The 55,970-nt window shown below is 64.4% G+C and carries 56 protein-coding genes, 1 tRNA gene and 2 pseudogenes (1 of these 59 running past the window's edge); 42 read left to right on the top strand and 17 right to left on the bottom strand.

The annotated features are described in order from the left end of the window. From MKI88_RS14030 to MKI88_RS14005, 5 genes and pseudogenes are all read left to right on the top strand, one after another. A pseudogene (locus MKI88_RS14030) lies at positions 1-292 on the top strand (glycosyl transferase family protein) (it extends 760 nt beyond the left edge of the window). 53 nt (positions 293-345) lie between these two features. Next, a complete protein-coding gene (locus MKI88_RS14020) occupies positions 346-687 on the top strand; it encodes a hypothetical protein (protein WP_241632013.1) in 342 nt (113 codons plus the stop codon). 49 nt (positions 688-736) lie between these two features. Continuing rightward, entirely contained in the window at positions 737-1,651 is a 915-nt protein-coding gene (locus MKI88_RS14015) for a sulfite exporter TauE/SafE family protein (protein ID WP_241632012.1), read from the top strand. After that, complete coding sequence (locus MKI88_RS14010; protein WP_241632011.1) at positions 1,648-2,400, top strand: TIGR02186 family protein; 753 nt, start codon at positions 1,648-1,650, stop codon at positions 2,398-2,400. The genes MKI88_RS14015 and MKI88_RS14010 overlap by 4 nt, the downstream gene beginning before the upstream one ends. 91 nt (positions 2,401-2,491) lie before the next feature. Further along, positions 2,492-4,198 (top strand): ATP-binding protein, encoded by a 1,707-nt coding sequence (locus MKI88_RS14005; protein WP_241632010.1) that lies wholly within the window; start codon positions 2,492-2,494, stop codon positions 4,196-4,198. 7 nt (positions 4,199-4,205) lie between these two features. On the opposite strand, the gene MKI88_RS14000 is transcribed toward MKI88_RS14005, so the two are convergent. Beyond that, positions 4,206-5,276, bottom strand: a complete 1,071-nt coding sequence (locus MKI88_RS14000; protein WP_241632009.1) for a 5-(carboxyamino)imidazole ribonucleotide synthase — start codon at positions 5,274-5,276, stop codon at positions 4,206-4,208. Then, positions 5,273-5,761: a 5-(carboxyamino)imidazole ribonucleotide mutase gene (gene purE / locus MKI88_RS13995; RefSeq protein WP_241632008.1), complete on the bottom strand. Its 489-nt coding sequence runs from the start codon at positions 5,759-5,761 to the stop codon at positions 5,273-5,275. Before purE ends, MKI88_RS14000 begins: the two co-directional genes overlap by 4 nt. Before the next feature lie 179 nt (positions 5,762-5,940). Here purE and MKI88_RS13990 point away from each other — a divergent pair, with 179 nt between their 5' ends. After that, entirely contained in the window at positions 5,941-6,537 is a 597-nt protein-coding gene (locus tag MKI88_RS13990; protein ID WP_241632007.1) for a GGDEF domain-containing protein, read from the top strand. A 10-nt stretch (positions 6,538-6,547) separates the two neighbouring features. Here MKI88_RS13990 and gpmA read toward each other — a convergent pair whose 3' ends face one another. After that, on the bottom strand, positions 6,548-7,234 hold the full coding sequence (gpmA, locus tag MKI88_RS13985; protein WP_241632006.1) for a 2,3-diphosphoglycerate-dependent phosphoglycerate mutase: 687 nt from the start codon (positions 7,232-7,234) through the stop codon (positions 6,548-6,550). Between the two features lie 123 nt (positions 7,235-7,357). Here gpmA and MKI88_RS13980 point away from each other — a divergent pair, with 123 nt between their 5' ends. Next, positions 7,358-7,801 carry a carboxymuconolactone decarboxylase family protein gene (locus MKI88_RS13980; protein WP_241632005.1) on the top strand — a complete coding sequence of 148 codons (444 nt, stop codon included), beginning with the start codon at positions 7,358-7,360 and terminating at the stop codon, positions 7,799-7,801. A gap of 62 nt (positions 7,802-7,863) precedes the next feature. Continuing rightward, positions 7,864-8,589 (top strand): dienelactone hydrolase family protein, encoded by a 726-nt coding sequence (locus MKI88_RS13975; RefSeq protein WP_241632004.1) that lies wholly within the window; start codon positions 7,864-7,866, stop codon positions 8,587-8,589. A 177-nt stretch (positions 8,590-8,766) separates the two neighbouring features. Here the strand turns inward: MKI88_RS13975 and MKI88_RS13970 are convergent, their stop codons facing one another. Next, a complete protein-coding gene (locus tag MKI88_RS13970; protein ID WP_241632003.1) occupies positions 8,767-9,885 on the bottom strand; it encodes a M14-type cytosolic carboxypeptidase in 1,119 nt (372 codons plus the stop codon). Then, a complete protein-coding gene (locus MKI88_RS13965; RefSeq protein WP_241632002.1) occupies positions 9,882-10,478 on the bottom strand; it encodes a DUF4136 domain-containing protein in 597 nt (198 codons plus the stop codon). The genes MKI88_RS13970 and MKI88_RS13965 overlap by 4 nt, the downstream gene beginning before the upstream one ends. Before the next feature lie 140 nt (positions 10,479-10,618). Between MKI88_RS13965 and galE the strand changes: the two genes are divergently transcribed. From galE to MKI88_RS13945, 4 genes are all read left to right on the top strand, one after another. Further along, positions 10,619-11,629 carry a UDP-glucose 4-epimerase GalE gene (galE, locus tag MKI88_RS13960; RefSeq protein ID WP_241632001.1) on the top strand — a complete coding sequence of 337 codons (1,011 nt, stop codon included), beginning with the start codon at positions 10,619-10,621 and terminating at the stop codon, positions 11,627-11,629. Positions 11,630-11,824: 195 nt separating this feature from the next. Further along, positions 11,825-11,950: a type B 50S ribosomal protein L36 gene (gene ykgO / locus MKI88_RS13955; protein ID WP_003046794.1), complete on the top strand. Its 126-nt coding sequence runs from the start codon at positions 11,825-11,827 to the stop codon at positions 11,948-11,950. A 6-nt stretch (positions 11,951-11,956) separates the two neighbouring features. Then, positions 11,957-12,565, top strand: coding sequence for an HAD family phosphatase (locus MKI88_RS13950; RefSeq protein WP_241632000.1), 609 nt, complete (start codon positions 11,957-11,959; stop codon positions 12,563-12,565). A 442-nt stretch (positions 12,566-13,007) separates the two neighbouring features. Next, on the top strand, positions 13,008-13,748 hold the full coding sequence (locus MKI88_RS13945) for an outer membrane protein (RefSeq protein WP_241631999.1): 741 nt from the start codon (positions 13,008-13,010) through the stop codon (positions 13,746-13,748). Positions 13,749-13,791: 43 nt separating this feature from the next. Here the strand turns inward: MKI88_RS13945 and pyk are convergent, their stop codons facing one another. Then, positions 13,792-15,249, bottom strand: coding sequence for a pyruvate kinase (pyk, locus tag MKI88_RS13940; protein WP_241631998.1), 1,458 nt, complete (start codon positions 15,247-15,249; stop codon positions 13,792-13,794). Between the two features lie 73 nt (positions 15,250-15,322). Between pyk and MKI88_RS13935 the strand changes: the two genes are divergently transcribed. The 15 genes from MKI88_RS13935 to MKI88_RS13865 all read left to right on the top strand — a co-directional run bounded on the left by MKI88_RS13935 (position 15,323) and on the right by MKI88_RS13865 (position 25,591). Further along, a complete protein-coding gene (locus MKI88_RS13935) occupies positions 15,323-15,616 on the top strand; it encodes a DUF1244 domain-containing protein (RefSeq protein WP_241631997.1) in 294 nt (97 codons plus the stop codon). Positions 15,617-15,705: 89 nt separating this feature from the next. Further along, positions 15,706-15,945, top strand: coding sequence for a DUF2312 domain-containing protein (locus tag MKI88_RS13930; protein WP_241631996.1), 240 nt, complete (start codon positions 15,706-15,708; stop codon positions 15,943-15,945). A 38-nt stretch (positions 15,946-15,983) separates the two neighbouring features. After that, positions 15,984-16,301: a heavy metal-binding domain-containing protein gene (locus tag MKI88_RS13925; RefSeq protein WP_241631995.1), complete on the top strand. Its 318-nt coding sequence runs from the start codon at positions 15,984-15,986 to the stop codon at positions 16,299-16,301. Between the two features lie 35 nt (positions 16,302-16,336). Next, on the top strand, positions 16,337-17,077 hold the full coding sequence (locus MKI88_RS13920; RefSeq protein WP_241631994.1) for a YebC/PmpR family DNA-binding transcriptional regulator: 741 nt from the start codon (positions 16,337-16,339) through the stop codon (positions 17,075-17,077). Positions 17,078-17,213: 136 nt separating this feature from the next. Beyond that, a complete protein-coding gene (gene ruvC / locus MKI88_RS13915; protein ID WP_241631993.1) occupies positions 17,214-17,699 on the top strand; it encodes a crossover junction endodeoxyribonuclease RuvC in 486 nt (161 codons plus the stop codon). A gap of 166 nt (positions 17,700-17,865) precedes the next feature. Further along, positions 17,866-18,465, top strand: coding sequence for a Holliday junction branch migration protein RuvA (ruvA, locus tag MKI88_RS13910; RefSeq protein WP_241631992.1), 600 nt, complete (start codon positions 17,866-17,868; stop codon positions 18,463-18,465). 163 nt (positions 18,466-18,628) lie between these two features. After that, positions 18,629-19,657 (top strand): Holliday junction branch migration DNA helicase RuvB, encoded by a 1,029-nt coding sequence (ruvB, locus tag MKI88_RS13905; RefSeq protein ID WP_241631991.1) that lies wholly within the window; start codon positions 18,629-18,631, stop codon positions 19,655-19,657. Positions 19,658-19,845: 188 nt separating this feature from the next. Next, positions 19,846-20,292 carry a YbgC/FadM family acyl-CoA thioesterase gene (locus MKI88_RS13900; RefSeq protein WP_241631990.1) on the top strand — a complete coding sequence of 149 codons (447 nt, stop codon included), beginning with the start codon at positions 19,846-19,848 and terminating at the stop codon, positions 20,290-20,292. A gap of 30 nt (positions 20,293-20,322) precedes the next feature. Then, a complete protein-coding gene (gene tolQ, locus MKI88_RS13895) occupies positions 20,323-21,006 on the top strand; it encodes a protein TolQ (RefSeq protein ID WP_241631989.1) in 684 nt (227 codons plus the stop codon). Next, the gene (locus tag MKI88_RS13890) at positions 21,006-21,446 is read left to right on the top strand and encodes an ExbD/TolR family protein (protein WP_241631988.1); all 441 of its coding nucleotides are present in this window, start codon (positions 21,006-21,008) and stop codon (positions 21,444-21,446) included. The genes tolQ and MKI88_RS13890 overlap by 1 nt, the downstream gene beginning before the upstream one ends. Beyond that, positions 21,446-22,267, top strand: coding sequence for a cell envelope biogenesis protein TolA (locus tag MKI88_RS13885; RefSeq protein ID WP_348636261.1), 822 nt, complete (start codon positions 21,446-21,448; stop codon positions 22,265-22,267). The genes MKI88_RS13890 and MKI88_RS13885 overlap by 1 nt, the downstream gene beginning before the upstream one ends. Beyond that, positions 22,264-23,595 (top strand): Tol-Pal system beta propeller repeat protein TolB, encoded by a 1,332-nt coding sequence (gene tolB, locus MKI88_RS13880; protein WP_241631987.1) that lies wholly within the window; start codon positions 22,264-22,266, stop codon positions 23,593-23,595. The genes MKI88_RS13885 and tolB overlap by 4 nt, the downstream gene beginning before the upstream one ends. A gap of 105 nt (positions 23,596-23,700) precedes the next feature. Next, positions 23,701-24,213, top strand: coding sequence for a peptidoglycan-associated lipoprotein Pal (pal, locus tag MKI88_RS13875; protein ID WP_241631986.1), 513 nt, complete (start codon positions 23,701-23,703; stop codon positions 24,211-24,213). A gap of 244 nt (positions 24,214-24,457) precedes the next feature. Beyond that, positions 24,458-25,363: an SPFH domain-containing protein gene (locus MKI88_RS13870; protein ID WP_241631985.1), complete on the top strand. Its 906-nt coding sequence runs from the start codon at positions 24,458-24,460 to the stop codon at positions 25,361-25,363. 12 nt (positions 25,364-25,375) lie between these two features. Beyond that, positions 25,376-25,591: a toxin-antitoxin system HicB family antitoxin gene (locus tag MKI88_RS13865; protein ID WP_241631984.1), complete on the top strand. Its 216-nt coding sequence runs from the start codon at positions 25,376-25,378 to the stop codon at positions 25,589-25,591. Between the two features lie 132 nt (positions 25,592-25,723). Here MKI88_RS13865 and MKI88_RS13860 read toward each other — a convergent pair whose 3' ends face one another. Together MKI88_RS13860 and MKI88_RS13855 are read right to left on the bottom strand one after the other, a co-directional pair. Continuing rightward, a complete protein-coding gene (locus tag MKI88_RS13860; RefSeq protein ID WP_241631983.1) occupies positions 25,724-26,524 on the bottom strand; it encodes a LytTR family DNA-binding domain-containing protein in 801 nt (266 codons plus the stop codon). Next, positions 26,521-27,618, bottom strand: a complete 1,098-nt coding sequence (locus MKI88_RS13855; RefSeq protein WP_241632015.1) for a sensor histidine kinase — start codon at positions 27,616-27,618, stop codon at positions 26,521-26,523. The genes MKI88_RS13860 and MKI88_RS13855 overlap by 4 nt, the downstream gene beginning before the upstream one ends. 77 nt (positions 27,619-27,695) lie before the next feature. Here MKI88_RS13855 and MKI88_RS13850 point away from each other — a divergent pair, with 77 nt between their 5' ends. From MKI88_RS13850 to MKI88_RS13835, 4 genes are all read left to right on the top strand, one after another. After that, entirely contained in the window at positions 27,696-28,106 is a 411-nt protein-coding gene (locus MKI88_RS13850) for a hypothetical protein (RefSeq protein WP_241631982.1), read from the top strand. 57 nt (positions 28,107-28,163) lie between these two features. Beyond that, a complete protein-coding gene (locus tag MKI88_RS13845) occupies positions 28,164-30,170 on the top strand; it encodes a TonB-dependent receptor (protein WP_241631981.1) in 2,007 nt (668 codons plus the stop codon). Between the two features lie 14 nt (positions 30,171-30,184). Next, a complete protein-coding gene (locus MKI88_RS13840; RefSeq protein WP_241631980.1) occupies positions 30,185-31,480 on the top strand; it encodes a PepSY domain-containing protein in 1,296 nt (431 codons plus the stop codon). A 170-nt stretch (positions 31,481-31,650) separates the two neighbouring features. Continuing rightward, positions 31,651-32,247, top strand: coding sequence for an HD domain-containing protein (locus MKI88_RS13835; protein ID WP_241631979.1), 597 nt, complete (start codon positions 31,651-31,653; stop codon positions 32,245-32,247). 189 nt (positions 32,248-32,436) lie between these two features. Here MKI88_RS13835 and MKI88_RS13830 read toward each other — a convergent pair whose 3' ends face one another. The 3 genes from MKI88_RS13830 to MKI88_RS13820 form a co-directional block, all read right to left on the bottom strand. Beyond that, positions 32,437-35,868: a TonB-dependent receptor domain-containing protein gene (locus tag MKI88_RS13830; RefSeq protein ID WP_241631978.1), complete on the bottom strand. Its 3,432-nt coding sequence runs from the start codon at positions 35,866-35,868 to the stop codon at positions 32,437-32,439. 195 nt (positions 35,869-36,063) lie between these two features. Next, entirely contained in the window at positions 36,064-37,032 is a 969-nt protein-coding gene (locus tag MKI88_RS13825) for a GlxA family transcriptional regulator (RefSeq protein WP_241631977.1), read from the bottom strand. A gap of 110 nt (positions 37,033-37,142) precedes the next feature. After that, complete coding sequence (locus tag MKI88_RS13820) at positions 37,143-38,741, bottom strand: alpha/beta fold hydrolase (RefSeq protein ID WP_241631976.1); 1,599 nt, start codon at positions 38,739-38,741, stop codon at positions 37,143-37,145. A gap of 254 nt (positions 38,742-38,995) precedes the next feature. On the opposite strand from MKI88_RS13820, the gene MKI88_RS13815 reads away from it, so the two are divergent. The 3 genes from MKI88_RS13815 (at position 38,996) to MKI88_RS13805 (ending at position 42,586) form a co-directional block, all read left to right on the top strand. Beyond that, positions 38,996-39,907: a diiron oxygenase gene (locus MKI88_RS13815; RefSeq protein ID WP_241631975.1), complete on the top strand. Its 912-nt coding sequence runs from the start codon at positions 38,996-38,998 to the stop codon at positions 39,905-39,907. Positions 39,908-39,935: 28 nt separating this feature from the next. Beyond that, entirely contained in the window at positions 39,936-40,499 is a 564-nt protein-coding gene (locus tag MKI88_RS13810; RefSeq protein ID WP_241631974.1) for an OsmC family protein, read from the top strand. Between the two features lie 203 nt (positions 40,500-40,702). Further along, on the top strand, positions 40,703-42,586 hold the full coding sequence (locus MKI88_RS13805) for a PhoX family phosphatase (protein WP_241631973.1): 1,884 nt from the start codon (positions 40,703-40,705) through the stop codon (positions 42,584-42,586). A 131-nt stretch (positions 42,587-42,717) separates the two neighbouring features. On the opposite strand, the gene MKI88_RS13800 is transcribed toward MKI88_RS13805, so the two are convergent. Beyond that, entirely contained in the window at positions 42,718-43,203 is a 486-nt protein-coding gene (locus tag MKI88_RS13800; protein WP_241631972.1) for an aminoacyl-tRNA deacylase, read from the bottom strand. Between the two features lie 221 nt (positions 43,204-43,424). Here MKI88_RS13800 and MKI88_RS13795 point away from each other — a divergent pair, with 221 nt between their 5' ends. Further along, positions 43,425-43,733, top strand: a complete 309-nt coding sequence (locus MKI88_RS13795; RefSeq protein ID WP_241631971.1) for a hypothetical protein — start codon at positions 43,425-43,427, stop codon at positions 43,731-43,733. 22 nt (positions 43,734-43,755) lie between these two features. Beyond that, positions 43,756-44,613 (top strand): oxygenase MpaB family protein, encoded by an 858-nt coding sequence (locus MKI88_RS13790; RefSeq protein WP_241631970.1) that lies wholly within the window; start codon positions 43,756-43,758, stop codon positions 44,611-44,613. A gap of 152 nt (positions 44,614-44,765) precedes the next feature. Here the strand turns inward: MKI88_RS13790 and lepA are convergent, their stop codons facing one another. From lepA to MKI88_RS13775, 3 genes are all read right to left on the bottom strand, one after another. After that, complete coding sequence (lepA, locus tag MKI88_RS13785) at positions 44,766-46,574, bottom strand: translation elongation factor 4 (protein ID WP_241631969.1); 1,809 nt, start codon at positions 46,572-46,574, stop codon at positions 44,766-44,768. Between the two features lie 76 nt (positions 46,575-46,650). Further along, positions 46,651-47,367, bottom strand: coding sequence for a hypothetical protein (locus MKI88_RS13780; RefSeq protein ID WP_241631968.1), 717 nt, complete (start codon positions 47,365-47,367; stop codon positions 46,651-46,653). After that, positions 47,354-47,854: a hypothetical protein gene (locus MKI88_RS13775; RefSeq protein ID WP_241631967.1), complete on the bottom strand. Its 501-nt coding sequence runs from the start codon at positions 47,852-47,854 to the stop codon at positions 47,354-47,356. Before MKI88_RS13775 ends, MKI88_RS13780 begins: the two co-directional genes overlap by 14 nt. Positions 47,855-48,050: 196 nt before the next feature. Between MKI88_RS13775 and MKI88_RS13770 the strand changes: the two genes are divergently transcribed. After that, positions 48,051-49,001 carry a cytochrome D1 domain-containing protein gene (locus tag MKI88_RS13770; protein WP_241631966.1) on the top strand — a complete coding sequence of 317 codons (951 nt, stop codon included), beginning with the start codon at positions 48,051-48,053 and terminating at the stop codon, positions 48,999-49,001. A 9-nt stretch (positions 49,002-49,010) separates the two neighbouring features. Here the strand turns inward: MKI88_RS13770 and pnuC are convergent, their stop codons facing one another. Continuing rightward, on the bottom strand, positions 49,011-49,589 hold the full coding sequence (gene pnuC, locus MKI88_RS13765) for a nicotinamide riboside transporter PnuC (protein ID WP_241631965.1): 579 nt from the start codon (positions 49,587-49,589) through the stop codon (positions 49,011-49,013). A gap of 97 nt (positions 49,590-49,686) precedes the next feature. Between pnuC and MKI88_RS13760 the strand changes: the two genes are divergently transcribed. The 5 genes from MKI88_RS13760 (at position 49,687) to MKI88_RS13740 (ending at position 55,308) form a co-directional block, all read left to right on the top strand. After that, the gene (locus MKI88_RS13760) at positions 49,687-50,985 is read left to right on the top strand and encodes an FAD-dependent oxidoreductase (protein WP_241631964.1); all 1,299 of its coding nucleotides are present in this window, start codon (positions 49,687-49,689) and stop codon (positions 50,983-50,985) included. Between the two features lie 80 nt (positions 50,986-51,065). Next, positions 51,066-51,142, top strand: a tRNA-Pro gene (locus MKI88_RS13755). A gap of 479 nt (positions 51,143-51,621) precedes the next feature. Beyond that, positions 51,622-52,131 carry a hemerythrin domain-containing protein gene (locus MKI88_RS13750; RefSeq protein ID WP_241631963.1) on the top strand — a complete coding sequence of 170 codons (510 nt, stop codon included), beginning with the start codon at positions 51,622-51,624 and terminating at the stop codon, positions 52,129-52,131. Positions 52,132-52,186: 55 nt separating this feature from the next. After that, entirely contained in the window at positions 52,187-53,179 is a 993-nt protein-coding gene (locus MKI88_RS13745) for an NAD(P)/FAD-dependent oxidoreductase (RefSeq protein WP_241631962.1), read from the top strand. A 23-nt stretch (positions 53,180-53,202) separates the two neighbouring features. Continuing rightward, a complete protein-coding gene (locus tag MKI88_RS13740; protein ID WP_241631961.1) occupies positions 53,203-55,308 on the top strand; it encodes a catalase in 2,106 nt (701 codons plus the stop codon). Between the two features lie 251 nt (positions 55,309-55,559). Here the strand turns inward: MKI88_RS13740 and MKI88_RS13735 are convergent. Continuing rightward, positions 55,560-55,970: pseudogene (locus MKI88_RS13735) on the bottom strand (LuxR C-terminal-related transcriptional regulator); the annotation flags it as partial.

Below are 55,970 nucleotides of genomic sequence, written 5' to 3'. Positions count from 1 at the left end.
TTGCGCGCGAGCGCTTGAACGGATTGCGTTCGCCAACGGCGGATTTCCCTTCGACAGCGACAGCCTGACCGAAGACTATGAACTCGACCTTCGCATCGCGGAATATGGCGGTTCGGGCATCTTCGTGCGGCTGCCTGCGACGCCCGGGGGCAAGCCCGTCGCGGTGCGCGCGCATTTCCCCTCGCGGCTTGCGGATGCGGTGAATCAGAAATCGCGCTGGATGACGGGAATTGCGCTGGCGGGCTGGGATCGTCTCGGCTGGCGGCCCGCGCAATCAGTCCCCTCACCCTGACCTTCGAGCGGCGGATCGCGCTTGGTCGGGGCGGACGCAACGCGTTTGCCGCGATGGCGGCCGGTGGCATCGGCCCCGTCGCCCTGCCCGCGGATTTCGCGCTCGAAGCCTATGGCCAGGCGGGCATTGTCGGTCTGCAGCGGCGCGACGGCTTTGTCGATGGCGCCGCAACCGCGATGCGGACCGTGCTCGAGCAAGACGGTTCGAGTCTCGCGGTGGGCGACGGGGTGTGGGGTGCAGCGCAACCCGGCGTGTCGCGGCTCGATATCGGGCCGCGCCTGCGCTTCCGGCTCGACAACCCTAATATCGGCGCTTCGCTGGACTGGCGGCAGCGCGTCTCGGGCAACGCGACCCCGCGTTCGGGCATTGCCCTCGCACTTGACGGCGGTTTCTGAATTTCGCGGCTTTTCGCCGCGCGACTGAAGGGCTACGCCTGAACGGACAATGGACCTCTACCTGCCGATCGCCAATATCTCGGTGAACGCGCTCGTGATTATCGGGCTCGGCGGACTCGTTGGCCTGCTCTCGGGCATGTTCGGTGTTGGCGGCGGCTTCCTGACCACGCCGCTGCTGATCTTCTATGGCATCCCCCCCACCGTCGCAGCGGCCTCAGCAGCTACGCAGGTGACCGGGGCAAGCGTGTCGGGCGTATTTGCGCATGTGCGACGCGATGGCGTCGACTTCCACATGGGGGGCGTGCTCGTTGTGGGCGGCATTCTGGGCTCGCTCGCGGGCGCGGGCATTTTTCGCCTGCTTCAGGATTCGGGCCAGATCGATACCGCCATCGCGCTCCTCTATGTGCTGCTGCTCGGCACGATCGGGGGCATGATGGCCAGGGAGGCGTGGACCAGCATCGTCGCGATGAAAACCGGCGCGCCCCTCGCGGTGCGCAAGCGCCGCCATCATCCATTGGTGGCAGCGCTTCCGCTGCGCTGGCGCTTCTATCGGTCCGGCCTCTACATTTCGCCGCTGGCGCCGCTGATTCTGGGTTTTTTGACGGGCATATTGACCGTCATCCTCGGCGTCGGCGGCGGCTTCATCATGGTCCCCGCAATGCTCTATCTGCTCGGCATGACGACCCAGGTCGTTGTCGGCACGTCGCTTTTTCAGATTCTCTTCGTGACGATAGCCGCAACGATGGTGCACGCGACGACCACCAAGGCGGTCGACATCGTGCTGGCCGGACTGCTGCTGATCGGGAGTGTTACCGGTGCCCAATATGGCGCGCGCTTCGCGCAGAAGATGAAGCCCGAATATCTGCGCCTGATGCTTGCCGTGATGGTGTTGCTCGTCGCAGTCCGCATGGCGGTGGGTCTCGGCTGGCGCCCCGACGAGATCTATACGGTGGCCCTGCAATGAAGCGGCGCGCGATCCTGATGTTCGCCCCGCTTCTCATCGGCGCCAACGAACCCGTGCTCGTACCCGACGTTTCCCAGCGCAAGGTCGAGATCATCTACAGCTTCACCGGTGCCGAATTGCTGGCCTTTGGTGCGATCCTCTATCCCGGCGGTCGCACCCCTGAAAAGCCCGCCGAGATCGCGGTGGTGCTCCGCGGCCCGACGCAATCTATCGTGGTCCGCGAGAAGCAGAAGATGGCTGGAATCTGGGTGAATGCGGACAGCGCCAGATTTCGCTCGGCGCCCGCCTTTTATGCGGTCGCATCGTCGCGCCCCATTCACGAAATGGTGGACGAACGCACCGCGTCGATCTTCGAGCTGGGCCTCGACAATCTCCAGCTGTCTCCCGCCAATATCGGAACGCCAGGCGAGCAGCAGCGCTTCGAATCCGGACTGATCGACCTGCGTCGCCGCACGGGCCTGTTCGTCCAGGAATCGACCACCGTCGAGATCACCGACGGCGTGCTCTATCGCGCGCGCATCGCCATTCCCGCGCGCGTGCCAGTCGGCCGCTACACTGCGGAGACTTTCCTTATCCAGAACGGTCGCGTGATTGCGGGCGCGAGCCGCGACGTCGAGATCGGCAAGTCGGGGTTCGAGCGCTTCGTGGCGGCCGCCGCCGAGAGCAGCCCCTTCACCTATGGCATTGTCGCGGTGATGCTGTCGCTGACGCTGGGATGGGCAGCGGGCGCCTTGTTCCGCCGCGGCTAGGCAGGGCGCGCCGCGTTCTGGTCAATCAAATATTTACCCCGTCGCACTACAGCGGGACACTGCCTTTCAGGGTGGTTTCGGGGGATCTCAGATGACGGACTATGCGGGCATTCAGGGCTATGGCAACGGCGCCGAACGCCACACGCCATCGCTGGCATCGGAGCCTGTCGAAACGGGCGTCGCGGCTGCGGGCCTTTATGATTCGGCCGAGATCGGAAAGGTTCTCGAGGTTGGCGGTTCGGGCGCGCGGATCGAGCTCGACGCCGCAATGCTGCGCAAGCTCGGCGACAATGACGATCCGAGCATCGCGATGGCGGGCCAGGTCGGCAGCCAGATCAAGATGAAGGTCAACAACCAATGGTTGATCTCCAACGTCAAGAGCCTGCGCCTGGCCAGCGCCGACAGCGATCTGATCTTCGCCGACATCGACTTTCTGGGAGAGGGCAACGAGGCACGCCTGACCGGTCGCCTTACGCATTTCCGCCGCGGTATCACGCGCTACCCGGTACCCGGTTGCCGCATCTATCCCGTGTCGAGCGACGACATGCAGCAGATGTACGCCGCAGAGGATCGGCCGCATATCGAGGTCGGCACCGTCTATCCCACCAAGGATATTCGCGGCGCGCTCTTCGTCGATGCGATGCTCGGCAAGCATTTTGCGCTGCTGGGCTCGACCGGTACGGGCAAGTCGACATCGGCGGCGCTCATCCTGCACCGCATCTGCGACATGGCGCCCGAAGGGCATATCGTCATGATCGACCCGCACGGCGAATATTCGGCGGCGTTCAAGACCAATGGCGCGATCTACGACGTCAACAACCTCGCCATGCCCTATTGGCTGATGAACTTCGAGGAGCATTGCGAGGTCTTCATCACCACCACAGGCAATGACGGCCAGCTCGACCGCGACATCCTCGCCAAGTGTCTGCTGGCGGCGCGCGCCAAGAACCGCGCTGCCGAGGGCATCACCAAGCTCACCGTCGACTCGCCTATCCCCTATCTTCTCTCCGACCTTACCGGCATCATCCAGAACGAGATGGGCAAGCTGGACCGCGCGGGCGAGAGCGGGCCCTATATGCGGCTGAAGACCAAGATCGACGAGATCAAGGCCGACCCGCGCTACAGCTTCATGTTCTCCGGCATGCTCGTCGCCGACAGCATGGCGAACTTCCTCGGCCGCATCTTCCGCCTGCCCGGCGACGGCAAGCCGATATCGATCATCGACGTGTCGGGCGTCCCTTCCGAAATCACGTCCGTCGTGGTCGCGGTGCTCAGCCGCATGGTGTTCGACTATGCGATCTGGTCACGCAACGAACCGCAACGTCCAATCCTGCTCGTGTGCGAGGAAGCGCACCGCTATGTCCCGTCGGACCGCGTGACAACGGGTTCCTCGGTGCGCAAGATCCTCGAGCGCATCGCCAAGGAAGGCCGTAAGTACGGCGTCTCGCTGGGCCTCATCACGCAGCGCCCGTCGGACCTTGCCGAAGGTGTGCTCTCGCAGTGCGGCACGATCATCGCGATGCGCCTCAACAACGAACGCGACCAGGCCTTCGTCAAGGCAGCGATGCCCGAGGGCGCCAAGGGCTTCCTCGATTCGATCCCGGCGCTGCGCAACCGCGAGGCGATCATCTGCGGCGAAGGCGTCGCGATCCCGATACGCGTCGCGCTCGACACATTGGAAGAGGTGCGGCGTCCTGCCTCGAGCGATCCCGTTTTCACCGATCTGTGGCGCGAAAGTGGTGGGGAGGAGGAAATCCTCGGCCGCGTCATCAAGCGCTGGCGCAGCCAGGGGCGCTGAGCCCCCGTCAGAATTCCAGTCGGGTCACATGCCCCATCTTGCGGCCCGGCCGCGCCTCGTCCTTGCCGTAAAGGTGGAGATGCGCGCTCGGGTCCGCGAGGATCACGTCCCAATTGTCAGCCGCCTCGCCGATCAGATTGTCCATCGTCACACGGCGCGCCGCGAGCCGCGTATCGCCGAGCGGCAGCCCGCACACCGCGCGGATATGGTTTTCGAACTGCGAGGTGACCGCTCCCTCGATCGTCCAGTGTCCGCTATTGTGGACGCGCGGCGCCATCTCGTTGAACACCGGTCCCTCGGCGCTGGCGAAGAATTCGAGCGTGAGCACGCCGACATAATCGAGCTTTTCCGCCACGCGCATCGCGAGCAGCCGCGCCTCCTGTGCCTGACGCTCGACGATCCCCCCCGCGGGCACGACACAGTGCGAAAGAATGCCGTGATCGTGCAGGTTGTCCGCGGGATCCCAGCTCACCTCCCGCCCATCGATTCCGCGCGCGACGATGACCGAGAATTCGCGTTCGAAGCGCACAAAGCCTTCGAGAATTGCGGGCCGGCCACCCAGGGCCTTCCAGGCGTCATCCGCGTCGGCGGGGGAGTGAAGCCGCGCCTGGCCCTTGCCGTCATAGCCGAAACGCGTCGTCTTCAGGATGGCGGGCGTCCCGACGCGTGTGATAGCGGCACCGAGTGCGTCCCTGTCCGACACGGGCGCCCAGGGCGCCGTCCGCCCGCCCAGCTCGGTCACGAATGCCTTTTCGGAAAGCCGGTCCTGCGCCACCGCAAGCGCTTCGGGCGACGGACGCACAGGCACCTTTGCTGCCAGCGCGCGCAGCGGTGCCACCGGCAGGTTTTCGAATTCATATGTGACGACGTCGACGCTGTCGGCAAAACGCGACAGCGCCTCCTCATCGTCATAGGCCGCCTGCGTGAAAAACGCCGAAACCTCCGCAGCGACCGAATCACCATCGGGCGCGTAGACATGGCAGCGATATCCAAGCTGCGCCGCAGCCGATGCGAGCATACGGCCAAGCTGACCGCCGCCAATAATCCCGATCGTTGATCCCGGCTTCAGCGCGTTCATTCGGGCTCCACCGCAACCGCATCGGTCTGAGCTGCGCGCCATGCGTCAAGTCGCCCTGCGAGCGCGAGATCCTCATTGGCAATGATGGAGGCCGCAAACAGCGCGGCATTGACCGCACCGGCCCGACCGATCGCAAGCGTTCCCACGGGAATGCCCGCGGGCATCTGGACGATCGAGAGCAGGCTGTCCATGCCGCTCAGCGCCTTGGATTCGACAGGCACACCAAGCACGGGAATACGCGTCATCGCCGCGGTCATGCCCGGCAGATGCGCCGCGCCGCCGGCGCCCGCGATGATTGCCTTGAGGCCACGCCCGGCCGCGGATCGTGCATATTCGTACAATCGGTCGGGAGTGCGGTGCGCCGAAACGACGCGGGTCTCGTGCGCGACGCCCAGCGTAATCAGCGTCTCGGCGGCGTGGCGCATCGTCTCCCAATCGGAGCGACTGCCCATGATGATGCCGACTATTGGTGACGCCTCGCCCATATTCTCGTTCGCCTTGCTCAAACCCGCGAAGCAAAGCGCCTTAGTAGACACCGGCCAAAGGCGCAATCGGATGCGCTGCTTCAGTCGATTTCACCTTAATTTTCTTTTAATTCCGACGACGTGATAATAAGGCGGAAACATTACCGGGTCGCATGGGGGAAATCCGGAGGAAATTGCATATGGCGGAGTCGATCCCGCTGAATTCGCGTGCGCGGGAAACGCACGAGGATGTAGGCGCGCTGCGCGACGAGAACGAGATCCTGCGGACAACGCTTGCCGATATGCGCGCGCGTGTGGAGGAGCTCGAACGGCTGGCGGACAGCGATACGCTGACGCCACTTCCCAATCGGCGCTATTTCTTGCGTGCGATGAGTCGCGTGCTGGCGCATGTCGCGCGTCACGGCACGCCGGCCGTCGCGATGTTCGTCGATCTCGATGGCCTCAAGCAGATCAACGATCAGCATGGCCACGGCGCAGGCGATGCTGCGCTGATTCATGTCGCCAATCTGCTTCGCCGGCATATCCGTGTGACCGATGTCGTCGCGCGGATCGGCGGTGACGAATTCGGCCTGCTGCTTGATCAGCTCGATGAGGCCGATGCCGAGCGCAAGGCCCGGTCGCTCGAACAGCTCATCGAGAAGAACCCGCTTGAACTGAAAGGCAAGATTTTGCCCCTCGCGGTCTCAATCGGGTCGACGACGCTGCGCTCCGACGACAGTACCGAAACCGCACTCGCGCGCGCCGATGCGCGTATGTACGGCACCAAGCGCGGCTAAGCGCGCGGCCTCAGCGCTCGGAGAGATAATAGCGGTCGGTGGCAGCCAGCGCGTCGTCAAGTTCATAGACGATCGGCTGTCCGGTCGGAATTTCGAGCCCGGTGATCTCGGCATCTGGAATGTTCGACAGGTGCTTGACGAGCGCACGCAGCGAATTGCCGTGCGCCGAAATCAGCACGCGCTTGCCGGCCTTGAGCTCGGGCGCGATCCGCGCCTCCCAGTAGGGCAGTACGCGCGCGATCGTGTCCTTGAGACTTTCGGTGTTGGGAACGGCAATGCCCGCATAACGGCGGTCGTTCGACAGGTCCCAGGGGCTGCCAGCCTCCAGTGGCGGCGGCGGCACATCGAAGCTGCGGCGCCAGACATGCACCTGATCTGCGCCGTGCTTCGCCGCGGTCTCGGCCTTGTCGAGCCCGGTCAGCCCGCCATAGTGGCGCTCGTTCAGCCGCCAGTCCTTTTCGACGGGCAGCCACAACCGGCCCATTTCCTCGAGCGCGAGGTGCAGCGTCTTGATCGCGCGCGTCTGGAGCGAGGTGAAGCAACGGTCGAAGTCGAGCCCCTTCTCCTTCATCAGCTGTCCCGCGGCGCGTGCTTCGTCGGCGCCCTTCTCGGTTACATCGACATCCCACCAGCCTGTGAAGCGATTTTCCAGATTCCACGCGGATTGGCCGTGACGGATGAGGACGAGCTGGGGCATTGATGTCTCCGGACTGATTTTGCGGGCTTCTTAGCCGTCCGATGAGAAAAGTCATCCCCGGCTGTCACAAAGGAGTGCGCTGGTTCGTCCAGCTTGAGTCCCTCCAGCGAAGGATTGAAGGCCATGCAAGCCCGACTCGATTATTTCAAAGCCGCTCCCGAGGTTCTGAAGGCCCTGATGGCGCTCGAGAACGCCGCCGTGAATTCGGGGCTCGAGCACAGCCTGATCGAGCTGGTGAAGACGCGTGCGTCGCAGATCAACCAATGCGCTTATTGCATCCATATGCACACAAAGGATGCGCGCAAGGCAGGCGAGACCGAGGAGCGGCTCTATCTGCTGAACGCGTGGCGCGAATCGCCGCTCTACACCGACCGCGAACGCGCGGCGCTCGGCTGCACCGAAGCCCTGACCTTGCTCGCCGACACGGGCGCGCCTGACGAGGATTATGAAGCGCTCGCCGCCGAATTCTCGCCCGAGGAACAGGCAAGGCTGACGCTGCTCATCGCCACGATCAACGCATGGAACCGCTTCGGCGTGGGCTTCCGGCTGGTCCACCCGACCCACTGAGCCGCCTTGCTCCTGGCCGGGACGGCGTGGCAAGACCCGTCGCCCCGGCACAGGAGGCAGACATGGCGATCACGCGGCGGACGATGGTGTATGACGGCCCCGGCGGCACATTCGAAAGCGTGCTTGCCTGGGACGATGCGACAACCGCGCCGCGCCCGGGCGTGCTCGTCTTTCCCAATGTCCTCGGTCAGAAGGAATTCGACAATCAGCGCGCCGAAAGACTGGCGGCGCTCGGTTATGTCGCGCTGGCGACCGACCTTTTCGGTCAGGGCAAGCGCAAGACGCGCGAGGATGCCGATTTTGCCGGGCACATGGTTGCGCTGCTCGCGGATCACGACCTGTTGCGCGAGCGGCTGCTCCATGCGCATGCCACCCTCAAGACGCTGGATGAAGTTGATGCCGCGCGCACGGGCGCGATCGGATTCTGCTTCGGTGGACGCTGCTGCCTCGATCTTGCGCGCGCGGGCGCCGATGTCGCGGGGGTGGCGAGCTTTCACGGCATCTATACACGGCCGCCCTGGCCCAATGCGAAGATCACCGCGAAGATTCTTGTCCTCCATGGCTGGGACGATCCGCTCGCGCCCCCCGAAGATGTCGTCGCGCTGGCGAGCGAGCTGACCGATGCGGGCGTCGATTGGCAGCTGCACGCGCACGGCCATACCGGACATGCCTTTACCGATCCGGGCGTCCATATGCACGAGCGCGGACTGTTTCATCAGCCCGATGCCGACCGCCGGAGCTGGCAGGCGATGGAAAATTTCTTCGCCGAGACTTTCGGCGCCGGCTGACGCCCTGTTTGGGTGGGTGCAGGCGAAGCGAGCCTGTCTTCCTTGTGAGTGTTGGAATCCTGGCCAGGATCCTCGCCCTATTGCCTCGCGGCAATCGCACCCACCCGTGCAAAACCGGGCAAGGCGCTTGCGCCTTGCCCTGCTCCACACCCCTCCCCGAAGGGAGGTTCGCAATTCTCAGATCAGGTCAATCATCTCCGCGAGGTTGTCGAGGCAGTCATGCGCGAGCTTCTTGCTGCGCGCGGGTGACCATCCGAATTCCGGGTCCGGCGCCGCTGCATTGTCCTTGAAGGGCATTTCGAGCGTCATCGACACCGCGCCGAACCGCTCCGCAAGCTGCGGTGTCGACATTGACAGATTGGCCTGCCCCGCCGCCGCCACGACATAGCCGAGCCGCGTCTGGAAGTCGGGCGTCCGCGCCGCCAGCGTATCGCGAAACCTGTAGTAGAGACCGCCCTGCTTCTCGTTCCACGAAGGTATCCCCTCGAAGCCCGCAAGAAACGCCGCCGGGATCGCCTCGTCGCCATGCACGTCCATCGCAAAGTCGACGCCGGTGCCATCCATCGCCTTCAGCACATGGAGCACTTCGGGGCTCTTTTCCGCGCTCGGCGCGTGCCATTCGCGGTTGAGGTTTATGCCAACAGCGTTGGTCCTGAGATGCCCGCGCGCCGAGCCGTCGGGATTCATGTTCGGGACGATGTGAATCGTCGCCTTGCTCCTCAGCAGCTGCGCGATCGCATCCTCGGGATCGGTCAGCTTTTCGAGCGCGCCTTCGATCCACCATTCGGCCATCGTCTCGCCCGGATGCTGGCGCGCATAGAGCCAGACCTGCTTCGGCCCCTCACCCATCGTCAGACGTTCGATCGGCCGACCGTCGAGCGAATTGCCGAGCAGCGTGCGCGCCACGCCGGGCTTTGCGGCATGCGATTCGATCAGCGCGGCATGACGCGCGCTCGAATAGGGCGCGAAATAGGCAAGCTCGAGAGCGTCGCCCCTGGGCTCGACATGGATGGTGAGCACGCCGTCGGCATAATGCGTCTCCACCTGCCTCCAGTTTTCGCCATCCTCGCTCGCGCGTGCCGCATAGTCGGGCCAGCCGCCGGGATAGGCCGATTCGGAACAGTTGGTGATGCGCAGGGTCAGCCGGCGCCCCCCCGCGCCGGTCACGCGGAAACAGAACCATTGGAAGAAATCGGACATGTGATCGCGACGGATCGCCAGATCGGCGCTCTCCCCCTCGATCTTCAGGACCTCGATATTTCCGCCGTCAAAATCGCTCGTGATACTAATCGTCATGGCACGCTGATAGTTTCACCTGAGCGGCCGGGGAAGTCCTTGAAAAGCGCACTGGCCAATTTTCCTGCGGCGATGCCCGGTTGTGCCGCGGGCGCGTTCTCCTTGGCCTCGGTCTGGGCACGGCCTTCCCAGATCACGTCGCCCGCCGCACGGCGCTTGATCTGGACATGCAGTTCGGAGACGATCAGGTCCTTGGGCTTGCCGCCGAACGAGAAGCCGACGCCTACGCCGACCCCACCGCCATAGCTGCCCGAGGCGCCGCCCACGCCCACCGACACCGGCGAATTCTGCGCGAGCGCCTGGCGCGTGTCGCGCGAGACCGCCACGGTCGCAACATAGTCGGACGCGCCGATCGCTGCGGGGGCGAAGCCAAGTCGCTGCAGCTCGGCGGCCACCGCATTGGTATAGTTGGTGAATTCGAGGCTCTTCACGCCCGGCGCGGCCGTGTCGATCGCCACCGTGCCCGGCGCGATCGGCTGATTCAGGTGGAAACGCGTCACTTCGACCGGCGGTATGCTGGCCGCGCACCCCGCCAGCGCGAGCGCGGCCCCGACCATTACGGATTTCACCGATCGCTGCGCAACCTTGCTCATATCATTTTCTCCAGCCATCCCGCGTGGATAACGCCTGACCGGCATTGTCTGCCTCAAAATTGCCTTCGGCACCATTGCCATCTCGCCAGCCGTGCCCGCTCGGCTATAGGACCGCAGGCATTGAGGCTTTGGAGTATCGGATGAGCGGCAAATTCCCTGTCCTGGTGACCGGCGGCGCGGGCTATATCGGCAGTCACGCGGTGCTCGCCCTGCTCGATGCCGGCTGGCCCGTGGTGGTGATCGACAATCTCTCGACCGGATTTGGCTGGGCGGTGGACGAGCGCGCGGTCCTCGCCGAGGGCGATATCGAGGATCAGGCGCTGGTTGGCCGGTTGATCGCCGAACACGGCATCGGCGCGATCATGCATTTTGCGGGATCGATCATCGTCCCCGAATCGGTCGAAAACCCGCTCAAATATTACCACAACAACACCGCGAAGAGCCGCGCGCTGATCGAGGCGGCGGTGAAGGGCGGGGTCAGGCACTTCATCTTTTCCTCGACCGCCGCGACCTATGGCATTCCCGAGGAAAGCCCGGTGCGCGAGGATAGTCCCAAGCGCCCGATCAATCCCTATGGCATGTCCAAGCTGATGACCGAGGCGATGCTCGCCGACGTGGCGAAGGCGCACCCCATGAATTTCTGCGCACTGCGCTATTTCAATGTGGCGGGAGCCGACCCGCAGGGCCGCTCGGGCCAGTCGACCGCGGGCGCGACGCATCTGATCAAGGTCGCGGTCGAGGCTGCGCTCGGCAAGCGCGAGTCTGTCTCGGTCTTCGGCACCGACTACGACACCCCCGACGGCACCGGCGTGCGCGACTATATCCATGTGAGCGACCTCGCCGCCGCGCATGTCCACGCACTCGATGCGCTCGCCGCCGATCCCGAATCGAGCCACATCCTCAACTGCGGCTATGGCCGCGGCTTTTCGGTGCTCGAGGTTCTGAACGCGGTCGACCGCGTCACCAACATGAAGATCGAGCGCCGGATGGAGGGCCGCCGTGCGGGCGACCCCGACAGCCTCATTTCGGACAATCGCGCGATCCTTGCGCGCCTGCCCTGGCGGCCACAGCATGACGATCTCGACACCATCGTCACCCACGCGCTCGCCTGGGAACGCAAATTGAGCGAGATTCGCGGGGCCGGAGCCTGATCGTTTGAGGTGGAAGCGCCGTGCGCTTCCGCCGAAAGCGTGAATCAGGCTCGACGCTGATAATTGTGACCTTGATACACGTTCCCGGCTGAATCAGCCGGAAACGATCAAGGTCCGGGCTTGACTCGGGCGCGCCCCCGCCATAGGGCGACGCCTCATTTTTCGAACAACACGAAGTTTTGGAAGCGTTTCGACATGAAGATCCGCAATTCGCTGAAGTCGCTCAAGGACCGTCACCGGGATAATCGCGTGATCCGTCGTCGCGGCCGCACCTACGTCATCAACAAGACCAACCGCCGCTTCAAAGCCCGCCAGGGCTGATCCGGGATGGCGGTCGAGGCCGTCGTCTTCGACGTCGGCAACGTCCTCTACCGTTGGGAGCCTCGCTCCCTTTACGAGCGCCTGATCCCCGATGGTCAGGCGCTTGACGCGTTCATGGACAATGTCGTCACGATGGACTGGCATCTGCAGCACGATGCCGGCCGGCCCTTTGCCGAAACGAGCGCCGAGCTGATCGCCGAGCACCCCCAGCATGCGGAGCTGATCCGCGCCTGGGGCGAGCGCTTCGATGAGACGATTCTCGGCATGGTCGAGGGGATGCAGCCCATCGTCGAGGCGCTCGACGCGAATCGCGTGCCGCTGTTCGCGATCACCAATTTCTCGGGCGAATTCTGGAAGCCCTTTCGTTTGGCAGAAGCGCATATCTTCGATCGCTTCCGCGAGATCGTCGTCTCGGGCGACGAGAAGATGCTGAAACCCGATCCCGCGATCTACGACCTCGCGATCGCGCGCTTCGGCATCGCTCCCCAAAGCGCGATCTTCATCGATGACCGCGAGGACAATGTCGAAGCCGCGCGCAATGCGGGCATGACGGGACATCACTTTTCCGGCGCCGCGGCGCTGAAGACCGAGCTGGAGCGGCTCGGCCTGCTCTGAAACCTGCTCCGCCCCGAAGCGGACGCGCCCCCCATCCCGCACGCACGACCCGCCATATGCCGCGGTGGTTGCTGGACATGCACCTTCACCGACGCCGCCTCGACACATTACGCCGACCGTGTGTCACAATAATGCAACACGCCTCCTAAACATCTATCTCATACTGAAAAATTTCATATGCATTTAATCACAAGACGTCACTTCCATGCAAATATGCCATTGGTAAAAATACGATCGACCTTCCATATCATGTTACATTAGATGTAGAGTGCAATTGGCTAAGCGTGATAACAACTTGGAAATTATCGGAGATAATATTTAGTAACACGGAAATCCTGAAGGAACATTTTGACTTTACCCGTGATCCGTCGTCACCCCGTCCGGTATTCGGGCATATCGCCGACGCGGATTGCAAAACGTCATGCCAGACAGGAGACGCGACATGCGTATCAACGACACATCGCTGCACGATCATGACGGCAGGTCGATCCGACGAGCCATTCCGGGTGTAATCGCCCTGCTGGCTGGCATATCCCTCGCAACTCCGGCGATGGCGCAGAGCGACGAGACCGACTTCTCCGGCTTTCGGGTCGAAGCGCTGGGTGGCTATGACAATACCGGCGTCGACTTTGACGATGATGCCTTCGGCGGCGGCAAACAGTCGCAGAGCGGCTTTCTCTACGGGATTGCCGCGGGTTACGATTTCCAGACCGGTCCGATGTCGTTCGGGATAGACGTCGAGTTCAGTGATGCAACATCGGGCGATCAGTTCGATCTCCAGGGCATCGCGGCTGACGGGCAGGCGGTCGCCGCAACCGCGAACGTCGATGTCGGCGGCGACTTCTATATCGGCGGGCGCGCCGGCTATGTCGTCTCTCCGGGCATCCTGCTCTATCTGCGGGGCGGCTACACGCACGAAAAGGTCGACATCGATGGTTCTGGCACCAAGGCCGGGACGCCGTTCACCTTTGACGACGGCATCGGCCTGGATGGCTTCCGGCTTGGCGTCGGGTCCGAAATCAAGCTGACCGACATGATCTTCGGCCGGGTCGAATATCGCTATTCGAACTATAATAACGGCAATCTGAGCATCGGCAGCAACGATGTGAATCTCGACGCCATGTTCGAGGACATCGACGTGGTTCGTCACCAGGGCGTGGTCGGCGTCGGGATCAGGTTCTGATCGCCCGCGACAGGGTCGCCTCCAGGGAGGCGGCCCTTCTCGCTTAACCGCGATGCCCCTTGAGTTCGTCGCCGCTCAGCCGGACAACGTGGAGCACATTGGTCGACCCCGGCGTGCCGAAGGGAACGCCCGCCATCAGGATCACGCGATCGCCCGCCTTGGCGATGCCGTGGCGCAGCACCATCCGCTTGGCCTTGGCCACCATCTCCTCGAACGACCCGACGTCCCTGGTGTGCACCGCGTGAACGCCCCAGAGCAGCCCCAGCCGCCTTGCGGTCGAGAGCTGCGGGGTGAGCGTCATCAGCGGCACCGAGGGGCGCTCGCGGGCGACGCGCCGCGCGGTCGAGCCCGACATGGTGAAGCAGATGATCGCTGAGGCCGAGACTGTGGCCGCGATGTTGCCCGAAGCCTCGGCAAGCGCGTCTGCCGTCGTCGGATCGGGCAGCGTCTCGGTGAAATGGATGCGCTCGGCATAGCCGGGATCGGCCTCCACCGCGGTCGCGATCTTGTTCATCATCGCGACCGATTCGACGGGCCAGGCGCCCGCCGCCGATTCGGCCGAGAGCATGACGGCATCGGCGCCGTCATAGATCGCATTGGCGACGTCGGAGACCTCCGCACGCGTCGGCGTCGGCGCGGTGATCATCGATTCGAGCATCTGCGTCGCGACCACGACGGGACGGCCCATGCGGCGCGCAGTCTCGACGATGCGCTTTTGCAGCGGCGGCACCGCCTCGGGGGGAAGCTCCACGCCAAGATCCCCGCGCGCGACCATCACCGCGTCGGCGAGCTCGAGGATGCCGTCGAGCCGGTCGATCGCCGAAGGCTTCTCGATCTTGGCGAGCAGCGCGGCCTTGCCGCCGATCAGCCGCCGCGCTTCGGCGACGTCCTCGGCGCGCTGGACGAACGACAATGCGATCCAGTCCGCGCCCTGTTCGAGCGCGAAGCTCAGATCCTTGCGGTCCTTCTCGGTGAGCGCGGCCATCGGCACGATCACGTCGGGCACATTCAGCCCCTTGTTGTCGGAGAGCTTGCCCCCCGTCTCGACCAGCGTCTCGATCCGCTCGCGCGTCACGCTCTGCACGCGCAGGCACAGCTTGCCGTCGTCGAGCAGCAGCCGCGTGCCCGGCTCGAGCGCCTCGAAGATCTCGGGGTGCGGCAGGTTCGCGCGGCTCGCGTCACCCGGCGCCCTGTCGCGGTCGAGCACGAAGCGTTTGCCCGTCTCGAGCATCACCGATCCGCCCTCGAATTTGCCGACGCGCAGCTTCGGGCCCTGCAGGTCGACGAGAATCGTCATCGCGCGGCCCAGTTCGCCTTCGAGCGCGCGGATGTTCGCAATCACCTTCGCGTGCCCCTCATGGCTGCCATGGCTCATGTTGATCCGGAAGGCGTCCGCGCCCGCCACATAGAGCTTCTTGATCATCTCGGGCGTGCTGCTTGCGGGGCCGAGCGTCGCGAGGACGCGGACCTTGCGGCTGCGGGGGGCGATATGGGTGGTCACAAGAGCTCCGGCTGGATTGTGCGGATATGGCCTTACCCGCTATTTAGGACAGATCAACTCTGGAGTGACAACGTTGGACATAGAATCGATCGACGATGCCGTAGCGGCAGAGGTCTTGCGCAGGCTCGTCCACCACCTGCGCCATCGCACCGACGCACAGAATGTCGACCTGATGGGCCTTGCGGGCTTTTGCCGCAACTGCCTGGGCGACTGGCTGGCCGAGGCGAGCGACGGCGCGCTCGACAGGGATGCTGGGCGCGAGGCGGTCTATGGCATGCCCTATGCGGAGTGGAAGGCGAAGCACCAGGGCGAGGCCACGCCCGAGCAGATCGCGCGGATGCAGGAAAGCATCCAGCGCAACGCTTGAGGGGCGGGACGGAATAACGCGCGCGGCGCTTGAGCGAGACGCCGCGCTCGCCTAACAGCACCCTCCACATCTTTGGGAGAATCACCAGCATGAGCGACAATGTCGCCGCAGATCAGCTGCGGTTGTTCATCGAGCGTATCGAACGGCTTGAGGAAGAGAAGAAGGGCATCGCCGACGACATCAAGGATGTCTACAACGAAGCGAAGTCCAACGGTTACGACGTGAAGACGATGCGCACCATCGTCCGTCTTCGCAAGATGGAAGCGCATCACCGCGCCGAAGCCGAAGCGCTGCTCGACACCTACAAGGCTGCGCTCGGTCTCGACTGAGGCGGTCTTCGACATAGACTAAGGAAGGGAAACCCGCGATGATCCTGACGACGACCGCAGCGGTGGAGGGCCAGCCCGTCCACCAGTATCTCGGCATCGTGACCGGCGAGGTGATCGTCGGCGCGAACATCTTCAAGGATCTCTTCGCGGGAATCCGCGACATTGTCGGCGGTCGCGCGGGTGCCTATGAAAGCACGCTGCGCGATGCGCGCCGCGAAGCGTTCGCCGAGCTCGAGGCCGAGGCGCAGGGCAAGGGCGCCAATGCGGTGATCGGGATCGACATCGATTACGAGGTCATCGGCAAGGAGGGCTCGATGCTCATGGTGACCGTTTCGGGCACCGCGGTGCGCATCTGAGCGCTTGAAGACACCAGCAGGAACCAGAGAGGCTTATGGCAGGCCATAGCAAGTTCAAGAACATCATGCACCGCAAGGGCGCCCAGGACAAAAAGCGCTCCGCGATGTTTTCCAAGCTCTCGCGCGAGATCACCGTGGCGGCGAAGTCGGGTCTTCCCGATCCCGACATGAACCCGCGCCTTCGCCTCGCGGTCAACGCCGCCAAGGCGCAGTCGATGCCCAAGGACAACATCCAGCGCGCGATCGACAAGGCCAGCGGCAGCGATGTCGAGAATTACGAGGAGATTCGTTACGAGGGCTTCGGCCCCGGCGGCGTCGCGCTGATCGTCGAGGCGCTCTCGGACAACCGCAATCGCACCGCGACCAATGTCCGCACCGCCTTTTCGAAGAATGGCGGCAATCTCGGCGCGTCGGGTGCAGTGAGCCACGGCTTCGACCGCGTCGGCCTGATCGAATACCCGACAAGCGCCGGCGATCACGACAAGGTGTTCGAGGCCGCGCTCGAGGCTGGCGCCGAGGACGTGACCTTCGACGAGGGCCATGAGATCTGGACCGCGCTCGATGCGCTGCACGAGGTCGCGAAAGCGCTCGAGGCCGTGCTCGGCCCCGCGGAAGGCGCGAAGCTCGCCTGGCGTCCGCAGACAAAGGTCGACGTCACCGAGGACGACGCCAAGAACCTCCTCAAGCTGATCGACACGCTCGAGGACGATGACGACGTCCAGACCGTCTGGGGCAATTACGAAGTCTCCGACGAGGTCATGGAGAAACTGGGATAATCGGGTTCGCGCGGAGCCGCGAAGGCGCGGAGGGAGCAACGCTGCCGCAGGCTGCATTGTCAATCACCCGCTGTCTTTCGCTCGAACACACGTCCTCCGCGCCTCCGCGCCTCCGCGCGCATCCCTTTTTGCCGTCATGATCATCCTCGGACTCGATCCCGGTCTCGGCACCACGGGCTGGGGTGTCATCACCTCGGTCGGCAATCGGCTCAGCCATGTCGCCAATGGCCAGGTGAAGACCGACAGCGCCGCGCCACTGGGCGAGCGCCTCGTCGCGCTCGACGCCGCATTGACCGATATCCTCCTCGAGCATCGCCCCGATGGCGCGGCGGTCGAGGAGGTGTTCGTCAACGTCAATCCGCAGTCGACGCTGAAGCTCGGTCAGGCGCGCGGCGTCTGCCTGCTCGCAGCGGCGCGCAGCGGCATTGTCGTCGGCGAATATTCGCCCAGCCTCGTCAAGAAGGCGGTGGTCGGTGTCGGCAAGGCCGAAAAGGCGCAGGTCCACGCAATGATCTCGCGCCTCCTGCCCGGCGCAAAGATCGCGGGCGCCGACGCTGCGGACGCGCTTGCGGTCGCGATCACCCATGCGCACCATATGGCGAGCGCGCACCGCCTGCGCTGACCACGCTCGACGTCACCCTGAACTTGATTCAGGGTCCATGAACACGAAGGGTGCAAGTTCTGGCGTGACGGTGTTCATGGATCCCGGATCAAGTCCGGGATGACAGCCGGGAAAAAGGCGAACGAACCCGATTCCCTTTTCCCCCGGAACAGGGTAGGAACAAAATATGATCGCGCGCCTCAGGGGGGAACTCGTCAGCACCGGCATGGACCATGCGGTGATCGACGTTAGCGGTGTCGGCTATCTGGTCGGCGCCTCGTCACGCACATTGGCGGTGCTCGGCCCCACGGGCGGCGCGGTCACGATCCACACCGAAATGCTCGTGTCGGAGGACTCGATCCGGCTGATGGGCTTCGCGACCGCCGCTGAGCGCGACTGGTTCCGTCTGCTGACGAGCGTGCAGGGCGTCGGCAGCCGTGTCGCGCTCGCGATCCTGTCCGCACTCGATCCCAATGAGCTCCACCGGTCGATCGCCAGCGGCGACAAGGCAATGATCGCGCGCGCCAATGGTGTCGGACCCAAGCTTGCACAGCGCATCGCCAACGAACTCAAGGACAAGACCGGCGGCATCGCGCTCGGCCCCGGCGGCGTCGCGACCGCAGCTCCTGTCGGCAGCCACGCCTCCGACGCCGTCTCGGCGCTCTCCAATCTCGGCTTCAGGCCCGCCGAAGCCTCGAGCGCGGTCGCCGCCGCCGAGGATGAACTGGGCGAAGGCGCCAGCCTCGACGCGCTGGTCCGTCTCGCGCTCAAGAAGGCAGCGAAGTGACAACCGCGTTGGGCTGCCTCGCCACCACCGCTGTCATTGTCGTGCTCAGCGCGGTCCTGCTTTGGGGCGTCCTCCCAAGCACGACCTGGTGGCAGGTGGACGCGTGTCTGGACGCAGGGGGACGCTGGATCGAGCAGCAGGAAGTTTGTGAAGGTGCAGAGCGATGACCGACGCCGACCGCATCATCACCCCCGCCCGCCGCGCCGAGGATGTCGACGCAGCACTGCGCCCCAAATCGCTGGAAGAGTTTGTCGGGCAGAAGGCGGCGCGCGAGAATCTGCGCGTCTTTATCGAGGCCGCCCGGTCGCGCGGCGACGCGCTCGACCATGTGCTGTTCTTCGGCCCGCCGGGTCTCGGCAAGACCACGCTCGCGCAGATCATCGCGCGCGAGATGGGCGTCGGCTTCCGCTCGACTTCGGGCCCGGTGATCGCCAAGTCGGGCGATCTCGCCGCGCTCCTCACCAATCTCGAGGATGGCGACGTCCTCTTCATCGACGAAATCCACCGCCTCAATCCCGCGGTCGAGGAAGTGCTCTACCCCGCGATGGAGGATCGCGCACTCGACCTGATGATCGGCGAAGGGCCCTCGGCGCGTTCGGTCAGGATCGACCTGCCGCGCTTCACCTTGGTCGGCGCGACGACGCGGCAGGGGCTGCTCACCACGCCGCTGCGCGACCGTTTCGGCATCCCGGTGCGCCTGAACTTCTACACCGTCGACGAGCTCGAAAGCGTCGTGCGCCGCGCCGCGGCGCTGCTCGACCTCGGCATCGCACCCGATGGCGCACGCGAGGTGGCGACGCGCGCGCGCGGCACCCCGCGCATCGCGGGCCGGCTGCTGCGCCGCGTGCGCGATTTCGCCAATGTCGCGGGGGTCGAGACGGTCGATGCGAAGACCGCCGACGCGGCACTCAACCGGCTTGAGGTCGACAAGCTCGGCCTCGACGCGATGGACCGGCGCTACCTCACCATGATCGCCGACATCTATCGTGGCGGGCCCGTGGGCGTAGAAACGCTCGCCGCCGGCCTCAGCGAACCGCGCGACACGATCGAGGAAGTGATCGAGCCCTATCTGATCCAGCTCGGGCTGATCGCGCGCACCGCGCGCGGCCGCATGCTCAACGGCCGCGGCTGGAAGCATCTCGGACTCAATCCCCCGCCCGAGGCGGGACAGGAGAGTCTGTTCGACGGCTGAAGCCGCCAGACACCTTCGTCATGCTGACGAAAGTCAGCATCCATGAACACGGACGGCAAAAGTCCTGACACGCCCGTGTTCATGGATCCCGGATCAGGTCCGGGATGACGGCGGTGTGGTCCAACCGTTTCACGCGCGGGCCGAATTGGCTTTGCCCGCGCGGAATCGAGCGGCTAGAGCCTGTCGCCATGTCGAGTATTGACCGTGACAGACCCTATGCCGGCTATTTCGCCGGCCGCGAGCATCGCTTCGCGCTGCGCGTCTATTTCGAGGACACCGACACCGGGCAGATCGTCTATCACGCCAACTATCTGAAGTTCATGGAGCGCGCGCGTTCCGACATGTTGCGCGAGGCGGGTATCGACCAGCGCATGGCACTGGATTCGGGTCTGGGCGTTTATGCGGTCACCGAACTCGCGATCAGATATCGCCGTCCCGCGAAGCTGGACGACGATCTCGTGGTGGCGAGCACGGTGGAGGAAGTTCGCGCGGCATCGTGCCGCATTCATCAGAGAGTCATGCGCGGGGATGAGATATTGGCCGAAGCGGACGTCGTCGCCGCCTTCCTCTCTCCGCAAGGGAAGCCCAGGCGACAGCCGCAAGCCTGGGTCTATGCGTTCAAGCGGCTGATATGAAGGGACATTGATACCGCGATGGAATCGATCATGTTGAATATGGATGCCGCCACCCTGTCCCCGGTGGCGCTGTTCATGCAGGCCGACTGGGTGGTGAAGGGCGTGATGCTCGGGCTGCTGCTTGCCAGCATCTGGACCTGGGCGATCATCATCGGCTTCTGGGCCAAGCTGAAAAGGCTGAGCAAGGGCTCGGACCGCTTTGAGAGCGACTTCTGGAAGACCGAGGATATCGACCGCTTCCACAACGCGCACAGCAAGTCCGACCTGCCGAGCGCCAAGGTGTTCGACGCGGGGCTCACCGAATGGCGCCGCTCGACGGGCGGAAAGTCGATCGACCGCGACGGCACGCGCGCGCGCCTGGCCACCGCGATGGGCAGCGCGGTAGCGCACCAGATCGACGAGCTTTCGGACCGATTGAACATCCTCGCCACCGTCGGCGCGGTGGCGCCCTTTGTCGGGCTGTTCGGCACGGTCTGGGGCATCATGCGCAGCTTCACCGCGATCGCCGCAGAGCAGAATTCGAGCCTCGCGGTCGTCGCACCCGGCATTGCCGAGGCGCTGTTCGCAACCGCGATCGGGCTGTTCGCCGCGATCCCCGCGGTGATCGCGTTCAACCGCTTCAGCCACGGCATCAACCGGCTCGAGGCGCGGCTCAACCGCTTTGCCGATGGCTTCCACACCACGCTCAGCCGTGAACTGGAGATCGCCAGCTGATGGCAATGGGTCCCCTTCCCTCCCGCGCTGGCCGGGGCCGCCGCGCCCCGATGGCCGAGATCAACGTCACGCCGCTGGTGGACGTGATGCTGGTGCTGCTCATCATCTTCATGGTGACCGCGCCGCTGCTCGTCACCGGCGTGCCCGTGAACCTGCCCGACAGCCGCGCGGGCGCGCTCGAGCCCGACCGGAAGCCCATCCAGATCTCGCTCGACAATGAAGGCCGCGTCTTCGTCGACGATCAGGAGGTGATGGAGGCCGAGCTTCCCACCATCCTCGAATCGAAGCGCCCGCCGCAGGGCGGCGATGAGCCGCAGGTGTTCCTGCGCGCCGATCGCGGGCTCGATTACGGTCGCGTGATGCGCGTGATGGGCGAGCTCAACCGCGCGGGGCTCAACAAGGTGTCGCTCGTCACCACCGGCGCGGAGCAGGCCGGCTGATGATGGACCGCGTCGAGAAGGCAGGGCTCGGGATAGCCATTGCCGGCCATGCCGTGCTGTTCGGCCTGTTGTCGGTCGGCTTTCTCGCCACGCCCAATCCCGCCAACCTGAAGCAGAAGCCGATCGAGGTTACGCTGACCGACGAGGTCGCGCTTGAAAGCACCGCGCCCGATCCGATCAGCGAACCGCCCGCCGCGCTCTCTCCCGAGCCGGCGCCGCTCGACATGCCCGAGCCCGAGGCGCAGCCCGCGCCGCCCGAGCCCGAACCGATGAAGCGCGCAGAAGTGAAGCCGGCGCCCGCGCCCAAGCCCGCCGAGAAGAAGCCGACGGAAAAGCCCAAGCCCGAAAAGGCCGCCGCCAAGCCCGCACCCAAGGCGCCAAGCAAGCAGCAGGCAACCGCCGAGCCCCAGCGCAAGAGCCGGCTCAGCCGCGACATGCTGGCGGGACTGACCGACGCACCCACGCAGACGCGCGCCACGGGCACCCCCGCGCAAAAGGCGGGACCGGCGGTGCAGTCGGCGCTCGCAGCCGAGGTGCTGCGCCAGCTCAAACCGCACTGGACCGCGCCGACCGGGGCCGACGCCGAGAAGCTGCAGACCAAACTCTGCCTCACCGTCTCCAAAACCGGCGCGGTCACCAATATCGAGACGCAGGGTACGACCGGGGTCACCGCGTCCAACCGCGGGCTGGTGCAGCTGCATCAGGAACGCGCGATCAAGGCGGTGAAGCTGGCGTCGCCGTTCAAGAACCTGCCACCGCAATTCTACGATACCTGGAAATCCATGTGCCCGATCGGTTTTGACAAGAGGCTATCGCAATGACCCATTTCAAGCTGCTCACCACTGGCTTCGCCGCAGCGTTGCTGACCGCCATTCAGCCGGCGGCCGCCCAGCTCAGCGTCGACGTCACCGACGAAAGCGGCAATGACCTCGTCATCGCGATCCCCGCCATGCCGACCCCGCAAAGCGCGCCTACCGCAGCAGGCACCACCGATGCGCTCGGCCGGCAGGTCGCCGAAGTCGTCGCCTCCGATCTCCGCGGCAGCGGGCTCTTCCGCCCGATCGGTCCGGCACAGGTGCGGAACATCACCTTTCCCGAGGTGACCGCGCCGCAATTCGATTACTGGCCCGGTACGGGCGCACAGGCGCTCGTCCAGGGTTTCGTGCGCGCCAATGGCGACGGCAACCTGACCGTGGGCTGCTATCTCTACGACGTCGCGCTGCGCAGCGAACTCGTGCGGCAGGGCTTCGTCGTCCAGCCCTCCGACTGGCGTCGCGCCGCGCACAAATGCGCCGACACCATCTATTCGCGCCTGTCGGGCGAAAGCCCCTTCTTCGACAGCCGCATCGCCTACATCGCCGAGACCGGCCCCAAGGGGAACCGCACCAAGCGCCTCGCGATCATGGATTCGGATGGCGCCAACCACCGTTTCATCACCAATGGTCAGGCGATCGCGCTGACGCCGCGCTTCTCGCCCGACTACAAGCAGATCGTCTATCTCAGCTATCTCAACAACCGCCCGCGCGTGTTCGTCTACGACATCGGCACGGGCAAGCAGCGGCTCGTCTATGAGGCACAGGGCGCCACGCTCGCGCCGCGCTTCTCGCCCGATGGCCGGACGATCCTGTTCTCGATGGCGACTGGCGGGAATACCGATATCTACAGCATTCCGATTACCGGCGGCACGCCACGGCGGCTCACCACCGCGCCGGGCATCGACATCGGCGGCAGCTTCTCGCCCGACGGCTCGCAGATCGTCTTCGAAAGCGATCGCTCGGGCGGCCAGCAGCTTTACATCATGAATGCCGACGGCTCGAACCAGCACCGCATCAGCTTTGGCGGGGGGCGCTATGCGACCCCCGAATGGAGCCCGCGCGGCGACCTGATCGCCTTCACCAAGATGGCGGGCAATTTCCGTGTCGGCGTGATGAGTCCCTCGGGCGACGGCGAACGGCTTCTCACCAACAGCTGGCAGGACGAAGCGCCGACCTGGTCGCCCAATGGCCGCGTCATCCAGTTCTTCCGTACGAGCCAGGGCCGCGGTGGCACGTCGAGCGTGTGGCAGGTCGACCTGACCGGCGTGAACGAGCGGCGGATTCCGACGCCCGTCGACGGCTCGGACCCCGCATGGGGCCCGATTCTTCCGTAATCACAGGAACGAAAATGCGGGGTTCGGGTTGACCCCGTAATGATTTCGCCCGACCAAGGCCCGCGACAGGGTGGGCAGTGTTGTTTGTAGTAAAAGGAGAAAGAAATGGCCCGTCTGGGTAGCAAGATCATCCTCGCCGCGAGCCTCGTCGCGCTCGGCGCGTGCGCCAAGAAGGCGCCGGAGCAGCTGCCGCCACCGCCCGCCACCGAACAGCCCGACACGGGCGACCAGTCGGGCGTGGGCACCGCGCCCGTCCCCGGATCGCAGGCCGATTTCATTGCCAAGGTCAGCTCGGACAAGATCTTCTTCGGCCTCGACCAGTTCGACATCGACGCCGAGGATCAGGCGACGCTTTCGAGCCAGGCGCAGTGGCTGCAGCAATATCCCAATGTCCGCGTGACGATCGAAGGTCATGCCGACGAACGCGGTACGCGCGAATACAACCTCGCGCTCGGCGAGCGCCGCGCCAATGCGGCGAAGAACTATCTCGCGTCGCTGGGCATCCCCGCCTCGCGCATCTCGGTGATCTCGTACGGCAAGGAGCGCCCCGAAGCGCTGGGTTCGGACGAGGCAAGCTGGGCGCGCAACCGCCGCGCGGTGACCGTCACGGTCCAGTAAGCGCGTCCAAAGACTGGCGAAAGGGCCGTCGGGGCAATGCTCCGGCGGCCCTTTTTCTTTGCACCATCCCCCTGCCGTCATGCTGACGAAAGTCAGCATCCATGAACGCGAACGGTGCAGCTTCTGACACGACCGTGTTCATGTGCCGAATCAAGTTCGGCATGACGACCGGGCGTGCATCCCGTTTGCGCTTGACCGAATCGGTCTACGATATAATTATGATATCATAATTATGGAGGACGACATGACCGAGGGGAAATCAGCCGCGTCGCTCAATGCGAGCAGCGAGCGGCCGGCAAACACGCAGAGCGGCTATCTGATGCTGCTCCTGCTGCTGGTCACGATCGCGGCGGAGGCGTGGGGATTCATCCAGTTCGCCAGCGACCAGCAGAGCGGCACCGTCGTTGCCGTGATGATCGTCGCGCTCATCGCGATGGTCCTGATCCTGTCCGGCTTCTACCTGATCCAGCCCAACCAGGCCGCGGCGATCCTGCTGTTCGGCGATTATCGCGGCACCGATCGCACCACGGGGCTGCGCTGGGTTCTCCCCTGGCTCACCCGCACCAAGATTTCGGCACGCGTCCACAACATCACCTCGGACAAATTGAAGGTGAACGACCTGCGCGGCAACCCGATCGAGATCGCCTCGAACGTCGTGTGGCGCGTCACCGACAGCGCGCAGGCGCTGTTCGACGTCGACGACTACAAGCAGTTCGTCCACATCCAGATCGAGAGCGCGGTGCGCGCGATCGGCTCGCGCTATCCCTATGACGATATCGAGCACAAGGAAGTGACGCTGCGCGGCGATGCCGAGCATGTCAGCGAGGAACTGCGGATCGAGCTGCAGGAACGCGTCCAGATCGCGGGGGTCACGATCGACGAATGCCGCCTGACGCACCTCGCCTATGCGCAGGAGATTGCGCAGGCGATGCTGCGCCGCCAGCAGGCCGAGGCGGTGATCGCCGCGCGCAAGAAGCTCGTCGAGGGCGCGGTGTCGATGGTGGAGACCGCGCTCGAACAGCTGAGCGCCAAGAACGTCGTCCACCTCGATGACGAGCGCAAGGCGGCGATGGTCTCCAATCTGATGGTCGTGCTGTGCGGCGAGCGCGACACGCAGCCCGTCGTCAACACCGGAACGCTGTACCAGTAAGGATATCGGGCGTTGGCCGCTCCCCCCAAAAAGGCGTTCCCGCTGCGTCTCGAGCCCGCGCTGTTCGCGGCGCTCGAGCGCGCGGCGGCGAGCGACCTCAGGAGCGTCAATGCCGAGATCGAGATATTGCTGCGTGAGGCGCTGGCGCGGCGGGGCGTGAAGGTCGCCGCCCCCGAACAGCGCCCGCGCGGGCGGCCCCCCGGCAAGACCGGGGAGGATGAGGCATGATCCACCCCTTCACCTGCGCCGCGCACAAGCCCTGGCTGATCGCGATCAGCGCGGCGCTGCTGACGATCGGGGTTGCACTGGTGGTTTCGGGGTAGAAACTCCTCCCCGGGCGCGTACCCGGGGAAGAATATCTCAGTGGACGAAGCGCGCCACCACGTCGCGATAGGACCGGCTGACCTTCACCTGCGCGCCCGAATCGAGCACGAGGAAGCATTCGCCGTTGGTGTGCGGCTTGACCTGTTTGACAAGGTCGAGATTGACGATCGTCGAACGGTGGACGCGCTGGAAACGGCGCGGATCGAGCCGCTTTTCGAGATCCTTCATGGTCTCGCGCAGGATCAGCGTGTTGTCGCCGGTATAGATGCACATGTAATCGCCCGCTGCGTCGATGCGCTCGATCGAATCGACATCGACGCGGAAGATCTGCCCGCGATCCTTGATGTTGATCAGCTTCTCATAGCGGTTCGATGCGTGCGTCTCGTGGTTCTCGCCCATCGATTCGGCGGCCTCGGGCGCCACCTCGGTGAGCACTTCCTTCAGCCGCTCTGCCTCTTCCTGCCCGCGCTTCTCCGACAGACGCTGGCGCACGCGCTCGAGCGTGTCGGCAAGTCTTTCGGGCTCGACGGGCTTCATCAGATAGTCGGTGGCCTGCGCCTCGAAGGCGCGGATCGCGTGGTCCGAATAGGCGGTCACGAACACGAACAACGGCGGTTCGACCTCCATCATCCCCTGCACGACGGAGAAACCGTCGAAACCGGGCATCTGGATATCGAGGAACACCAGATCGGGCTTGTTGGTCTTGATCGAGCGAATCGCCTCGCGGCCATTCAGGCAGGTATCGACGATTTCAACATCGTCATGGGCTTCCAGTCTCAGTTGAAGCCCCTGAATCGCAAGGGGTTCGTCATCGACCAGAATGGTACGTATCGTCATGCGGCCACTTTCGGCTGTTCTTCCAGTAGTAACGGGAACTCGATGACAACGCTGAACCCGCCCGTTGGTTTCGAGCCGGCATCGAATCGATGCTCGGGTCCGAACGCCTGGGCGAGACGGTCACGTATGTTAGCGAGACCCACTCCTGTTGAATAGCTGGGCCTGAGTACCGCTCCGTTCAACCCCGGCCCGGTATCCGACACGGTGATCTGCACCCGATCTCCGGCAAGCCGCGCATCGACCGAAATGTCCGCGCCTTCCTCCTGCGGCGTGACCGCATATTTGATCGCATTCTCGACAAGTGGCTGAAGCAGCAGCGAAGGCAGCCGCGCCTTTGATACGCGTTCGTCGACCGTGAAGGTCGTCCTGAGCCGGTCCTCGAAACGCATCTTCTCGATCTCGAGATAGAGCTTCAGCGTCTCGACCTCCTGCGCGATCGTCACCTGCGCGGTCGGCTCGTTGGCGAGCGTGTAGCGCAGGAACGAGGAAAGCCGTGACAGCATCGCATTGGCGCGCTCGGTCTGCTTCAGGAGCACCAGCGTCGAGATCGAGTTCAGGGTATTGAAAAGAAAGTGCGGATTGAGCTGATAGCGCAGCATCGCCAGCTGCGCGGCGCTTGCCTGGCTGTCGAGCTTGACGAGCTGGTCGGCCTGTTCCTCGACGATCAGGTAGAAGTTGATCGCATAATAAAGCGAAGACCATGCCGCGAGGATGGTGAGATCGAGGAACAGCATGCCCGTGATCACGCTCGTCGAAAACGGCGTGGTCGGACGGTTGATCGTCGAGAACACCCACGCGTCGATCGTCGCATAGAGCAAAGTCGCGAGCACGACCGCGCCCACCGAAACGCCCCAGGTAACGATCCGTCGCTGGTTGATGACGAGCCGGTAGATCACCGCGAGGATCAGCGTCAGCGAATAGCCCGTCACCACATGGATCAGCAGCGGCACCATGAATTCGAGCGGGAAGCCGTTGGAGAAGCCCGAAATGGCGCGCAGCACGAGATAGCCCGCCCAGCCGCCCGACTGGAGGTTCCAGAAAGCCCGGTTCTTGTCGTCGAAGAACGGCTTTTCGATAAGGCCGATATGCGCCATGTGTTTCGCATTATTCGATTGCGCGGCGCACGGGAAGCCGTTGCGTCCCGTAGTGTTCGAGCGCATAGCGCCGCGCCATGAACACGATCCGCGCACGACTGACGGGCGAGAACAGGGCCATTGCGCTCTGGATCGTCGCGTGTGCGCTGATGCTCCGCATGCTCGTCCCCGCGGGCTGGATGCCGGCGACCGATGCCGATGGCGCGGTGCGGATCACATTGTGCACCGGTCAGGGGCTGGTCGAGGCGTGGGTCGCCACGGACGGCAGCCTGCACGACAAGGCGCCGCAGAAATCGGAGCCGAAAACCGATCAGCCCTGCTCCTTTGCGGGGCTCGGCGCCGCGTTTGACGCGGTGCCGGCGGTCGCTTTCACGCCATCGCTCTACTTCGTCACAGCCACCGCGATCACGCTGCCGGCGTCGGTCGCGATCGGCCGCGGCCTCGCCGCCCCGCCGCCACCCGCCATCGGACCGCCCGCCACCCTCTGAACCCCGTCCGCGCCCGGACTTCCGGGCCGAATCGCTTTGTTCAGAGGAATTCCAGTCATGACGTCGCTTATCCGCGCGCTTTCGGGCGCGTCGTTCATTGCTTTTGCCGCCACCGCCACCCCCTCGCTTGCCGATGATAGCGGCCCCATCATCGTCACCGCGCAGCAAGTCGAAGAAGCCGAGGCCGCCACCGCGCGCACGCCCGGCGGGGCCGACACCGTTGCCGCCACCGAATATGAGGACAAGGTCGCGGTCTCGCTCCGCGACGCGCTCGCCTTTTCCCCGGGCGTCTATACGCAGCCGCGCTTCGGGCAGGAGGTGCGCCTCTCGATCCGCGGCTCGGGGATCAGCCGCGGCTTCCACATGCGCGGCCTGACGCTGCTGCAGGACGGAACTCCGATCAACCTTGCCGACAATAATGGCGATTTCCAGGAGCTCGACCCGCAGGTCTTCCAGCATATCGAGGTGCTGCGCGGCGCCAACGCGCTGCGTTTCGGCAGCTCGACGCTCGGCGGCGGGATCAATGCGGTGACCCCCACGGGCCGCACCGAGCCCGGCTTCGAACTGCGCGTCGATGGCGGCAGCTTCGACACGATCCGCACCAGGGCCGCCATCGGCTATGCCGATGACCGCGCCGATGTCTGGGCGGCGATCACGACAGACCGCTCGGATGGCGACCGGATGCACGCCAGCCGCGATTCGCTGCGTTTCAACACCAATATCGGCCTGCGCCTTACCGACATGATCGAAACGCGCTTCTACGCGACATTGAGCCAGATCGACCAGGACCTGCCCGGCGCACTCACGCGCAGCGATGCGCTGACCGACCCGGAAAAGTCGAACGCGATCAATATCGTGCAGGATCAGGAACGCGACATCGACTCGATCCGCCTCCAGAACCGCACCACGGTCGATCTCGGGAGCGGCACGCTCGAGGCCGGGCTGTTCTACAATGGCAAGAACCTGTTCCACCCGATCTTTCAGGTCATCGACCAGAACTCGGAGGATTACGGCGCCTATGCGCGGCTGAACCTTGCCGGCGAGATCGGCGGCGTACCCGTCGAGGGCCTGATCGGCTCCACCGCGCGCTTCGGCCATGTCGATGCGCGCCAGTTCGTCAATGTTGGCGGCAACCGCGACGCCCCCACCCAGACCGCGCGGCAGGAAGCGCAGACGATCGACAGCTATGGCGAGCTGCGCGTCATGCCCCTGGCCGGGCTCAGCCTGATCGCCGGCGGCGTGTGGACGCATGGCGAGCGCACGATCGACAACCGCACCAGCGCCGCGCTCAGCGGCAGCGCCAGCTTCGACGAGTTCTCTCCCAAATTCGGCCTGCTCTACGAACCCGCAAAGGACATCCAGCTCTACGCGAATTACAGCCGCTCGCACGAGCTGCCCGGCTATGGCGAGCTGGCGCAAACGCAGGTCGGGGGGCTCACCGGCTTCGTCGATCTCGATCCCCATCGCGCCTGGACGATCGAATTGGGCACGCGTGGGCAGCACGGGCTCGCCGCGTGGGACGTCACGCTCTACCGCTCGGACATCAGGGGCGAGATGCTGCAATATTCGGTCGTGCCCGGCGTCATCCCCGCCGCGACCTTCAATGCCGACAGGACGCGTCATCAGGGGATAGAGGCGGGGCTCGAACTCCGCCTCGCGCCATTCGCGACGCTCCGGCAGGTGTATCAGCTCAACGACTTCGCCTTCAGGAACGACGCGGTCTATGGCGACAACCGCCTCCCCGTGATCCCGAAGCACCTCTACCGCGCCGATTTGCGGCTGGGCACCGAACGCTTCGCGGTCACGCCCAATGTCGAATGGGTGCCGACGGGCGGCTGGGCAGATTATGTCAATGCGACGCGCGCGCCGGGTTACACGCTGTTCGGCCTCGGTGCCGAGGCCAATGTCACCGACGGGCTGACGCTGTTCTTCGACGCGCGCAACCTCACGGGCGAAAAGGCGATCGGCGACATCTCTGCGGTCGTTCGCGCCACCGCTGCATCCGCGATCTATTACCCCGTGGAGCGCCGCGCCCTTTACGGCGGCGTGCGTGCGCGCTTCTGAAGGAGGACGGGCCGATGGACACTACCGCCCTCTATCACGCCGTGTGGCGCTGGCATTTCTATGCCGGGCTGATCATCCTGCCCGTGCTCGCCTGGATGGCGGCAACGGGCGCGCTCTATCTCTACAAGCCCGAGGTCGAGCGCGCGGTCTATGGCCAGTGGACGCAGCGCCAATATACCGGCGACCCGATCACGCTCGGCGCGATGGTCGAAAGCGTCAGCCTGCAGGCGCATGGGCGCATCACGCGCATCGCACGCCCCGCCGATGACGCCGGGAGCTGGCGGATGACCGTCGAGCGCGCTGACGGCGAAAAGCGTACGGTGTTCGTCGATCCTGCGCTCGGGCTCGTCATGGGCGATGTGCCCGAGGGCGGGGTGATGAAGACCGTCAAGGATCTCCACAGCCTCGTCATCACCGGGCCCATCGGCAATGCGCTGGTCGAGATCGTCGCGGGCTGGACGATCCTGCTGTGCCTGACGGGCTTCTACCTGTGGTGGCCGCGCGCGGGCCAGAAGGCGCTGGCGCTGCGCGGAACCCCGCGCGGCCGTCTGTTCTGGCGCGATCTCCACGCCTCGACGGGCGCGATCGCGGGCGTAGTGATCCTGTTCCTCGCGGTCACGGGCATGCCCTGGTCGGGCTTCTGGGGAGAGCAATTGCAGGGCGTCGTCAGCGCGACGGGCACGGGCCGCCCGGCCGCGCCCGGCCCGGCACCCTGGGAGCACCGTGATCACCACGCCGCGGCCGAACTTCCCTGGTCGATGCAGGCGTCCCCCGCCCCGCACGGCCATGGCGCCGGCCATATCGGGCCCGATCACGTTGCCGCGATAGCCGCCGCGCGCGGCATCGGGCCCGGCTGGACGATGGTCATGCCGCCCGCGCCGGGCGCGCCCTGGCTCGTCACCGACGCGAGCGCGAAGACCGCCGACACGCGCGTCCTCTATATCGACGCGGGCAACGGCAATGTGCTCCAGGATGCGCGCTGGTCCGATTTCGGCGGCGGCGCAAAGACGATCGAATGGGGAATCGCGGTCCATCAGGGCGAACAATATGGCGAGGCCAACCGGCTGGTGATGCTCGCGGGCTGCATCGCGATACTGCTGCTCGCGCTGAGCGCGCCCATCCTCTGGTGGAAGCGCCGCTTCGCCGCGCCGCCCCCCGCGCGCGATGCTGGCAGAACGCAGGGTGTGGCCGCGATCATGCTCGTGCTGGGCGCGCTCTTTCCATTGACCGGCGCGACGATGCTCGCGGCGCTTCTGGGCGAATGGCTGTGGAACCGGCGGCGCATACTCGCCAGATCCCGCCCGGGCTGACGCCATATCAATTCCGTTCGGGCTGAGCCTGTCGAAGCCCTGTTCTTCGGCCACTTGCCGCCAAAGGCGAAGGGAGGGCTTCGACAGGCTCAGCCCGAACGGATCTGGTGCATTTTGCAACCCGACGCGCTTGGCGCTACTCTCGGGCAAAACATGCCGGAGAGGACGCCATGACGCTCGAGACGCACGACCGCGCGCAGTTCACCGCGATGGAGAATGGCACGCAGGAAGACTGGATGAAGATCGCCAGCCATTTCGGTCCCTTTGCGGCCAATGGCGGCAAGCGCGTGCTCGATCATCTCAGGTTGCTCGAGGGCGATTATGGCGGCTTTCCGGTCGACCGGATGCAGCACTCGCTGCAAACAGCAACGCGCGCGCACCGCGACGGGCGCCCCGACGACTATGTCGTCATGGCGCTGATCCACGACATCGGCGACACGCTGGGCGCGTATAACCACCCCGACATTGCCGCCGCGATCATCAAGCCCTTCGTGTCGGAGGAGCTCCACTGGATCACCGCGCAGCACGGCATCTTCCAAGGCTATTATTTCTTCCATTATCTCGGCATGGACCGCGACCTGCGCGAGCAATATCGCGGCCACCCGCATTTCGAGGCCTGCGCGGAATTCTGCGAGAAATACGACCAGTCGGCCTTCGATCCCGCTTATGAAAGTGCGCCCCTGAGCTTCTTCGAGCCGATGGTGATGAAGCTGTTCGAACGCCCGCGCCAGAGCATCTACGCCAAGGCGCTCGACGACGCGGCCTGAGCGCTTAACTTCACTTAACTTCGCAAATTTCTCACCAACGTACATCTTGATGCGTCCGGCTCCCGCGACGCGCTGACAGCGCGCCGTCAAGGAACATAAAGAGAGCGAATTCTGTAGGACAGCACCCAAAGCAAAACCGCCGCCCCTTTGCAGGGACGGCGGCCTTGTTTGTTTCGCTTCTGATCGGGATCAGAAGTCGTAGCTGATGCCGACCTTCAGACGCCACACCGACGAGCTGAAGTTGATCTGGTTGTCGGCCTGGAACGTGTCGCCCGTGAAGCCGCTGATGATGTAGCGTCCCTGTGCGTCGACGCCCGTCGAGTTCGCGATGTCCTGCACGCCGTAGAAGGCGCGACGACGCTGAACGTTCCAGTCGGAGTCGAGGAAGTTCAGGAAGTTGTCCATCGTGGCATAAAGCTTGAGCTTGTCCTTGTGCCCGAACAGACGACCCGGCCCCGGAATTTCCTGCGAGAAGGTCAGGTCCATGTCGAAATACCAGTCGTTCGAGCAGCTGTTCCGCTCGACGGTACGGCCGATGAACTTTTTCGCGCAGTCGAGACCATTGGCGAACGCGACGAGCTGGTCGACCGCCGCCATGTTCGACGTCGGCGCGATGTTGGGGTCGGTACGGCCGGTCGGCAGGTAGACCAGTGCGTTGTCGCTGCCCGACACGCTGTCCGCGAACACGCCGCTGCCCGAGAAGGTCAGGCTGTACGGACGGCCCGAACGCGCAACGAACGTGATACCCAGACGCGTTGCGAGATCGTCGAAGAACTCCTCCTTGAAGTTCATCTGAGCTGTAATGTTATGACGGCTGCCGAAGAAGCCGCGCGACGCAGCCGGGTTCTGGCGATCGAAGGCCGCGGTATTGTCGAAGTTCGAACCCGCGGTCGAGTTGTACATGTTCCGGCGGTCATGTGCGTCGGTGTAGGAATAGCCGAGGCTGAAGTACGTCGAGCCACCGTCGGTGAACACGCCACCGTCGAAATTCTTCGACAGGATGAACGAGGCGATCTGGCTGTGATAGCTGCCCGCGTTGGTCAGCATCAGTTCGTCGTCGCGCGACGTGCCGAAGCAGGCAGCATTGACGTTCGTATAGGTCGGGGTCGGATTGACGCCGACGAACTTGGCCGTGCAGCCCGCGCGCGTCGGGTCGATCGCCGCGTAGATCGGACGACCGTCGATCGAATAGCCCTGCAGCCCCTTCGAGATGTCGGGAACCTGCGAGAGGTCAACGATCGTGAACGGATTCTTGTACTTGCTGTAGATGTAGTCGAGGTTGAGCTGCCATCCGTTGAAGAAACCGCTGTCCGCGAAGTTCAGTTCCGACGAGAAGCCAAGGTTGGCGCGCCAGACGGTTGCCATCTTGATGTCGGGATCGATCGACTGGGTATCACCAAGGCCGCGCGCGGCCGAGGCCGAGCCGGAGGTGACGATGCACTGCGGCACGCCGGTGAACTGGCCGTTGACGACGACGCCGACCTGGCCGGCGGGGCAACCGGCGTCCTGCGTCGTTCCCTGCGAGAAACCACGACCGTCATTCTGGAATGCGTTGGCAAACCAGACAACCGGATCGCCGCCGGCGAAGACGCCGACGCCGCCGCGCACCTGCGCACGGCTGAACACGGCGAAGTCGTCGAGGTCATAGGTCAGCGCAAAGCGCGGCATCACGACGGGATCGATGTTGCTGAAGCCCGTGGTGTTGGTGATGCCGTAGCGACGCACGAACTCGGTGTTCAGCTTTGGCGAACCGCCATTATACCAGTCGACGCGGACGCCCGCGACCGCGCTGAGCTTGTCGTTGATCTTCCAGTCGTCCTGGGCATAGATCGACCAGATGTCGCGCGAGAAGGCCGCAGCAGCGTCGTTCACGTCGCCGGTGGCCGAATAGTTGCCGAACGCGCCCTCGACCTGGCCACCCACCACGTTGGCGGCGCTGTTGGTCGTGTTGTTGTTGCCCAGACCCGGCGAGAGCAGGCCCGCCTCAAGATCCGCGATATTTCGGAAGTTCAGCGTGCCCGTCGCGTTCTGGACGAACAGGTTGAAGAGCTGCGCGTGGTTCAGTTCGAAGCCAAGCTTGATCTGGTGATCGCCCGCATCGAGCTTTGCAACCGCCTTGAACTGGTCGACATTGGTGCGCAGGTCGTTGGCCGAGCGCGAGAAGCCCGGCCCTGCCTCGACCACGCCGTCCGGCCCGGTCGCATTGTCGACGCCGACGATGATGCGCGGGATCGGATTGGCCGACTGCGCCTCGCCGCCACCGACAGGATCCTGAACGTCACGGACTTCGGAACGCGAATAACGAAGTTCGGTCTGGAGCGCGTCGGTCCACTGCGAATAGAGGCGGGCTGAATAATAGTTCGACTTCGTGCCGCTCAGGTAGAAGGTGTTGCGGCCAACTGCGGTGTTGGCGAAGGTGCCCGTCGTCGCGAGATCGTCCGCGCGCATCGTCGATTCCTCGAGGCGCTGATAGGTCGCTTCGAGACGATGATCGTCGTTGATCTGCAGGTCGGCGCGGACGAAATAACGGTCGTTCTCGAACGGGCGGCTATAGACCAGATCACCCGTGTCGATCTTGTAGACGCGGTTCAGGACTTCGCGGATCGCGTCGAACTGCGCCTTGGAAACGCCGGGCATCTCGATCGGATAGTCGGCGCCGGTCGGACCTTCGTCCTGCGACTGGCCGGCTTCCTGATGCTCATAGGCGCCGAAGACGAACAGACGGTCCTTGATGATCGGCGCGCCCAGATAGGCACCCCAGCGCTTGTCGGGCTCGATCGGCGCGACCTTGCGGCCGGCGACCGTGTCGCCGCGCATGCCGTTGTCCGAATATTCGAAGAAGCCGCCGAACTGGTACTCGTTGGTGCCCGACTTGGTGACGGCGTTGATGGCGCAGCCCGTGAACTGGCCATAGTCGACGTCGAAGGGCGCGAACTGCACTTGCGTTTCGCGGATCGCGTCATAGGGGACCGGCGTCGAGCTTCGCGAGGAGAAGCCCGTGTCGTTCAGGCCGTAGATGTCGCCCTGGCTGATGCCGTCGACGGTGAAGGCGTTACCACGATCGTTGCCGCCAAGGCACGAAATACGGTCCTGGCCCGAGCCGCCATCGTCGCGGTCGAGGCTGACGCGCGGATCCATGCGGATAACGTCGCGCACGTCGCGGTTGAAGCTCGGCGTGGTCTGTAGAATTTCGGTCGAGAAGCTCTGGCCGGGTCCGATAGCGATCTGGGTGAGGTTGACGCGCGACGCGGTCACGACGATCTCGCCGGCGCCCGTGGTCAGCGCGAACTTCAGGCTCGCATTGCCCTGCAGGTTGATCGCGATGTCCTGGACGGTCTGGCCTTCGAAGCCTTCGGCGGTCGCGGTGACGGTGTAGGGACCGCCGACCGTCAGGCCCGATGCGTTGAAGTTGCCCGTCGCTCCGGTCACGACGGTGCGGGTCGCGCCCGTGCGCGTATCGGTGATCGCAACGCTGGCGCCGACGACGGGTGCGCCGCTGTCATCAGTCACGGTGCCTTCGACACCCGAAGTGATCTGCTGCGCCTGCACGGGCGCGATCGGAAATGCCATTGGAGCGGCAAGGGCAGCCAAAGCCAGCCCGACGTAAAGACGGTTCTTCATGTAATTCCCCCTTGGTGACGCACGCCACTTGCAGAAATCGCAACTTGTTCTTGGCGCTGCACTGCAGCAAATCCGGCGCCCCTAGAAGCCCCAAATGTTGCGTCGCGATGACAGGGCGTTAGAAAATTTCAGACTAGTGCAATTTTGCCACAGTGGCCCAGAATGCGGCACCGCAGCACCGTGCAATTTAAGGCACTAAAGGTTGCTCGCGAGGCTGGAACGAAAGGCGCGGCGATATGCGCCGGGGGTGACCTGCATCTGCCGGACAAAGGCGCGGCGCATCGCATCCTGACCCGAAAAGCCGCATTTCAGCGCGATCGAATTGACGTTTGGCGGTCCCGATTCGAGCATCCGTCGCGCCGCGTCGATCCGCGCCTTTTCCACGAAATCGGCGGCGCTCATGCCGGTTTCGCGGCGGAACACGCGCGAGAAGTTGCGCTCGCTCATCGCGGCGCGCCTTGCCATCGCGCCCAGCGAGTGATTCTCCTCGGGATGGTTGCGCACGCGCATCTGCACGCGCTCGATATTGTCGCGCAGCGCCGCGGGCGCGGCGAGGTTGACGGCATATTGCGCCTGTCCGCCCGGACGCCTCAGGTACATGGCCAGCCGCCGCGCCACCCAGAGCGCGATCGCGTGACCGTGATCCTCCTCGATCAGCGCCAGGGTCATGTCGATCGCCGCGGTCACCCCGCCGGCGGTGACGAGCGGGCCGTCGCGCAGCACCATCTGTTCGGCCTCGACGCGCGCCCTGGGATATTGCCTCGCCAGCTCCGCGGCATAGGCCCAGTGGGTCGTTACGCGCCGGCCGTCGAGCAACCCCGCCGCGCCCAGCCAGAAGGCGCCCGTGCACGCCGAGCCATAGCGCCGACAGGCCATCGCTTCGCGCCGGAGCCAGTCGGCCCCGGCGGGCGATGCGGGAAAGGGCACGCCATAGGCACCCACGACGATCAGCGTGTTGGCCGGGCCATCGAGATCCTCGAGCACGCCGTCGGGAGCGATGCGCATGCCCGAGTGACAGGGAATCACCTGCGCCTGTTCCGCCAGGACGACGGGTTCGTAAGCGCGCTGCGGGGGGAGCATGGTATTGGCCTCGGCCAGGGCATCGAGGATACCGCACAACTCGAGCGAGTGTGCATTAGCCGGAGCAATGATGGCGAACAGCATTGTGTTCCCCCATTTCTGCGACCTGCGCCGATTATCCTCCTTTTGAAACGGGGCCGCAATTAGATTGTTCGATTTTGCGCTGATCGGGCGCTTTCAGCCACAAACCGGGCTCAGGCCAGAAATTCTCGCACCCTTTCGAGCAATTTCGGCCATGCCGGCTCATGCTCGAGCAGCAGATGATTGCGGCTTTCAAGCGCGACGAACTCTGCGCCCGGTATGCCCGCGGCGAGCGCGCGCCCGGCGGCGAACGGCACCACCGCATCATCGCGCGCGTGCAGCACGATCGTCGGCACGCGCACCTCGGGCAGCAACGCGCGCACGTCGATATCGCCAAAGGCCTGCTGCAGCCGCTCGGCATTGGCGGGTGAGGTTGTCGTGCGCTGAACCTCGTTGAACCATTCCATTTCCTCGTGCGAGGCCTCGGGAAAGAAGAGCGAGGTGAACATCTGACGAAATGCGGGGTTGTTCTGTCCCCAGCCTTGCCGCGTCAGTGTCAGCATCGCCTCGCGCCGCTCGATTTCGCCGGGCGCCGCCCGGATACGCCATCCGGAAGCATAGGCGCCATAGAGGATCAGCCGCCGGACGCGCCCGGGGTGGCGCACGGCATAGGCGATCGAGACGCTTCCGCCCTGCGAAATGCCGAGCAGATCGAATCGCTCGAGCCCTGCTGCATCGACGACGCTCTCGAGGTCGTCGACGAAATCGTCAAAGGCGATATTGGGCGTGTTCCAGTCGGACAGGCCATTGCCACGCTCGTCGTAACGCACCACGCAGCCATGATCGAGCATCGCGCGCAGCCAGTGCCGCCAGACCGGGCTGTCCCAGTCATGTTCGAGATGGTTCAGCCAGTTTGCCGCCTTGACCAGCGCCGGCCCCTCCCCGACCACCGAATAGGCGAGACCGGTCCCGTCCGACGCCGTGCAAAAGCGGACATGCTGGATCGGCAATGGCGGCGGCTCGGGCGCGGCGGCCGACTCGGGCTCCGTGGCGCGGACAGCGCCGCGCATCGCATTGGGGATCGGCACATCGCCCTCGTTGAGCTTGCGGATCCCGAGCTCGCGTTGCTGATCGGCCTCGATCCGCCGGCCCGTCCGGTCGAGCAGCTCGATCAGCGCGACGCGCGCCAGCGCGTCATAGGGATCGAGCATCGTCCATTCGCGCGCCAGATCGAGCGCGCGTTCGGGATCGATCTGGCGCCGCGAGGTCTCGCGCAGCAGCGCGACGCGCCATTGGCGCACATCCTCGCGCATCGCGGCCAGCCACGCCTGGAATATGTCGCAGCGCGGCAGATCGAGCCCTTCGAGAAATTCGCCGCCCCGCGCCGTGGCCGACAGCAAGGTCGCGGTGTCGGTCTTGCGGATGTCCTCCGCCGACAGGCTGCGCAGCGCACGCCAGTCGACCGCGATCGCGGCGCAGTCCAGCTGCACCGTCTCGCGGTCCGCGATCAGTCGCGGGTCCGAGTTGATCTCGATCACCCCGCGCAGCTTGGAAAGGCTCCAGCGCAGCGCGCCGCGGGGATCGTCGGGCACGTCCCACAACAGTTCGCACAGCCGGTCGCGACGGACGGGCCGATCGCTGGTCGCCAGATAGGCCAGAAGCGCGCGCGTCTTCTTCGACGCGGGCAACGGCACCTCGGATCCCGCATGCGCGAGCGCCATCGATCCAAGAAGCGTCAGCTCTAGGGTCGGCGGATCGGTGGAAGCTGCCATGCGTGGAAATTTAACCTTTGCTGCCGTGCACGGCAATTCACACGTATTTTCCCACAGTGCTTCCCACAGGCGTGCCGCATTTACCCGTTCGCGGCCAGCGACCCGGCCGCGATGTGGAGGACCAGTAATGCAAGCCAATTCGAATGCCCTGCTGCGCGCGATTGCGCTCAGCATCTGCGCCATGTGTTGCAGCGCCATCGCTCTGTCGAGCGCTGCTCTGCCCTTCGCCTGAATGCCGGACAGGAGCCCCCCTAATGTACCAGCATTTCAGCTATGAAGCGGTGCTTTCCGCGTCGCAGCGTGCCACCTGGCAGATCGCCGATGTGATCGGCCCCGATGCCACGCTCGACTTTTCCCGCCCCTTCATGCCCCAGGCGCTCGCGCGCACTGCGGGCATGGAGGGGCTCTCCGACGACGAAAAGCGTATCCTCAACCAGATCCGCGGTCATGAGTATCTGAGCATCTTCGGGCTCGTGGAGGAGTTCATCCTGCCCTTCGTGCTCGATCATGCGCGTCCGCATCTGAGCGGCGACGACTGGCGCGTGCGCGCACTGCTCCAGTTCGCCGGCGAGGAAGCCAAGCACATCCAGCTCTTCAAGCGCTTCCACGAGGCGTTTGTCGCGGGCTTCACCACCGAATGCGCGGTGATCGGCCCGGCGGAGGCGGTGGCGGCCGAAGTGTTGCGCCACGATCCGCTCGCGGTGGCGCTCGTCATCCTGCAGATCGAATGGATGACGCAGAGTCACTATGTCGACAGCGTCCGCGACGATGATGCGCTCGACCCGCTCTTCAAGAGCCTGTTGAAGCATCACTGGATGGAAGAGGCGCAGCACGCGCGGCTGGACACACTGATGGTCGAGGCGCTTGCCGAGGGCCGCGACGCGCGCGGCATCGACTATGCGATCGACGAGTATCTCGAGATCGGCGCATGGCTCGACGCGGGCCTCAGGACGCAGACCGAGTTCAACCTCGCCGCGTTCGAACGCGCCTGCGGCCGGACGCTCGGGACCAGCGAGCGCGAGGCCTTTCTTGGCCATCAGCATCAGGCGGCACGCTGGACCTATCTCGGCTCCGGCATGGCGCACCCCAAATTCCGTGCAACGCTCAAGACGCTCTCGCGCGAAGCGTGCGCACGGATCGAGGCGGTCGCCCCCGCATTCGCATGACCGCAATTATCAACGGAGGAGAATAGTCATGACCGAAACCATGACCCGCACACAAGTCAATGGGCTCGATCTCGATGCGCTCGAACAGATGGTCGAGGAGATCCGCGCCGATTCCGCCAACGCCATGGTCAGCTTCCGCGTCAGGACGCACTGGACCGGGCAGACGCGCAGCGAATCGGTGATCGAGGGCTATGAGATCGGCGGTCAGAAAGTCGAGCGGCGCTTCAAGATCGTCGCCGACGAGCCCGCCGAACTGCTCGGCGGCAACAGCGCCCCCAATCCGCAGGAATTGCTGATGACCGCGCTCAACGCGTGCATGATGGTGGGTTACGTGGCCAATGCGGCGCTTCACGGCATCGAGCTGACCTCGCTCGAGATCGACACGCGCGGCTCGCTCGACCTGCGCGGTTTTCTGGGGCTCGACGACAATGTACCCCCTGGCTACCGCCAGATCGATTACACCGTACGGATCGCGGGACCGGGCACGCCCGAGCAGTTTGAGGCGATCCACCAGGCCGTCATGAAGACGTCACCCAATTTCTTCAATCTCAACCAGCCCATCCGGATGAACGGCCGACTCGAAATCGCCTGAATGCGGACAGAAGCGCATCCCCCCTGCCGGTCCCCAAGCGCTCCCAAGCGGGGACCGGCCCCCTTTTGTGACAGCCAGGCATTTGAACTGACACACATTCGTCACCGTCGTTACGGCGCAGAGTCATGATCACCCCTTAAGCGGCCTGCACCGCGGCGCAAACTGCGGCAGCCATATCCAGCCATACCAGAGGGGTGATTTCCATGTCCTATCTGACGGACGAGGCCCGCGCGTCGCAACGCGAGGCCAATCCTGATCTCAACGTTCCCGGCAACTCGCTTGAGGACATCGTCGCCGCCAACCCCGCGCGCCGCACGATTCTGAAGCAGGGCCTGGGCCTCTCGCTCGCCTATGCCTTTGGCGCGACGTCGCTGCTCGCCGCGTGCGGCGACGAGAATGGCGGCCCGGCCCCGACCCCCACGCCGACGCCGCCTCCCACCCAGACGCCGACGAGTTTCGCGGTCGAGTTCAAGCCCGTCGCCAAGACGAATGCCGACACCGTCACCGTTCCCGACGGCTATGTCGTCGAAACGCTGTTCTCGGCGGGTGATGCGGTCGTTCCGGGCGCGGTCGCCTGGTCGCAGGGCACCTATCTGACCTCCGACCAGACCGAGAGGGTCGCGGGCGGCAATCATGACGGGATGCACTATTTCACCGTGCCGCACATCCTGCCGAACGAGGGCGGCCTGCTCGCGATCAATCACGAGCTTCCCGATTTCAACATCCTCATCCCCGGAATCGCGCCCGGCGCGAGCCCCAACTATGGCGCGCTCACCGCGGACCAGCGCAAGATCGTGCTGTCGGCGGTCGGCATCTCGGTGGTCGAGGTCCGCCGCGGCAGCAACGGCAAATGGTCGGTCGTCCAGAATTCGACCTACAACAAGCGCTACACGGGCAACACGACCTACCGCGTCGGCGGCCCGGCTTCGGGCATCATCGGCGCGACCGTCAAGGGCATGCTCAACAACTGCGCGAGCGGCGCGACGCCCTGGGGCACCTATCTCACCTGCGAGGAATCGACCGACAATTATCTCGATCCCACGCAGCCCGCGCAGGGTTATGGCTGGGTCGTCGAGATCGACCCGCAGGGCCAGCTGGCCGAACCTACCAAGCGCACCGCGATGGGCCGTTTCGACCATGAGAATGTCGCTTATATGGACGACGCGAACCGGCAGGTCGCCTTCTACATGGGCGACGACGGCACGCCGGGCTGCATCTACAAGTTCGTGCCCAGCCGCGCCTATTCCACCACCCGCGCCGCCAATACCGACCTGCTCGACAACGGCACGCTCTATGTCGCGCGCTTCAACGCCGACGGCACCGGCGAATGGCGCGAGCTGACCCACGGCAAGAACGGCCTCACCGCGGGCGCGACCGATCCGGGCAATGTCTCGCAGGGGCCGACGACGCCCGCCGTGGTCAACTTCAACAACCAGGCCGATGTCCTCATCAACACCAAGTCGGCGGCGCGGGTCGCGGGCGGCACCGTCATGGACCGTCCCGAATGGATCACGGTCGCGCCCGACAAGAAGTCGATCCTGTGCACGCTCACCAACAATTCGGGGCGTCAGGTCACCGACGCGGCCAACCCGCGCACGCGCAACCTCCACGGTCACATCATCAAGTGGCGCGAACAGAACGACTCGCCGCTCGCGATGAACTTCACCTGGGAGATCGTGCTGCTCGCGGGCGATCCCTCGCTGGCGGCCGGCGGCGCTAACCTGACGGGCAATATCGTCGGCGATACCATGTCGAGCCCCGACGGCATCCGCATCGATCCGCAAAACCGGCTCTGGGTGCAGACCGATCACTCGGTCCCCGGCAATTCGGGCCTCGCCGGCACGACGATCGACCAGGCCTTCGGCAACAACGCGATGTTCTACATCGACCAGACATCGAAGAAGTCGACGCGCTTCCTCGTCGGCCCCACGGGCTGCGAGATCACGGGGCTGGCCTATACCCCCGATCTCACGACCTTCTTCGTCAACATCCAGCACCCGACGGGCAACTGGCCCGAGGCGGGCAAGGCACCGCGCTCCTCGACCATCGTCGTACGGCGCACCGACGGCAAGCCCGTCGGCGCCTGATATCCGGGCCCGGTCGTTTGAGGTGGCAGCGCTGCGCGGTGCCACCGATGGCGTGAATCGGGCTCACCTAAAAACACCCTCTCTCCCCGGAGGGCGGCGGGAAGCCTCGTGCTTCCCGCCGCTTCGGCTTCTCAACCGTCCATCATCGACCAGTGCGTGCTGAAGCTGCCATGTCGCGCCGCGCCCGTCAGCCGCGCGAACTCGCGCTGGCTCATATGGACGAGCGACTTGTGATCGCCCGCCTCGAAATAGACATCGGGCTGGTTTTCGAGGCTGTCGTCGATGATCGTCGAGACGCCATAGCCCGATCCGATCGCGGGCACCGCCCCCATCTCGCAATCGTTGAACACCTGTTCGAGCGCGGTCTCCTCGACGAGTTGCGGCCGCTGGCCAAGCTCTTCCTTGAGGTCCGACAGCTGGAGCCGGTGATCGGCGGGAATCACCGCGAGCAGATAGTCGTCGCCGGTATCGAGCAGCACGCCCTTGGCAATGCGGTCGGCGGGGATGTGGCAAACCTCGGCGCTTTGCATCGCCGACTTGGTCGGCTTGTGCTCGACCACTTCGTAATCGGCGCGTTGATCGTCGAGATATTGGCGAAGGCGGGGGGCGATGGACATGACAAGACCTTTCCGTGACGGCTCGCGCCGCATCCGGGGTTCGCCACGCGACGGACCCTGATCGGGATGCCGACGTCGAACCGCGATGATACGCCTGTCGTGCCGGCGGTGCCAGCACCGGGACACCGGAAATCCCGATAACGCCACCAGCCGTCGCCCACGCGCCCGCCGGAAATTTCGCACTGTCGTGCAGATAACCATATCGGCTATTTATCGACATTATGCAGAACCGCGTTCCTACACCGCGCGACCAGTGCCCGCCGATCCCCCACTTCGATCCGGTCCCTCGCCTCTGCAAGCGCCACGATGGCTGGACGCCCGAACGCCAGCGCGCCTTTGTCGACGCGCTCGCCGAGACGGGCAGCGTCCGCCACGCCGCGAGCCGGATCAACATGTCGAGCGAGGGCGCCTATTATCTCCGCCGCCGGCCCGGCGGCGCGCGCGGATGCGGACGAAACCGGCTGACGCGCGCGGCCATCTATATGATCCGGCAATGCACCCCGCGCCCGCTTCGCGCGTTTAGCGCATAATGGCGTCGATGGAGCCCCAACCATGTCCGCCGGCACGTTCTTCAATCCCGTTCATGCGCTGCGCGGGCGCATCGTGGGAGAGGTGCGCGCGGTCTTCAACGATCGGGCGAAGGGCGAAACGCCCGTCAAAAGCTCGGACGACGCGATCTTCCCGCCCGGCTCGGTCATCCGGCGCGTGCATAGCGACGTCACGACGATGATGGTGGGCGGCACCTCCGCGCTGCTGCTGCAGATGCTCCACCCCGCAGCGCTCGCGGGCGTGCTCGAGCATTCGAACTTCCGCGACGACATGCTGGGGCGCCTGCGCCGCACCGCGCGCTTCATCGCGATCACCACCTATGCCGACCACATTACGGCACAGGCCGCGATAGAGCGCGTCCGCGCGATCCATGACCGGGTCAGCGGCACGCTTGGCGACGGCACCCCCTATCACGCCAGCGATCCGCACCTGCTCGCATGGGTACATGTCGCCGAGGCGACGAGCTTCCTGAAAAGCCGGATCGCCTATGCCGAGCCGCGCATGACCCGCGCCGATCAGGACCGTTATTTCGCCGAATCCGCCGAAGTTGCGCTGAGGCTCGGCGCCGATCCCGTCCCCCGCACCCGCGCCGAGGCCGCCGCACTGATCGCCGCGATGCGCCCCGAACTTGTCGCCAGCCACGAATGCCGCGAGGTCGCCCGCCTCATCCTCGCCCAGCGTGCGCCGGGCGCGATGCAATCCTCGGCCCAGCGCCTGCTCGCGCTGGCGGCGGTCGACCTGCTCCCCGGCTGGGTGCGCACCATGCTGCGGCTCGAAGCCCCGGCTGCGCCCCTGCTGACCCGCGCCGCCACCTTCGGCATGGCGGCGACGCTGCGCTGGGCATTCGCGACGAGGCGGTAGAGGAGACAAGGACGGGCTGGCCACCACCAGCGGAGCTGGCAAGCCGGTGCGCACCGGTTCAGGCTCCACCAACGCCGGGGCTCGAAAACATCCCGCGCTATCGCCTGATCCGCCCCCAGCCCTCTTTCGGCTTCGGCAGTGAAAGGAAAGTGCTAGCCTTCATCCCCCATCCGAAGCGCAGCAATGAACGCCTCCTGCGGGATCTGGACGCTGCCATATTCGCGCATCCGCTTCTTGCCCTCTTTCTGCTTGTCGAGCAGCTTCTTCTTGCGGCTGATGTCGCCGCCATAGCATTTGGCGGTCACGTCCTTGCGCAGCGCCGCGATCGTCTCGCGCGCGATCACCTTGCCGCCGATCGCGGCCTGGATCGGGATCTTGAAGAGGTGGCGGGGGATCAGATCCTTCAGCCGCTCGCACATGTGGCGCCCGCGCGCCTCGGCGGCGCTGCGGTGGACGATCATGCTCAGCGCGTCGACGGGCTCGTTGTTGACGAGGATGTTCATCTTCACGAGATCGCCGGCGCGGTGCCCGATCTGGTGATAGTCGAAGCTCGCATAGCCGCGGCTGATCGATTTCAGGCGGTCGTAAAAGTCGAACACCACCTCGTTCAGCGGCAGCTCGTAGGTGAGCTGCGCGCGGCCGCCGACATAGGTCAGGTTCTTCTGGATGCCGCGGCGGTCCTGGCAGAGTTTCAGGATCGGCCCCAGATATTCGTCGGGAACGTAGATCACCGCCTCGATCCACGGCTCGTCGATCTGCTCGATCTTGTTGGGATCGGGCATGTCCGCGGGGTTGTGCAGGTCGATCGTGCCGCCGCCGTGGCTGAGCTTGATGTTGTAGACGACCGAGGGTGCGGTCGTGATCAGGTCGAGATCATATTCGCGCGTCAGCCGCTCCTGGATGATCTCCAGATGCAGCAGGCCGAGGAAACCGCAGCGGAAGCCGAAGCCGAGCGCTGCGCTCGTTTCCATCTCGAAGCTGAACGACGCGTCGTTGAGGCGGAGCTTGGAGATGCTTTCGCGCAGCTTCTCGAAGTCGTTGGCGTCGACGGGGAAGAGGCCGCAGAAGACGACGGGCTGGACTTCCTTGAAGCCCGGCAGCGCCTGCGCCGTGGGCTTTTTGGCGTCGGTCAGCGTGTCGCCGACGCGCGCCTGCGCGACGTCCTTGATTTGGGCTGTGATGAAGCCGATCTCGCCGGGGCCGAGTTCGGAGAGCTGCTCGATCTTGGGGCGGAAGCAGCCGACGCGGTCGATCAGGTGCGTGGTGTAGGCCTGCATGAACTTGATCTGCTGACCCTTTTTGAGCACGCCGTCCATCACGCGGACGAGGATGACGACGCCCAGATAGGGGTCGTACCAGCTGTCGACGAGCATCGCCTTCAAGGGCGCGGTGCGGTCGCCCTTGGGGGGCGGGATCTTCCTGACGACCGCTTCCAGCACCTCGTCGATGCCGATCCCCGACTTGGCGCTCGCGAGCACCGCCTCCGACGCGTCAAGCCCGATCACTTCCTCGATCTCGGCCTTGACCTTTTCGGGCTCGGCCGCGGGCAGGTCGATCTTGTTGATGACGGGGACGATTTCGTGGTCGTGCTCGATCGACTGGTAGACATTGGCGAGCGTCTGCGCCTCGACGCCCTGCGCCGCGTCAACGACGAGCAGCGCGCCCTCGCACGCGGCGAGACTGCGGCTCACCTCATAGGCGAAGTCGACATGGCCGGGGGTGTCCATCAGGTTGAGCGTATAGGTCTCGCCGTCCTTTGCCTTGTAGTCGAGGCGGACGGTCTGCGCCTTGATCGTGATCCCGCGCTCCTTCTCGATGTCCATGTTATCAAGGACCTGGCTCGACATCTCGCGGTCGGTCAGCCCTCCCGTCCGCTGGATCAGGCGGTCGGCGAGCGTCGACTTGCCATGGTCGATATGCGCGATGATGGAGAAATTGCGGATCTTGGAAAGGTCGGTCACAGGTGTAAGGCTTTCTGGAATTTGCCGCCCGATAGCATCGCGCCGCCGCGCTGTCAGCAATTGTGATCCGCGGTGATCAGCGGACGTTGGTGACGCGGTATCTGAACAGCTCGTCCTGCGTCAGGCAGCGCCGCGTCGAACGGTCCTCCCCCTGCCCCGCAATCGCCTTTTGCCGGTACATCACCTCGGTCAGCAGCTTGCGCGAGACGCCCATGCGGATCAGGAAATCATTGTCGTCGCTCGCGAGCAGCGCCGAACCCTGCTCGATATCGCCGATCGTCTCGATCGCTTCGTCGGTGCCGCGCGCGAGGTCTTCCTTCACCGCATCACGATCGGACAGGTGCGTGAACATGTGAACGACGAACAATCCGCCCGGATCGACCCAGCGCACAGGGCCGCCCATGAAGACGAAGTTGCACGCGCTGAAGCACGCCCAGGTCGCGGGAATACGCGTCGCGATGTTGAGGCTGCGAATGAGCCGTCCCGCCTCGTTGCCGATGGACGCGCTGCCGCCCGGCGAACGCAGCCAGATCTCCTGGATCGGCTTGTTGGTCTCGATCGCGTCGGCAAGTCGGGTCACCATGCCCGTGTCGATCTTGCCTTCGGCGAGCAGGACGCGACGCCCCTTCTCCTCGCGGAGCGTGAAGCGCATCTCGGGATAGCTGGTCCAGTTGAGCGCCTTGGGGCAGGTGGGATTTTCGGGATCCATCCCCGTAGGCGCCGCCGCCAGCAGGGCCAGCGATGCAATGGCCACGACCGCGCGGCGCAGCCGTGATGCCTCAGACCACCGCATAGCCCGAACCGCCCTGCGCGCGGCACATCCGCTTGGAAGCGATCGTCTCTTCGCCATTGACGATGATGACGTCGTCGACCGTCACGCAATCCGCGCCGTCGGCACCCTGCGCTTGCGCAGTGACGGTCGAGGTGCCGCTGACCCCCTCGCGCGTCGTGCTCGTCCAGCTCTCGCTGCCGCCGACACCCTTGGAGATTGCGACATCGGTCGCCTTCGCCGCCTTTTTCTGCTCGTCCTTGTCAAGCTTGCACGCGATGGCGTTGGTCAGCGTCGTGCTGACCAGGTTGAACGGGATGAAGCTGCCGACGCTCCCGCGCCCGAGCGTGCTGCCGGCAATGCCGCCCAGAATGCCGCCCAGCATGCTTGAGCCCTGCTTCTTCTTCTGTGACAATTTGCACGGAGCGCCTTCCTCGCTGGCTGCGGGCTCGTCGGCCTGCGCGAAAGCCGGCACCTGCCATGTCGCCATGACGAGCGGAATGCTGAGCATCAATCCGCGCCACATATCCAAAGTCCTCCCACCTGAGTGTCAGGCCTAATATTTACGCTGCACGGGGTCAATCGAGCGCAACCATCAATCCGTTTCAATGCACAGCAATGCGCAATGATTCCGCGCCCCATTTCCTTTGGCGAACACGCCGCCTAGCATCGGCCCGACCGGCAATATCCCCAAGGGAGACAAGTTCATGCGGCGCCTCATCCTGTCTGCATTGCCTCTGCTCGCCGCCGCGGAGGCGCGCTGCGAGACACTCATCATAGGCAATAAGGGTGAAGACACAGTGAGCTTCATCACATTGTCGACGGGAAAAGAGCGCGCACGCGTGCCGACCGCGCGAATGCCGCACGAAATCGCTGTTTCACCCGATGGCAGCCGGGCTGCGGTGGTCGCTTACGGCGGATCGACAATCGACATTTTCGAAGTCGCGAGCGGCAAGCTGGTGAAGCGACTCGACATCAGCCCCAATGCACGCCCGCACGGCCTGGTCTGGCTCGGTGACGGGCGACTGATCGCGACGACCGAGGGGAGCCGCACGCTGACCATCGCCAATCCCGACACGGGTGAGGTCGCGGCGGTGGCGACCGATCAGGAAGGATCGCATATGGTCGCCATCACCGCCGACGGATCGCGCGCCTATGTGGCCAATATCCGCGCGGGTACGGTGAGCGTCATCGACACCAATGCCCGCACCAAGATCGGCGATATCACGGTAGGCGGACAGCCCGAGGGAATCGCACTGTCGCCTGACGGCAAAGAGCTGTGGGTCGGCGACCTCGGCGCCCCGCGCGTGCAGGTGATCGATACCGGCACGCTGAAACCCGTCGCCGAAGTGGCGGTCGACCCCGTTGCGATCCGCGTCACGATGAGCCCCGATGGCCGGACCGTCGTCACCTCCAATGTCGGGTCGGGCACGCTGACCGAGATCGACCGTGCCAGCCGCAAGGTCCGCCGCACCATCACCGTCAGCGGAACGCGCGAAGCCGCGCAGGTAACGATCCTGTTCTCGCCCGACGGATCGCGGCTTTACGCTGCCGAGACCGGGCGCGACCAGGTCGCCGAGATCGACATGAAGAGCGGCAGGGTGCTGCGCCGGATCGCGGCGGGAAAGAATGGCGACGGGCTTGGCATCGCACCGTGACAGGACCGCTCAGGCGGTCGCCTTGAGCCGTTTGCCCCGCAACGCGCGAAGCCATTCCTCCTGCCCCCAGATCGAGAGCGCAAGCAGCGCGACATAAAGCGCCGAAGTCGTCGGGAGCTCCTTGACCCAGTAGAGCCCGACCGCGAGCACATCGACCGCGATCCACAGGATCCAGTTCTCGATATAGCGCCGCGACAGGAGGATCTGCGCAGCCACGCTCATCATCGCGATTGTCGCGTCCCACCAGGCAAAGTCGGCATCGGTCTGGGTACTCATCAGCCAGCCCCACAGCAGGACCATGATCGCGATCCCGACCGGCGTGACGAGGCGCTTCCAGAGATCCATGACCTCGACGCGGATTTCGCCCATCTCCGCCTTGCAGCGCGCCCAGTACCACCAGCCGTAAATGTTCAGGACGAAAAAGAAGATCTGCAGCATCGCGTTGCTGTAAAGCCGCGCATTGAAGAAGATGACCGCGTAGAGCGACACCGTCACCATCGCCACGGGGAAATTCCAGATACTGCGCCGAACGACCAGCGCGACATTGATTACGCCCAGGATGGCCGCGATGACTTCGAGATTTCCCACCGCCCTTCGATAGCAGTGCGATGCGCACCCCGCCAGCGCCCCTTGCGCCGTAGCGGGGCCGCGTTACGATCACTGAAAAATAGCGGGAGGGCGGTTGATGCGGCATATCGCGGTAATCGGATCCGGGCCGGCGGGCTATTACACCGCCGAGGCGTGCCAGAAGGCCTTCGGGGACGAGGTCCGCGTCGATGTGATAGACCGGCTGCCCGTGCCCTATGGCCTGATCCGCTTCGGCGTCGCGCCCGATCACCAGTCGATCAAGAATGTCGCCAAGCGCTACGAGATGGTCGCGCTGTCGGACAATGTCCGCTTCGTCGGCAATGTCGCGGTCGGCAAGGATATCAGTATCGCCGAGTTGCAGTCGCTCTATGATGCGGTCGTGCTCGCAACAGGCGCGCCGCGCGACCGCCCGCTCGACATACCGGGCAGCGATCTGCCGGGCGTCATCGGCTCCGCCGCCTTTGTCGGCTGGTATAACGGCCATCCCGAGTTCACCGATCTCGCGCCCCCGCTCGATGCCGCGGGCGCGGTCATCATCGGCAACGGCAATGTTGCGCTCGACGTTGCGCGGATACTCGCGAAAACCCCCGCCGAATTCGCCGATTCCGACATCGTCGAATACGCACTGCACGCGCTCGGCGGCTCGGCGATCCGCCATATCAGCGTGCTTGGCAGACGTGGGCCGCACCAGATCGCGATGACCCCCAAGGAACTGGGCGAGCTCGCGCATCTCGAACGCGCCGCGCCGCGCGTCGACCCCGCCGACCTGCCGCCCCAAGGCGACGACGCGATGCTCGAGCCGGGCATGCGCAAATCGGTGACGCACCTGCGCGGCTTTGCCGCAAACCCCGTGGCGAAGCCCGTGACGATCGACTTCGATTTCTTTGCGATGCCCGTGGCGATCGAGGGCGGCCAAAGGGTCGAAAGGATGATTGTCGAGCGTACGGTGCTCGACGCCGAATTGCGGTCGCACGGCACGGGCGAACGGTATGCCATTCCATGCGGGCTGGTCGTCAGCTGCATCGGCTATACCACCCCGCCGATCGAGGGCGTGCCCTATGAGCATGGCCGCGGCCGCTTCGCCAATGTCGACGGACGCATATTGCCCGGCCTCTATGCGGTCGGCTGGGCGCGGCGGGGGCCGACGGGCACGATCGGCACCAACCGCCCCGACGGCTATATGATAGCCGACGCAATCGCGGCCGACACGCCGGGCCATTCGCAGAAGCCCGGACGCGCCGGACTCGATTCGCTGCTGGCCACTCGCAACGTTGAAATCGTAACCTTCCGCGACTGGCAGAAGATCGAAGCGGCTGAAGTTGCACGCGCAAGCGACAGATCTCCGCGGAAAAAGTTCACCAATATCGACGAGATGATCGCTGCGCTCCACAAGTGAAGAGCGGGCTTGAACCGCGCGACTTCGCTGTTATAAGCCGCCGCCTGCCTTACCGGCGCGCCACGCGCAGCCGGATCGGTCGGGGAGTAGCTCAGCCTGGTAGAGCACTGTCTTCGGGAGGCAGGGGCCGGAGGTTCGAATCCTCTCTCCCCGACCATTTAGAACTCGCGGAAATCTGGGAAATGCTGCGGTTATCGTAAGATAGCCGAGCACCCTTGCCGCCGCTTTTCGTCGCTCCTGACACACTCGTGACACACACAAATGGCGACCCTAACGAAGCGCAAGGACGGCTGGTTCGTTCAGGTCCGGCGCAAGGGCTATACGCCCCGCTACAAGACCCTCCCGACTAAGGCAGCGGCTCAAGTGGCCTGGCGCCGGCCTCGGCCCTAACTGCGATGTTGACGCTGTCCGGCGAGATGCTCGCTCCCGTTCACAGGGGTGTCGTCGCCAACGCCCGTCGCTTGCGAGGTGCGTGATCGGGTCCTCACTTCCCGCCCTGGCATGAACGGGGCGCGGGCTTTTCGATCTGGATGCTAACGACTCGCAACAGGAAATGCCGAGGAACAGTGGGGATCATTCACTTGTTCCCTCTAGTGACGGAGAGCCCATTCATCTCTCCTCACAGGAGACGGTGACATGGTCGACAGCAAGCAGGACGCGATCGCACTTCTGAAAGCGGATCATCGAAAAGTAGAGGCCCTTTTCGAGCAGTTCGCGGGCGCGAAGGGCGACGGTAAGAAACAAATGCTCGCCATGCAGATCTGCATGGATTTGAGCGTCCACGCCACGATCGAGGAAGAAATCTTCTACCCGGCTTGCGAGGGCAAGATCGACGAGGATCTGCTCAAGGAAGCCTATGTCGAGCATGATGGCGCGAAAGTGTTGATCGCAGAGATCGAGGCGGGCACGCCCAGCGACGATTTCTACGACGCCAAGGTCAAGGTCCTTTCTGAACAGATCGAACATCATGTTGAAGAAGAGGAAAAGCGCATGGAGGGCATGTTCTCTCAGGCGCGCAGGGCCGGACTCGATATGGACGCGCTTGGCGAACAGCTGGCTCAGCGGCAGGCCGAATTGACGGCACGCTACAAGGTGTCGGGATTGCCAAAGCCCGAAACGACGACGCTGGCCGAAGTGACCGTTTGATTGGCGCTTCACGCCCAGAGCAGCTTGGCAGGCATTGGCATTTTGAGGCGGCGCAATGGCGTTTCGTGATGATCCGAGCCGCAGCGGGATCGAATCCCACGTGGTCGACTGCCTCATTATCGGCGGTGGACCCGCAGGTCTCACCGCCGCCATCTATCTTTCGCGATTTCTGCTGCGCGTCATCCTGATCGATGCAGGAAACAGCAGGGCTGCCTCCATTCCTCGGACGCACAACCATGCCGGCTTTCCTGATGGCATCGCAGGCGGTGACTTGCTGATCCGCATGCGGTCGCAGGCCATCCAGTTCGGAACACAGATTCTGGACGGGATGGTCGAGAGGCTCGAAGGCGAGGGCGGCGCTTTTTTGGCTTATGGCGATCATGGATGCCTTGCCGCGCGGACGGTCCTGCTCGCTACGGGCGTCGTCAACAATCGTCCTTCAATGCCCGAAACCATTCACGATGACGCGCTGGCCCGCGGTCTGTTGCGATACTGCCCCATCTGCGATGCCTACGAGATCCGGGATCGCCGCATTGCCGTGCTTGGCAATGCCGAACATGGTGAAAGAGAAGCACTTTTCCTGCGCTCGTACAGCGCCGATGTGACACTTGTGTCACCCGATGGTGCTGTGCTGGACCAAGGTTGCGCGGACCGCCTTGCGCAGGCCGGTGTCATTACGATCCCCGGCCCCTGTTCCACGATCGGGATTGATCGTGACCGGATCCACCTGACCTTGCCACAGGGGACACTCTCTTTCGATGTCCTCTATCCCGCGCTTGGATCGGTGATCCGTTCCGAACGCGCTGCCGATGTTGGTGCGGCGTTGTCGGATGAGGGCTGCCTGATCGTCGACGCCCATCAGCGCACGAGCGTGCCGGGTCTCTACGCCGCTGGCGATGTTGTGCTGGGTCTCGATCAGATCAGCCACGCCATGGGAGACGGCGGTGTCGCGGCCACGACCATTCGCAACGATCTTGCCCATCGGTCTCCACGCTACTGCGCGACAGCGCGTTCTTCACCGGCACTCGACTCCGCATTTCCTTCCTGACTCTTGTTTTGAGGATTACCATCATGGCGAGCAACAACGGTTTCGACACAGACAATGGCAACGGAGGCGAACTCCATCAGCATGTCCCTGAAAAAGGCCGCCATGACGATGCCGACGCGCATCTCACTACCAACCAGGGCATTCGCGTCTCCGACAATCAGAACCAGCTCAAGGCCGGCACGCGCGGCCCCGTACTGCTCGAAGACTTCGTCCTGCGCGAAAAGATCTTCCATTTCGATCACGAGCGCATTCCCGAACGCATCGTACATGCCCGCGGGTCGGCAGCGCATGGCTATTTCGAAAGCTATGAGGATCTGAGCGACCTCACCAGGGCGGACCTCTTCAGCGAAAAGGGCAAACGCACGCCCGTCTTCACCCGGTTCTCCACCGTCGCGGGTGGGGCAGGATCAGTCGACACGCCGCGCGACGTGCGCGGATTTGCGGTCAAGTTCTACACCCAGGCGGGTAACTGGGATCTCGTCGGCAACAATATCCCGGTCTTCTTCATACAGGATGCGATCAAGTTCCCCGACCTCGTCCATTCGGTGAAGATGGAAGCGGATCGCGGCTATCCACAGGCCGCGTCCGCGCACGACACCTTTTGGGATTTTATCAGTCTGATGCCTGAATCGACCCACATGATCATGTGGGCGATGTCGGACCGCACCATCCCCCGCAGCTTGCGTACGATCGAGGGCTTCGGTGTCCATACGTTTCGCATGGTGAACGCGAAGGGCAAGTCAACCTTCGTCAAATTCCACTGGAAACCCAGACAGGGCCTGCAATCGACGATCTGGGACGAAGCCGTGAAGATTGCAGGCGCGGACCCCGACTTTCACCGCCGCGACCTGTTCGAAGCCATCGACAGCGGCGACTTCCCGGAATGGGAGCTGGGGATCCAGGCGTTCGACCAGAAGTTCGCCGACAGCCTGCCGTTCGACGTGCTCGATCCCACCAAGATCATTCCCGAAGAGGTGCTTCCGGTACGGATGATCGGGCGGATGGTGCTGGATCGCTGGCCCGACAACTTCTTCGCGGAGACCGAGCAGGTCGCCTATTGCCCCGCGAACATCGTGCCCGGCATCGATTTCACAAACGATCCGCTGCTGCAGGGACGGCTGTTCAGCTATCTCGACACGCAGCTCAAACGACTGGGATCCACCAACTTTCATCAGATCCCCGTCAACGCGGCAAGATGCCCGGTGATAAACTTCCAGCGTGACGGGCACATGCAGATGCTGCAGCCCAAGGGCCGGGCCAATTACGAGCCGAACAGCCTGGCCGAGGCGGGCGAAGCAGGCGGGCCTCGCGAATGTCCAATGACCGGTTTCTCGAGTTTTCCCGGCCGTGCCGAACAGTATGAACAAGGGGACAAGCTGCGCATCCGCCCTGAAAGCTTTGCGGACCATTACAGTCAGGCACGCCTGTTCTTCCGCTCGCTTGCCGTTCCAGAACAGGCGCATCTTGCCTCGGCGCTTGTGTTCGAACTGTCCAAGGTCGGGCTTGCGCATGTGCGCACGCGGATGCTTGCCAACCTCGTGAACGTCGATCCCGATCTCGCCGGACGCGTGGGCTCTGGCCTCAACATGCCCGTTCCCAAAGCATCGCCAGTCGCCGCACCCGTACGGGATCTCGATCCGTCGCCGGCGCTGCGGATCGTCGACGGCCCACGCGCGCCCGAGAGCATAAAGGGCAGAGCAATCGGTATTCTCGTCGCGGATGGTTCGGATGCCGGGACTGTCGCGTCCGTGCGCAAGCTGGTCAAGGACGCGGGCGCAAAGCCGGTCATCATCGCCCCCAGGGTCGGCGGCGCGAAGCTATCGGACGGCTCGCTGCTCGTCGCAGACGGGCAACTTGCCGGGACGCCGTCTGTCATGGTCGATGCAGTCGCAATCATACTGTCCGAAGCCGGCTGCAAGGCTTTGCTCAAGGAAGCGGCCGCAATCCAGTTTGTCATGGATGCATTCGGACATCTCAAGGCTATCGGTCACACACCCGAAGCGCAGGCGCTACTCGACAAGGCAGGCGTGATAGCGGATTCGGGCGTCGTTGCCCTCGACAAGGGCTTCGTGACAGCAGCCTCGAGACGCTATTGGGAGCGCGAGCCAACATTGCGGATGCTGGCCTGAGAACAGACTGCAAGATCACCTAGCCATGGGCCATGGCTGCTCAAGTTTCGCGGGCTTAGGGAATTTTGCCGATCGTGTCGGCGGCGCTTGCACCTCGTCGACCCACGGGTTTGGGCTTGCCCGTCATGCTTTCCAGAGCGGTTTGATGAATAGCTCACTGTGCTCGGCGCGCGGCCGTTGCCGGCCAAGTGATCGCGGCGATCAAGTGGAAGCGACAGAATTGCCGTCCTCGAATTCGTCCACCTGCCCGCTCACGTCATTGCGGTATCAACGTGCAGCCGCAGAACGGGATCGGCCAGTGCCAGCCGGATGAGATCGGTCTGGCGTCGGACGCCGGTCTTCGCGAAAAGGGCGGAGAGGTGAAACTTGGCGGTTGTGATGCTGACCTGCGTTCGTTCGGCATAGGCTGAGAGGCGTTCGCCCGCAACGAGCGCGCTCAGGAGCCGCGCCTCCGCCGGCGTCAGGCCATAGGCCTTTCTAAGCCGGTCGTCCGGAATTACCGCGCCGGCGACCTTGCCGAGAATGAGCATGGCCATCGGCTCGGCGAATATGCCGACCGCGCTCTCCGCCTTGACCGGTGCGACGACGACATGGATCGTTTCCGATGGTTCAGCCGAGGGTATCGTGACCGATGCTGCCACACCGCACGGACGCGCTGCTGC

Source organism: Sphingomonas sp. LaA6.9 (assembly GCF_022601895.1).
GTDB lineage: Bacteria > Pseudomonadota > Alphaproteobacteria > Sphingomonadales > Sphingomonadaceae > Sphingobium_A.
The sequence above is the reverse complement of the archived record's forward strand: the minus strand, read 5'-3'. Positions and strand labels throughout refer to the sequence as shown.

Excerpts from the sequence above, each read along its gene's own strand:
- MKI88_RS13870 (WP_241631985.1), top strand. The coding sequence starts at position 24,458 with ATGACCGAGGGGAAATCAGCCGCGTCGCTCAATGCGAGCAGCGAGCGG.
- MKI88_RS13780 (WP_241631968.1), bottom strand. The coding sequence starts at position 47,367 with ATGCGGTGGTCTGAGGCATCACGGCTGCGCCGCGCGGTCGTGGCCATT.
- MKI88_RS13770 (WP_241631966.1), top strand. The coding sequence starts at position 48,051 with ATGCGGCGCCTCATCCTGTCTGCATTGCCTCTGCTCGCCGCCGCGGAG.
- MKI88_RS13850 (WP_241631982.1), top strand. The coding sequence starts at position 27,696 with ATGAACACGATCCGCGCACGACTGACGGGCGAGAACAGGGCCATTGCG.
- MKI88_RS13800 (WP_241631972.1), bottom strand. The coding sequence starts at position 43,203 with ATGTCCATCGCCCCCCGCCTTCGCCAATATCTCGACGATCAACGCGCC.
- MKI88_RS13825 (WP_241631977.1), bottom strand. The coding sequence starts at position 37,032 with ATGCTGTTCGCCATCATTGCTCCGGCTAATGCACACTCGCTCGAGTTG.
- MKI88_RS13810 (WP_241631974.1), top strand. The coding sequence starts at position 39,936 with ATGACCGAAACCATGACCCGCACACAAGTCAATGGGCTCGATCTCGAT.
- MKI88_RS13845 (WP_241631981.1), top strand. The coding sequence starts at position 28,164 with ATGACGTCGCTTATCCGCGCGCTTTCGGGCGCGTCGTTCATTGCTTTT.
- purE (WP_241632008.1), bottom strand. The coding sequence starts at position 5,761 with ATGGGCGAGGCGTCACCAATAGTCGGCATCATCATGGGCAGTCGCTCC.
- MKI88_RS13855 (WP_241632015.1), bottom strand. The coding sequence starts at position 27,618 with ATGGCGCATATCGGCCTTATCGAAAAGCCGTTCTTCGACGACAAGAAC.
- MKI88_RS13945 (WP_241631999.1), top strand. The coding sequence starts at position 13,008 with ATGCGTATCAACGACACATCGCTGCACGATCATGACGGCAGGTCGATC.
- ruvA (WP_241631992.1), top strand. The coding sequence starts at position 17,866 with ATGATCGCGCGCCTCAGGGGGGAACTCGTCAGCACCGGCATGGACCAT.
- MKI88_RS14010 (WP_241632011.1), top strand. The coding sequence starts at position 1,648 with ATGAAGCGGCGCGCGATCCTGATGTTCGCCCCGCTTCTCATCGGCGCC.
- MKI88_RS13840 (WP_241631980.1), top strand. The coding sequence starts at position 30,185 with ATGGACACTACCGCCCTCTATCACGCCGTGTGGCGCTGGCATTTCTAT.
- MKI88_RS13815 (WP_241631975.1), top strand. The coding sequence starts at position 38,996 with ATGTACCAGCATTTCAGCTATGAAGCGGTGCTTTCCGCGTCGCAGCGT.
- MKI88_RS13970 (WP_241632003.1), bottom strand. The coding sequence starts at position 9,885 with ATGACGATTAGTATCACGAGCGATTTTGACGGCGGAAATATCGAGGTC.
- gpmA (WP_241632006.1), bottom strand. The coding sequence starts at position 7,234 with ATGCCCCAGCTCGTCCTCATCCGTCACGGCCAATCCGCGTGGAATCTG.
- MKI88_RS14000 (WP_241632009.1), bottom strand. The coding sequence starts at position 5,276 with ATGAACGCGCTGAAGCCGGGATCAACGATCGGGATTATTGGCGGCGGT.
- MKI88_RS13775 (WP_241631967.1), bottom strand. The coding sequence starts at position 47,854 with ATGCTCAGCATTCCGCTCGTCATGGCGACATGGCAGGTGCCGGCTTTC.
- MKI88_RS13950 (WP_241632000.1), top strand. The coding sequence starts at position 11,957 with ATGGCGGTCGAGGCCGTCGTCTTCGACGTCGGCAACGTCCTCTACCGT.
- MKI88_RS13860 (WP_241631983.1), bottom strand. The coding sequence starts at position 26,524 with ATGACGATACGTACCATTCTGGTCGATGACGAACCCCTTGCGATTCAG.
- MKI88_RS13745 (WP_241631962.1), top strand. The coding sequence starts at position 52,187 with ATGGCGTTTCGTGATGATCCGAGCCGCAGCGGGATCGAATCCCACGTG.
- MKI88_RS13990 (WP_241632007.1), top strand. The coding sequence starts at position 5,941 with ATGGCGGAGTCGATCCCGCTGAATTCGCGTGCGCGGGAAACGCACGAG.
- MKI88_RS13790 (WP_241631970.1), top strand. The coding sequence starts at position 43,756 with ATGTCCGCCGGCACGTTCTTCAATCCCGTTCATGCGCTGCGCGGGCGC.
- MKI88_RS14005 (WP_241632010.1), top strand. The coding sequence starts at position 2,492 with ATGACGGACTATGCGGGCATTCAGGGCTATGGCAACGGCGCCGAACGC.
- MKI88_RS13820 (WP_241631976.1), bottom strand. The coding sequence starts at position 38,741 with ATGGCAGCTTCCACCGATCCGCCGACCCTAGAGCTGACGCTTCTTGGA.
- tolQ (WP_241631989.1), top strand. The coding sequence starts at position 20,323 with ATGTTGAATATGGATGCCGCCACCCTGTCCCCGGTGGCGCTGTTCATG.
- ruvC (WP_241631993.1), top strand. The coding sequence starts at position 17,214 with ATGATCATCCTCGGACTCGATCCCGGTCTCGGCACCACGGGCTGGGGT.
- MKI88_RS13965 (WP_241632002.1), bottom strand. The coding sequence starts at position 10,478 with ATGAGCAAGGTTGCGCAGCGATCGGTGAAATCCGTAATGGTCGGGGCC.
- MKI88_RS14015 (WP_241632012.1), top strand. The coding sequence starts at position 737 with ATGGACCTCTACCTGCCGATCGCCAATATCTCGGTGAACGCGCTCGTG.
- MKI88_RS13925 (WP_241631995.1), top strand. The coding sequence starts at position 15,984 with ATGATCCTGACGACGACCGCAGCGGTGGAGGGCCAGCCCGTCCACCAG.
- ruvB (WP_241631991.1), top strand. The coding sequence starts at position 18,629 with ATGACCGACGCCGACCGCATCATCACCCCCGCCCGCCGCGCCGAGGAT.
- MKI88_RS13930 (WP_241631996.1), top strand. The coding sequence starts at position 15,706 with ATGAGCGACAATGTCGCCGCAGATCAGCTGCGGTTGTTCATCGAGCGT.
- MKI88_RS13885 (WP_348636261.1), top strand. The coding sequence starts at position 21,446 with ATGATGGACCGCGTCGAGAAGGCAGGGCTCGGGATAGCCATTGCCGGC.
- tolB (WP_241631987.1), top strand. The coding sequence starts at position 22,264 with ATGACCCATTTCAAGCTGCTCACCACTGGCTTCGCCGCAGCGTTGCTG.
- pal (WP_241631986.1), top strand. The coding sequence starts at position 23,701 with ATGGCCCGTCTGGGTAGCAAGATCATCCTCGCCGCGAGCCTCGTCGCG.
- MKI88_RS13760 (WP_241631964.1), top strand. The coding sequence starts at position 49,687 with ATGCGGCATATCGCGGTAATCGGATCCGGGCCGGCGGGCTATTACACC.
- MKI88_RS13980 (WP_241632005.1), top strand. The coding sequence starts at position 7,358 with ATGCAAGCCCGACTCGATTATTTCAAAGCCGCTCCCGAGGTTCTGAAG.
- MKI88_RS13795 (WP_241631971.1), top strand. The coding sequence starts at position 43,425 with ATGCAGAACCGCGTTCCTACACCGCGCGACCAGTGCCCGCCGATCCCC.
- ykgO (WP_003046794.1), top strand. The coding sequence starts at position 11,825 with ATGAAGATCCGCAATTCGCTGAAGTCGCTCAAGGACCGTCACCGGGAT.
- MKI88_RS13805 (WP_241631973.1), top strand. The coding sequence starts at position 40,703 with ATGTCCTATCTGACGGACGAGGCCCGCGCGTCGCAACGCGAGGCCAAT.
- MKI88_RS13900 (WP_241631990.1), top strand. The coding sequence starts at position 19,846 with ATGTCGAGTATTGACCGTGACAGACCCTATGCCGGCTATTTCGCCGGC.
- MKI88_RS13830 (WP_241631978.1), bottom strand. The coding sequence starts at position 35,868 with ATGAAGAACCGTCTTTACGTCGGGCTGGCTTTGGCTGCCCTTGCCGCT.
- MKI88_RS14020 (WP_241632013.1), top strand. The coding sequence starts at position 346 with ATGGCGGCCGGTGGCATCGGCCCCGTCGCCCTGCCCGCGGATTTCGCG.
- MKI88_RS13975 (WP_241632004.1), top strand. The coding sequence starts at position 7,864 with ATGGCGATCACGCGGCGGACGATGGTGTATGACGGCCCCGGCGGCACA.
- MKI88_RS13740 (WP_241631961.1), top strand. The coding sequence starts at position 53,203 with ATGGCGAGCAACAACGGTTTCGACACAGACAATGGCAACGGAGGCGAA.
- MKI88_RS13890 (WP_241631988.1), top strand. The coding sequence starts at position 21,006 with ATGGCAATGGGTCCCCTTCCCTCCCGCGCTGGCCGGGGCCGCCGCGCC.
- MKI88_RS13835 (WP_241631979.1), top strand. The coding sequence starts at position 31,651 with ATGACGCTCGAGACGCACGACCGCGCGCAGTTCACCGCGATGGAGAAT.
- MKI88_RS13750 (WP_241631963.1), top strand. The coding sequence starts at position 51,622 with ATGGTCGACAGCAAGCAGGACGCGATCGCACTTCTGAAAGCGGATCAT.
- galE (WP_241632001.1), top strand. The coding sequence starts at position 10,619 with ATGAGCGGCAAATTCCCTGTCCTGGTGACCGGCGGCGCGGGCTATATC.
- MKI88_RS13920 (WP_241631994.1), top strand. The coding sequence starts at position 16,337 with ATGGCAGGCCATAGCAAGTTCAAGAACATCATGCACCGCAAGGGCGCC.